Origin of the sequence: Paraflavitalea speifideaquila (genome assembly GCF_032395985.1) — a bacterium.
GTDB classification, from domain to species: Bacteria; Bacteroidota; Bacteroidia; order Chitinophagales; family Chitinophagaceae; genus Paraflavitalea; species Paraflavitalea speifideaquila.
The window spans coordinates 7992030-8047465 of sequence record NZ_CP135920.1 but is presented as its reverse complement, the minus strand read 5'-3'; the positions used below and the strand labels follow the sequence as shown (position 1 = coordinate 8047465).

Annotated in this window: 71 protein-coding genes, 1 tRNA gene and 6 pseudogenes (1 of these 78 only partly in view); 26 read left to right on the top strand and 52 right to left on the bottom strand. The window is 44.7% G+C overall.

From position 1 onward, the window contains the following. From RS881_RS55210 to pdxH, 9 genes and pseudogenes are all read left to right on the top strand, one after another. Positions 1–11, top strand: the 3' portion of a protein-coding gene (locus RS881_RS55210) for a PorP/SprF family type IX secretion system membrane protein (protein WP_315818576.1). The gene continues 568 nt to the left of window position 1, outside the view; 11 of the gene's 579 nt are visible here — the last part of the coding sequence; the start codon falls outside the window, past its left edge; it ends in the stop codon at positions 9–11. A 55-nt stretch (positions 12–66) separates the two neighbouring features. Next, a complete protein-coding gene (locus RS881_RS55205) occupies positions 67–333 on the top strand; it encodes a type IX secretion system membrane protein PorP/SprF (protein ID WP_315824935.1) in 267 nt (88 codons plus the stop codon). Positions 334–688: 355 nt separating this feature from the next. Then, the gene (locus tag RS881_RS55200) at positions 689–1360 is read left to right on the top strand and encodes a hypothetical protein (protein WP_315818575.1); all 672 of its coding nucleotides are present in this window, start codon (positions 689–691) and stop codon (positions 1358–1360) included. A gap of 315 nt (positions 1361–1675) precedes the next feature. Beyond that, positions 1676–1888 (top strand): DUF8817 family protein, encoded by a 213-nt coding sequence (locus RS881_RS55195; protein ID WP_315818574.1) that lies wholly within the window; start codon positions 1676–1678, stop codon positions 1886–1888. A gap of 64 nt (positions 1889–1952) precedes the next feature. Beyond that, positions 1953–2081, top strand: coding sequence for a hypothetical protein (locus RS881_RS62730; RefSeq protein ID WP_527250368.1), 129 nt, complete (start codon positions 1953–1955; stop codon positions 2079–2081). 234 nt (positions 2082–2315) lie between these two features. Continuing rightward, positions 2316–3029 (top strand): UMP kinase, encoded by a 714-nt coding sequence (pyrH, locus tag RS881_RS55190; RefSeq protein ID WP_315818573.1) that lies wholly within the window; start codon positions 2316–2318, stop codon positions 3027–3029. Between the two features lie 179 nt (positions 3030–3208). Beyond that, positions 3209–3517, top strand: coding sequence for a hypothetical protein (locus tag RS881_RS55185; protein WP_315818572.1), 309 nt, complete (start codon positions 3209–3211; stop codon positions 3515–3517). Between the two features lie 74 nt (positions 3518–3591). Further along, on the top strand, positions 3592–4230 hold the full coding sequence (locus RS881_RS55180; RefSeq protein ID WP_315818571.1) for a hypothetical protein: 639 nt from the start codon (positions 3592–3594) through the stop codon (positions 4228–4230). Between the two features lie 74 nt (positions 4231–4304). After that, positions 4305–4945 (top strand): annotated as a pseudogene (gene pdxH / locus RS881_RS62470) (pyridoxamine 5'-phosphate oxidase). Between the two features lie 491 nt (positions 4946–5436). Here the strand turns inward: pdxH and RS881_RS55165 are convergent. From RS881_RS55165 to RS881_RS55145, 5 genes are all read right to left on the bottom strand, one after another. Then, positions 5437–5676 carry an HU family DNA-binding protein gene (locus tag RS881_RS55165; RefSeq protein ID WP_425476330.1) on the bottom strand — a complete coding sequence of 80 codons (240 nt, stop codon included), beginning with the start codon at positions 5674–5676 and terminating at the stop codon, positions 5437–5439. 289 nt (positions 5677–5965) lie between these two features. Next, positions 5966–6271: a DUF4286 family protein gene (locus RS881_RS55160; protein WP_315818568.1), complete on the bottom strand. Its 306-nt coding sequence runs from the start codon at positions 6269–6271 to the stop codon at positions 5966–5968. A gap of 12 nt (positions 6272–6283) precedes the next feature. Then, the gene (locus tag RS881_RS55155; protein ID WP_315818567.1) at positions 6284–6622 is read right to left on the bottom strand and encodes an exodeoxyribonuclease III; all 339 of its coding nucleotides are present in this window, start codon (positions 6620–6622) and stop codon (positions 6284–6286) included. A 26-nt stretch (positions 6623–6648) separates the two neighbouring features. Then, entirely contained in the window at positions 6649–6846 is a 198-nt protein-coding gene (locus RS881_RS55150; protein ID WP_315818566.1) for a hypothetical protein, read from the bottom strand. Continuing rightward, a complete protein-coding gene (locus RS881_RS55145; RefSeq protein WP_315818565.1) occupies positions 6825–7046 on the bottom strand; it encodes an endonuclease/exonuclease/phosphatase family protein in 222 nt (73 codons plus the stop codon). The genes RS881_RS55150 and RS881_RS55145 overlap by 22 nt, the downstream gene beginning before the upstream one ends. 43 nt (positions 7047–7089) lie before the next feature. Here RS881_RS55145 and RS881_RS55140 point away from each other — a divergent pair, with 43 nt between their 5' ends. Both RS881_RS55140 and RS881_RS55135 read left to right on the top strand, forming a co-directional pair. Beyond that, positions 7090–7425 carry an SLOG cluster 4 domain-containing protein gene (locus RS881_RS55140; RefSeq protein ID WP_315818564.1) on the top strand — a complete coding sequence of 112 codons (336 nt, stop codon included), beginning with the start codon at positions 7090–7092 and terminating at the stop codon, positions 7423–7425. Beyond that, entirely contained in the window at positions 7317–7838 is a 522-nt protein-coding gene (locus tag RS881_RS55135) for an LOG family protein (RefSeq protein ID WP_315824934.1), read from the top strand. The genes RS881_RS55140 and RS881_RS55135 overlap by 109 nt, the downstream gene beginning before the upstream one ends. Positions 7839–7889: 51 nt before the next feature. Here the strand turns inward: RS881_RS55135 and RS881_RS55130 are convergent, their stop codons facing one another. The 4 genes from RS881_RS55130 to RS881_RS55115 form a co-directional block, all read right to left on the bottom strand. Further along, the gene (locus tag RS881_RS55130) at positions 7890–8072 is read right to left on the bottom strand and encodes a LytTR family transcriptional regulator DNA-binding domain-containing protein (RefSeq protein WP_315818563.1); all 183 of its coding nucleotides are present in this window, start codon (positions 8070–8072) and stop codon (positions 7890–7892) included. Next, positions 8069–8530 carry a LytR/AlgR family response regulator transcription factor gene (locus tag RS881_RS55125; RefSeq protein WP_315818562.1) on the bottom strand — a complete coding sequence of 154 codons (462 nt, stop codon included), beginning with the start codon at positions 8528–8530 and terminating at the stop codon, positions 8069–8071. The genes RS881_RS55130 and RS881_RS55125 overlap by 4 nt, the downstream gene beginning before the upstream one ends. A gap of 87 nt (positions 8531–8617) precedes the next feature. Then, on the bottom strand, positions 8618–8971 hold the full coding sequence (locus RS881_RS55120; RefSeq protein ID WP_315818561.1) for a LytS family sensor histidine kinase: 354 nt from the start codon (positions 8969–8971) through the stop codon (positions 8618–8620). Next, on the bottom strand, positions 8929–9192 hold the full coding sequence (locus RS881_RS55115) for a histidine kinase (RefSeq protein ID WP_315818560.1): 264 nt from the start codon (positions 9190–9192) through the stop codon (positions 8929–8931). The genes RS881_RS55120 and RS881_RS55115 overlap by 43 nt, the downstream gene beginning before the upstream one ends. A 645-nt stretch (positions 9193–9837) precedes the next feature. Between RS881_RS55115 and RS881_RS55110 the strand changes: the two genes are divergently transcribed. From RS881_RS55110 to RS881_RS55100, 3 genes are all read left to right on the top strand, one after another. Further along, the gene (locus RS881_RS55110) at positions 9838–10245 is read left to right on the top strand and encodes a hypothetical protein (RefSeq protein WP_315818559.1); all 408 of its coding nucleotides are present in this window, start codon (positions 9838–9840) and stop codon (positions 10243–10245) included. Continuing rightward, positions 10134–10742: a DUF5694 domain-containing protein gene (locus RS881_RS55105; RefSeq protein WP_315824933.1), complete on the top strand. Its 609-nt coding sequence runs from the start codon at positions 10134–10136 to the stop codon at positions 10740–10742. The genes RS881_RS55110 and RS881_RS55105 overlap by 112 nt, the downstream gene beginning before the upstream one ends. Positions 10743–10883: 141 nt before the next feature. After that, positions 10884–11270: a hypothetical protein gene (locus RS881_RS55100; RefSeq protein WP_315818558.1), complete on the top strand. Its 387-nt coding sequence runs from the start codon at positions 10884–10886 to the stop codon at positions 11268–11270. A gap of 79 nt (positions 11271–11349) precedes the next feature. On the opposite strand, the pseudogene metH reads toward RS881_RS55100, so the two are convergent. The 5 genes and pseudogenes from metH to RS881_RS55075 form a co-directional block, all read right to left on the bottom strand. Continuing rightward, positions 11350–14039 (bottom strand): annotated as a pseudogene (gene metH / locus RS881_RS55095) (methionine synthase). A gap of 15 nt (positions 14040–14054) precedes the next feature. Further along, positions 14055–14701: pseudogene (locus tag RS881_RS55090) on the bottom strand (homocysteine S-methyltransferase family protein). After that, the gene (locus RS881_RS55085; protein ID WP_315818557.1) at positions 14677–15069 is read right to left on the bottom strand and encodes a homocysteine S-methyltransferase family protein; all 393 of its coding nucleotides are present in this window, start codon (positions 15067–15069) and stop codon (positions 14677–14679) included. Before RS881_RS55085 ends, RS881_RS55090 begins: the two are co-directional and overlap by 25 nt. 296 nt (positions 15070–15365) lie before the next feature. Next, on the bottom strand, positions 15366–15563 hold the full coding sequence (locus tag RS881_RS55080) for a hypothetical protein (RefSeq protein ID WP_315818556.1): 198 nt from the start codon (positions 15561–15563) through the stop codon (positions 15366–15368). A 1-nt stretch (position 15564) separates the two neighbouring features. Then, positions 15565–15986: pseudogene (locus RS881_RS55075) on the bottom strand (recombination mediator RecR); the annotation flags it as partial. Between the two features lie 357 nt (positions 15987–16343). Between RS881_RS55075 and RS881_RS55070 the strand changes: the two are divergent. After that, positions 16344–16916: a hypothetical protein gene (locus RS881_RS55070; protein WP_315818554.1), complete on the top strand. Its 573-nt coding sequence runs from the start codon at positions 16344–16346 to the stop codon at positions 16914–16916. A gap of 117 nt (positions 16917–17033) precedes the next feature. Next, positions 17034–17336 carry a hypothetical protein gene (locus RS881_RS55065; RefSeq protein WP_315818553.1) on the top strand — a complete coding sequence of 101 codons (303 nt, stop codon included), beginning with the start codon at positions 17034–17036 and terminating at the stop codon, positions 17334–17336. Between the two features lie 65 nt (positions 17337–17401). Here the strand turns inward: RS881_RS55065 and RS881_RS55060 are convergent, their stop codons facing one another. Genes RS881_RS55060 through RS881_RS55030 form a run of 7 tightly spaced genes read right to left on the bottom strand, consistent with a single transcriptional unit; the run spans position 17402 to position 20747 of the window. After that, positions 17402–17644, bottom strand: a complete 243-nt coding sequence (locus RS881_RS55060; protein ID WP_315818552.1) for a hypothetical protein — start codon at positions 17642–17644, stop codon at positions 17402–17404. After that, entirely contained in the window at positions 17617–18177 is a 561-nt protein-coding gene (locus tag RS881_RS55055) for a hypothetical protein (RefSeq protein WP_315818551.1), read from the bottom strand. The genes RS881_RS55060 and RS881_RS55055 overlap by 28 nt, the downstream gene beginning before the upstream one ends. After that, on the bottom strand, positions 18174–18821 hold the full coding sequence (locus tag RS881_RS55050) for an Ig-like domain-containing domain (protein WP_315818550.1): 648 nt from the start codon (positions 18819–18821) through the stop codon (positions 18174–18176). The genes RS881_RS55055 and RS881_RS55050 overlap by 4 nt, the downstream gene beginning before the upstream one ends. 48 nt (positions 18822–18869) lie before the next feature. After that, on the bottom strand, positions 18870–19028 hold the full coding sequence (locus RS881_RS55045) for a hypothetical protein (RefSeq protein WP_315818549.1): 159 nt from the start codon (positions 19026–19028) through the stop codon (positions 18870–18872). 5 nt (positions 19029–19033) lie between these two features. Then, on the bottom strand, positions 19034–20065 hold the full coding sequence (locus tag RS881_RS55040) for a RecB family exonuclease (RefSeq protein WP_315818548.1): 1032 nt from the start codon (positions 20063–20065) through the stop codon (positions 19034–19036). A gap of 38 nt (positions 20066–20103) precedes the next feature. Then, entirely contained in the window at positions 20104–20514 is a 411-nt protein-coding gene (locus tag RS881_RS55035) for a hypothetical protein (protein ID WP_315818547.1), read from the bottom strand. Continuing rightward, positions 20436–20747 carry a hypothetical protein gene (locus RS881_RS55030; protein WP_315818546.1) on the bottom strand — a complete coding sequence of 104 codons (312 nt, stop codon included), beginning with the start codon at positions 20745–20747 and terminating at the stop codon, positions 20436–20438. Before RS881_RS55030 ends, RS881_RS55035 begins: the two co-directional genes overlap by 79 nt. A gap of 348 nt (positions 20748–21095) precedes the next feature. On the opposite strand from RS881_RS55030, the pseudogene RS881_RS62725 reads away from it, so the two are divergent. From RS881_RS62725 to RS881_RS55000, 5 genes and pseudogenes are all read left to right on the top strand, one after another. Beyond that, positions 21096–22099: pseudogene (locus tag RS881_RS62725) on the top strand (sigma-54-dependent transcriptional regulator). A gap of 38 nt (positions 22100–22137) precedes the next feature. After that, positions 22138–22455: an AAA-type ATPase lid domain-containing protein gene (locus RS881_RS55015; RefSeq protein ID WP_315818543.1), complete on the top strand. Its 318-nt coding sequence runs from the start codon at positions 22138–22140 to the stop codon at positions 22453–22455. A gap of 8 nt (positions 22456–22463) precedes the next feature. Then, positions 22464–22958 carry a response regulator gene (locus tag RS881_RS55010; RefSeq protein ID WP_315818542.1) on the top strand — a complete coding sequence of 165 codons (495 nt, stop codon included), beginning with the start codon at positions 22464–22466 and terminating at the stop codon, positions 22956–22958. A 29-nt stretch (positions 22959–22987) separates the two neighbouring features. Further along, positions 22988–23263 carry an Hpt domain-containing protein gene (locus RS881_RS55005; RefSeq protein WP_315818541.1) on the top strand — a complete coding sequence of 92 codons (276 nt, stop codon included), beginning with the start codon at positions 22988–22990 and terminating at the stop codon, positions 23261–23263. A gap of 38 nt (positions 23264–23301) precedes the next feature. After that, positions 23302–23742, top strand: a complete 441-nt coding sequence (locus tag RS881_RS55000) for an SRPBCC family protein (RefSeq protein WP_315818540.1) — start codon at positions 23302–23304, stop codon at positions 23740–23742. Between the two features lie 174 nt (positions 23743–23916). On the opposite strand, the gene RS881_RS54995 is transcribed toward RS881_RS55000, so the two are convergent. From RS881_RS54995 to RS881_RS54985, 3 genes are read right to left on the bottom strand one after another with little or no spacing between them, the layout of a single operon-like run. After that, a complete protein-coding gene (locus tag RS881_RS54995; RefSeq protein ID WP_315818539.1) occupies positions 23917–24048 on the bottom strand; it encodes a hypothetical protein in 132 nt (43 codons plus the stop codon). A 31-nt stretch (positions 24049–24079) separates the two neighbouring features. Beyond that, complete coding sequence (locus RS881_RS54990; RefSeq protein ID WP_315818538.1) at positions 24080–24388, bottom strand: hypothetical protein; 309 nt, start codon at positions 24386–24388, stop codon at positions 24080–24082. Continuing rightward, positions 24375–24569, bottom strand: a complete 195-nt coding sequence (locus tag RS881_RS54985; protein WP_315818537.1) for a hypothetical protein — start codon at positions 24567–24569, stop codon at positions 24375–24377. Before RS881_RS54985 ends, RS881_RS54990 begins: the two co-directional genes overlap by 14 nt. Before the next feature lie 232 nt (positions 24570–24801). Here RS881_RS54985 and RS881_RS54980 point away from each other — a divergent pair. Then, positions 24802–24873, top strand: a tRNA-Arg gene (locus RS881_RS54980). 83 nt (positions 24874–24956) lie between these two features. Here RS881_RS54980 and RS881_RS62720 read toward each other — a convergent pair. The 5 genes from RS881_RS62720 to RS881_RS54955 all read right to left on the bottom strand — a co-directional run bounded on the left by RS881_RS62720 (position 24957) and on the right by RS881_RS54955 (position 28113). Then, complete coding sequence (locus RS881_RS62720) at positions 24957–25217, bottom strand: DUF4143 domain-containing protein (RefSeq protein ID WP_527250367.1); 261 nt, start codon at positions 25215–25217, stop codon at positions 24957–24959. A gap of 107 nt (positions 25218–25324) precedes the next feature. Then, positions 25325–26101, bottom strand: a complete 777-nt coding sequence (locus RS881_RS54970) for an ATP-binding protein (protein WP_315818535.1) — start codon at positions 26099–26101, stop codon at positions 25325–25327. Between the two features lie 335 nt (positions 26102–26436). Continuing rightward, positions 26437–26946 (bottom strand): hypothetical protein, encoded by a 510-nt coding sequence (locus RS881_RS54965; protein WP_315818534.1) that lies wholly within the window; start codon positions 26944–26946, stop codon positions 26437–26439. Positions 26947–27013: 67 nt separating this feature from the next. Then, positions 27014–27349, bottom strand: coding sequence for an SRPBCC family protein (locus RS881_RS54960; RefSeq protein ID WP_425476411.1), 336 nt, complete (start codon positions 27347–27349; stop codon positions 27014–27016). A gap of 251 nt (positions 27350–27600) precedes the next feature. Beyond that, on the bottom strand, positions 27601–28113 hold the full coding sequence (locus RS881_RS54955) for an ATP-binding protein (RefSeq protein ID WP_315818532.1): 513 nt from the start codon (positions 28111–28113) through the stop codon (positions 27601–27603). A 479-nt stretch (positions 28114–28592) separates the two neighbouring features. Here RS881_RS54955 and RS881_RS54950 point away from each other — a divergent pair, with 479 nt between their 5' ends. Next, complete coding sequence (locus RS881_RS54950) at positions 28593–29177, top strand: hypothetical protein (RefSeq protein ID WP_315818531.1); 585 nt, start codon at positions 28593–28595, stop codon at positions 29175–29177. A 721-nt stretch (positions 29178–29898) separates the two neighbouring features. Here RS881_RS54950 and RS881_RS54945 read toward each other — a convergent pair. From RS881_RS54945 to RS881_RS54935, 3 genes are all read right to left on the bottom strand, one after another. Next, positions 29899–30195 (bottom strand): hypothetical protein, encoded by a 297-nt coding sequence (locus RS881_RS54945; RefSeq protein WP_315818530.1) that lies wholly within the window; start codon positions 30193–30195, stop codon positions 29899–29901. 384 nt (positions 30196–30579) lie between these two features. Continuing rightward, on the bottom strand, positions 30580–30852 hold the full coding sequence (locus RS881_RS54940; protein WP_315818529.1) for a hypothetical protein: 273 nt from the start codon (positions 30850–30852) through the stop codon (positions 30580–30582). Beyond that, positions 30846–31016: a hypothetical protein gene (locus RS881_RS54935; RefSeq protein WP_315818528.1), complete on the bottom strand. Its 171-nt coding sequence runs from the start codon at positions 31014–31016 to the stop codon at positions 30846–30848. Before RS881_RS54935 ends, RS881_RS54940 begins: the two co-directional genes overlap by 7 nt. 937 nt (positions 31017–31953) lie before the next feature. Between RS881_RS54935 and RS881_RS54930 the strand changes: the two genes are divergently transcribed. Further along, on the top strand, positions 31954–32883 hold the full coding sequence (locus RS881_RS54930) for an alpha/beta fold hydrolase (protein ID WP_315818527.1): 930 nt from the start codon (positions 31954–31956) through the stop codon (positions 32881–32883). A 10-nt stretch (positions 32884–32893) separates the two neighbouring features. Here the strand turns inward: RS881_RS54930 and RS881_RS54925 are convergent, their stop codons facing one another. The 16 genes and pseudogenes from RS881_RS54925 to RS881_RS54850 form a co-directional block, all read right to left on the bottom strand. Further along, positions 32894–33454: a glycoside hydrolase family 9 protein gene (locus RS881_RS54925; protein ID WP_315818526.1), complete on the bottom strand. Its 561-nt coding sequence runs from the start codon at positions 33452–33454 to the stop codon at positions 32894–32896. Positions 33455–33515: 61 nt separating this feature from the next. Continuing rightward, positions 33516–34340, bottom strand: coding sequence for a glycoside hydrolase family 9 protein (locus RS881_RS54920; RefSeq protein ID WP_315818525.1), 825 nt, complete (start codon positions 34338–34340; stop codon positions 33516–33518). Between the two features lie 58 nt (positions 34341–34398). Then, a complete protein-coding gene (locus tag RS881_RS54915) occupies positions 34399–35349 on the bottom strand; it encodes an early set domain-containing protein (protein WP_315818524.1) in 951 nt (316 codons plus the stop codon). 66 nt (positions 35350–35415) lie between these two features. Beyond that, on the bottom strand, positions 35416–36267 hold the full coding sequence (locus RS881_RS54910; RefSeq protein ID WP_315818523.1) for a glycoside hydrolase family 18 protein: 852 nt from the start codon (positions 36265–36267) through the stop codon (positions 35416–35418). Continuing rightward, positions 36258–36524 (bottom strand): hypothetical protein, encoded by a 267-nt coding sequence (locus RS881_RS54905; RefSeq protein WP_315818522.1) that lies wholly within the window; start codon positions 36522–36524, stop codon positions 36258–36260. Before RS881_RS54905 ends, RS881_RS54910 begins: the two co-directional genes overlap by 10 nt. Before the next feature lie 343 nt (positions 36525–36867). Continuing rightward, on the bottom strand, positions 36868–37398 hold the full coding sequence (locus RS881_RS54900; RefSeq protein ID WP_315818521.1) for an ABC transporter permease: 531 nt from the start codon (positions 37396–37398) through the stop codon (positions 36868–36870). 8 nt (positions 37399–37406) lie between these two features. After that, on the bottom strand, positions 37407–37601 hold the full coding sequence (locus RS881_RS54895; RefSeq protein WP_315818520.1) for an ABC transporter permease: 195 nt from the start codon (positions 37599–37601) through the stop codon (positions 37407–37409). Positions 37602–37814: 213 nt separating this feature from the next. After that, a complete protein-coding gene (locus RS881_RS54890) occupies positions 37815–39182 on the bottom strand; it encodes an ABC transporter permease (RefSeq protein WP_315818519.1) in 1368 nt (455 codons plus the stop codon). A gap of 178 nt (positions 39183–39360) precedes the next feature. Next, positions 39361–39636, bottom strand: a complete 276-nt coding sequence (locus tag RS881_RS54885; protein WP_315818518.1) for a hypothetical protein — start codon at positions 39634–39636, stop codon at positions 39361–39363. Continuing rightward, positions 39617–39787, bottom strand: a complete 171-nt coding sequence (locus tag RS881_RS54880; RefSeq protein WP_315818517.1) for a hypothetical protein — start codon at positions 39785–39787, stop codon at positions 39617–39619. Before RS881_RS54880 ends, RS881_RS54885 begins: the two co-directional genes overlap by 20 nt. A 418-nt stretch (positions 39788–40205) precedes the next feature. Then, positions 40206–41591 carry a TolC family protein gene (locus RS881_RS54875; RefSeq protein ID WP_315824932.1) on the bottom strand — a complete coding sequence of 462 codons (1386 nt, stop codon included), beginning with the start codon at positions 41589–41591 and terminating at the stop codon, positions 40206–40208. Next, positions 41584–44749: pseudogene (locus RS881_RS54870) on the bottom strand (efflux RND transporter permease subunit). Before RS881_RS54870 ends, RS881_RS54875 begins: the two are co-directional and overlap by 8 nt. A 26-nt stretch (positions 44750–44775) precedes the next feature. After that, positions 44776–45822, bottom strand: a complete 1047-nt coding sequence (locus RS881_RS54865; RefSeq protein WP_315818516.1) for an efflux RND transporter periplasmic adaptor subunit — start codon at positions 45820–45822, stop codon at positions 44776–44778. Positions 45823–46736: 914 nt separating this feature from the next. Beyond that, on the bottom strand, positions 46737–47429 hold the full coding sequence (locus tag RS881_RS54860) for a LytR/AlgR family response regulator transcription factor (RefSeq protein WP_315818515.1): 693 nt from the start codon (positions 47427–47429) through the stop codon (positions 46737–46739). Then, a complete protein-coding gene (locus RS881_RS54855) occupies positions 47422–47595 on the bottom strand; it encodes a hypothetical protein (RefSeq protein ID WP_315818514.1) in 174 nt (57 codons plus the stop codon). The genes RS881_RS54860 and RS881_RS54855 overlap by 8 nt, the downstream gene beginning before the upstream one ends. Before the next feature lie 91 nt (positions 47596–47686). Next, entirely contained in the window at positions 47687–47944 is a 258-nt protein-coding gene (locus RS881_RS54850; protein WP_315818513.1) for a histidine kinase, read from the bottom strand. A gap of 833 nt (positions 47945–48777) precedes the next feature. Between RS881_RS54850 and RS881_RS54845 the strand changes: the two genes are divergently transcribed. Both RS881_RS54845 and RS881_RS54840 read left to right on the top strand, forming a co-directional pair. Continuing rightward, positions 48778–49212: a DUF2911 domain-containing protein gene (locus RS881_RS54845; RefSeq protein WP_315818512.1), complete on the top strand. Its 435-nt coding sequence runs from the start codon at positions 48778–48780 to the stop codon at positions 49210–49212. A 91-nt stretch (positions 49213–49303) separates the two neighbouring features. Further along, the gene (locus RS881_RS54840; protein ID WP_315818511.1) at positions 49304–49888 is read left to right on the top strand and encodes a tetratricopeptide repeat protein; all 585 of its coding nucleotides are present in this window, start codon (positions 49304–49306) and stop codon (positions 49886–49888) included. Between the two features lie 422 nt (positions 49889–50310). Here the strand turns inward: RS881_RS54840 and RS881_RS54835 are convergent, their stop codons facing one another. The 4 genes from RS881_RS54835 to RS881_RS54820 form a co-directional block, all read right to left on the bottom strand. Continuing rightward, the gene (locus RS881_RS54835) at positions 50311–51003 is read right to left on the bottom strand and encodes a TIGR02117 family protein (protein ID WP_315818510.1); all 693 of its coding nucleotides are present in this window, start codon (positions 51001–51003) and stop codon (positions 50311–50313) included. Positions 51004–51423: 420 nt separating this feature from the next. After that, on the bottom strand, positions 51424–53271 hold the full coding sequence (locus RS881_RS54830; protein ID WP_315818509.1) for an MBG domain-containing protein: 1848 nt from the start codon (positions 53269–53271) through the stop codon (positions 51424–51426). Continuing rightward, positions 53238–54251, bottom strand: coding sequence for a hypothetical protein (locus RS881_RS54825; protein ID WP_315818508.1), 1014 nt, complete (start codon positions 54249–54251; stop codon positions 53238–53240). Before RS881_RS54825 ends, RS881_RS54830 begins: the two co-directional genes overlap by 34 nt. After that, on the bottom strand, positions 54217–55077 hold the full coding sequence (locus RS881_RS54820; protein WP_315818507.1) for a CARDB domain-containing protein: 861 nt from the start codon (positions 55075–55077) through the stop codon (positions 54217–54219). Before RS881_RS54820 ends, RS881_RS54825 begins: the two co-directional genes overlap by 35 nt. Between the last annotated feature and the right edge of the window lie 359 nt (positions 55078–55436).

Here is a 55436-nt window from a genome sequence, read left to right as displayed (position 1 = left end):
CAGCATCGTGAACAGACCTACTTTTTTGCAGCAGCCAGTTATAAATTCTCATTCAATGACGGAGATATTACTATAGAACCCAAAGTGGCCTTCCGGGGCATGAAGGGATCCGACAATATCATTGATGCCGGTGCCAATATAACACTGAAAATGATAAACCTGTTTGGCCTTTACCATACTTCCAAAAACATCACTGCGGGAGCAGGATTGAAGATTGCCGATAAACTGGTGGTGAGTGCCATGTATACCTCTGCGGGATCGGCCATGCGCCAGTACACCGATGGCAGTTTTGAAGTAGGACTTAACTTTTCACTAGGCGGGAAAGAAAAATAATGGTTAGTCTGTACTTGTCTAAGGGTGGGCCGCCCTCAAGGACGGCTCACCCTGGTCTAAAGAATTCAACAAAATATTGATCTTAATGAAAAGAAGTATAAACCTAATAGCCCTTATCCTTTTGACAATATCGCTGCTATCGGTGGCCTGTAAAAAAGTAGTGGAGACGGAACTCCACCACCAGTCAATCCCCGGCCGTGGATCCACCCGATGCGCCCATTAAAACCTGGCAGGAGCATTGGTTTGATCACAACCAATTGGTAAGCCGTGTGTATTATGATACCGTATTGGCCGTGTATTATGACAACGAGGTATCGAGAACCATTACCTGGCCTTTCACCTTCTTAAAAGAAGTGTGGTTGTACTCAATGCTACCTATGGCAAATTGTATAGCACCGATAAAAGGTTGTATGCCATTTATCATACCGGTAAATACGGAGGAGGCCACCCCGCTTACTATTATGATCCGGGGCACGACAACAAGAATGTAATTGATTGCGGTTCCAACGCCGGTAATGCCTGGCTGAGCGGTACTGGTAATGACTTAGATCTGTCGACCCATGAAATTGGCCATATCGTGGAAAGTACCACATTCGGGACCAGGGGTTCACCTGCCTTTAGCCTTTGGAAAGACAGTAAGTGGATGGAGATCTATATCTATGACGTGTACAAGGGCCTCAAGCGTGAGGCTGATGCTACCCGCTGGTTCAACCTGATGGTGAATACCTCCGATAACTTCCCGGCCCCCAATACCCAATGGTTCAAGAATTGGTTCTATCCCATTTATGATAAATATGGCGGCAATAAAGTATTGGCTAAATTCTTTTCCTTATTGGCTGCCCACTTTCCCAGGAATGGAGAGAGCCGTTATACCCGGGATATGAACTGGGGCGAGTTTGTGCATTTCTGGAGTGGGGCGGCAGGCGCCAGTTTAAAAGCGCAGGCCACTACAGCTTTTGGCTGGCCCGCAACCTGGGAAACACAATTCATTCAGGCAAAAAACGATTTCCCAGGAATAACCTATTAATAATATTCCCTCATCGCCTCAAGGCCTTAATCCATGGAATCAATAAGATCCACAAATCAGCGATTCATCAGCGGGATCCCCATAACCCCAGAATCAGTGATTGATCAGCGAATAATCAGCAAAATCAGGATAATCCATAAATCAACGATTGCAGTTTAGTTTGTATTAGAAAGAGTCCGTCACCCAGACAAATGCGCTCCTTTCCAGGGGTGCATTTTTGTTGCTGTAGGAGAGGCCTGCTATTATCCTTTCAGGCAGGTTTATAATCCTTTTACGCTGGCGTATTCTATAGTTTATACTCAATTTTGAGCGCTTATGAATACAATTACACCCATATTCCCCTGCCTGTCACTGGATGAGCTGATGGCCTTTTATCAATCCCTCGGATTTACCATCAGTTATTATCAGAAAAGCCCCAACCCCTATGCCGTGGTAGAGAAAGACTGGATCAGGTTCGACTTCTATGGCATTAAGCACCACGATCCCAAAAAGTCTATCATACCTGCTATATTACCTGCGAGGAAGTAGATGAGCTGTACGAACATTTTTCCAATGCCCTCCGGAAAAAAGCGGCAAACTTCCTACAAGAGGTTTGCCCAGGATCAGTGAAATAAGAGATAAACCCAATGTTGGCGTACGCGAATTTCAATTGGTCGACATTGCAGACACCTGTCTACGCTTTGGCAGGAAAATAAAGCTCCCGCCTAAACCGGCATCATAAAATAGACCTCCAAAGGTCCTAAAAAGCCAATGCCAGCCACAAATACCTAAAGGCTAAAAACTAATATCCAACGCCTCATCGTACATTTCCTAATGCCGGTTTCCAGCCTCCGGATCCTGACCTCCTGCCATCGCCTTCCCTTTTCCCCTTTGTTCTGTTCGCCAAAAACCCTTTCTTTGCACAGCAATTTGCCAAAGCTGGCAGTTTTCATCGTTAATTTTATATTATTTGCTCATGCTGCCCAAGTACAAACGCATCCTGTTAAAACTGAGTGGAGAATCATTGATGGGGGATAAAAGTTTCGGTATGGATCCCGCTGTACTCGATCATTATGCCCGCGATATCAAGGAAATTGTAGACCTGGGTGTACAGGTAGCTATTGTAATTGGCGGCGGTAATATCTACCGCGGCATGAATGAGGCTGAAACAGGCATAGAACGCGCTCATGGCGATTATATGGGCATGTTGGCCACCGTGATCAACGGAATGGCCATGCAGGCCATGCTGGAAAAAGTAGGTGTATATACCCGCCTCCAAAGCGCCATTAAAATGGAGCAGATCGCAGAGCCCTATATCCGTCGCCGGGCCATCCGCCACGTCGAAAAAGGCCGCGTTGTGATCTTCGGAGCTGGTACAGGCAACCCCTATTTTACCACCGATACCGCCGGTTCCCTCCGCGCTATCGAAATTGAAGCCGACGTTATTTTAAAAGGTACCCGGGTAGACGGGATCTATAATGCCGACCCCGAAAAAGACCCCACTGCCAAAAAGTACGATACCATCACCTTCCAGGAATGTATTTCCCAAAACCTGAGGGTTATGGACATGACGGCCTTCACCCTTTGCATGGAAAACAACCTTCCCATCATTGTTTTTGACATGAATACTGCCGGAAATCTCCGTAAAGTGGTCTGTGGCGAAAGAGTTGGAACCCTGGTAAAATCCTGATAACCAATTTAACAAAATTATTAGCCCCCACAGGCTTGTATATGTGGGTTTATCGCACTACTTTAACAGGGAAAATGCCCCTGACCCCGGCATTTTTACAACTCTCCCCACTGTTCATGTCCCTTGAAAGATGAGGTATCCCAGAAGGACCCGTGCGTAAAGGAAATTTCCGAACTGCTATGAACCTATTACACATTTTACTGGCTTCTAAAATAGCTATCGGTCTTACCGAGATGATTGTATTCATGCTGGTATCCCTGATCCTGGGATTTGCCATCCACTTTTACCTCACCCAGAAAAAAATAATGCCTTCTGTTTCTACTGAACCAGCCGTTCTGGCACCAGAACCCATTGGCGGATTGGACGAATGGCGCCTGAAATTTTATGAAGAAGTTGACCTGCGCGAACAATTGACCCGTGAACTGGAAGAAGCAAAAGAAAAAGAAGAGCTGCTGGAAATGGAAGTCGAAGACTTTAAAAAGAAATAGCACGCCTGGAAGCAGCCATACCCGGGAATGAAACATACGAAGAAGAACAAGATGAAAAGGTATCCGGCAATTTCATGTCCCAACTAAAACATGCTCAGGACAACCTGTTTGCCCATAACCAGGATATCAGCCGACTCCTCAGGCAGGTGGAAATGCTGAAGGAATCCGAACAAAAGTTTACAGAAGTCCAACAGTTGAATGAAATGTTGAGCCAGCAATTGCGTGATGCCCGTCGTGCGCTGATGGACAAAGAAGCCGAGCTGAAGCAGGTACGCCAACAACAAGTGTTGAGCAATGAGGTGAAAGGGCGCCTTGAAAAAGCTTATGAGGAATTTGGCGTACTGCAGGATCGCCTGCACAAAATTGAATCTTCTACCTCACCCCAGCACAAAGGTTTTGAATACGAAGAACTACAACAGGCTTATTTCAAGATCACCCGCGAGTTCGATGAACTTAAAATGAAGCAGGTGAATATGCTGGAAGAACACCAACGCCTGGCCCGCCTCCTGGCCGATACAGAAGATAAACTGCGTGAATCCAACTTCCAGCGTCAGCAATTGCTCAAAAAAGTAGGCTACCTGGAAGAACTGAATACCGACCTGCAGCAGGTGGCAGAGCACAATAAAAAGCTGGAAATACAACTCAAGCGCATTGGTGAAATAGAAATACTCCTTTCACGCCTCTCCAGTGAAAAAGACAAAGAAAAAGGTTGATAAGGCTGTCAATTGCTAACGCCTAAAGGCTAACAGCTAAAAGCCGTAATTTTGCCCTCTAATCAACCATAGCCATGTCATCTATTGCAGATATACGGAAGGATTACAAACTAAAAGCCTTTACAGAAACCGACGCTAAAAAACATCCCATTGAGCAATTTACCCAATGGTGGGAGGAAGCCCTGGCCGCTGAAATTGATGAGGTAAATGCCATGACCCTGGCTACCGCTTCTACCACTGGTGTGCCCGATGCGCGTATAGTGTTGCTAAAGGATTATGATATGCAGGGGTTTGTATTTTTCACCAATTATTCCAGTGCCAAAGGGCAACAGTTAGAGGCCAATCCACAGGCCAGCCTGGTATTTTTTGGAAGGAATTGGAACGCCAGGTTCGCATCAGCGGCCGGGTTGAAAGAGTAAGTGAGGAAGAAAGCGACCAGTATTACAATAGCCGCCCGGAAGGTAGCCGTATCGGCGCCTGGGTATCACCCCAAAGCCAGGTCATTGAAAACCGGGAATGGCTGGATGAACAAGACCTTAAATTCAGGGAAGTATTCCACTCAAAACCCATATTACGCCCGCCACATTGGGGCGGTTACCGCATAAAGCCACTGCGCATTGAGTTCTGGCAGGGCCGTTCCAACCGCTTGCACGACCGTCTGTATTATACCGTAAACCAGCAGGGAAACTGGATCATGGAAAGGCTGGCACCTTAATACCGGGTTCATTAGCGATCAGTAAAAGCTTACTGATAATCATTGATCTGGGCCCTCTACCGGCTGTATGCCAGCTAGGAGGAGGGTTGAGGAGTTGAAAGGTTGATAAGTCAAAACGGAACCCCGTTCCAACCTATTAACCCATCAACGTATCAACTATTTGCTTTCTTTCTTGGGAGCTGCTTTCTTGGTTCTTGCAGGTCGGCTTTTGCCAAAAGAACCCTTGAAAGTTTTTCCTTTTTGGTTTTTTTATCACCTCTGCCCATGTTACTATGCTTTTAATTGAGTAAAAATAGAGTGCAAAAATACTACTTCGCCCAGGTTGAACAAAAGCAAATTTTACTGTATTCCCTTACCGCTTGATTGCCCCTTTCACCAATGGGCAAAAAAAAGCTCCGGTACCAGTTGCCCATTTGCTATGAGCTTTGTAACGGAGCTTTCCATGCAGTGGATGCAGCAATTATAATTTAGCTTGCAATTCTTTACCTGCCTTAAACCGGGCAACTTTTTTTCGCTTTGATCTTGATAACAGCGCCGGTTTGAGGGTTGCGGCCGTTACGAGCAGCTCTTTTGGAAACAGAGAATGTACCGAAACCAACCAGGGTTACTTTACCACCACCTTTCAGGGTCTTAGTAACTGCTTCTACAAAAGAATCCAAAGCGGCATTTGCCTGTGTCTTAGTGATACCAGCGTCATCTGCAAGCTTTGCGATTAATTCAGCTTTGTTCATAGTGTAATGTTTTAAAAATTTAAGCAGGACAAATTTAGACGTTTTGTCAATGAAACAAAATTTTTATCTCCTAAAATTAACATTTGCTAAATTGCTATAATCCGCTTGGGGCAAGGATTATAGAACATGTCAACAGTTTTGATGATACACCTGTTTTTAAGGTGTATTGTGAAATGCAGTGCCAGCCTGTGTTTCACGCCTGATAAGCTGAAATGCGGGCCCCGCAAGGGTTTGCGGGGAATATACAATAATTTCCTACTCAGCCTAATTAAAAAAATATTATCCACACTCAGTGTAAAACCTCCATTAAGCTGCTGAATGAGATACAATACGCGCCCCATTTACTATGCCCTGCTGCTTGTAAAGCAGGCTCATGGTTTTCCCTATAGCGTAAATAGTCGTCCTTGCTTTCGGAAAAGTACTGCACTGCATAGGTAGGCCCTTCCGTTTCATCTGTTTCCAGCACACGCACCAGTTGAAATTTCCTAAAACACCCCGTTTCTATAATGGCAGGAATGCGTTCCTGTTGCATCCATTGTACCCACGCTTCATGAATACTCCAGTGTACATAGGTGGTAACATTGTATATATACATGTTGAACCATTATTATTTTAATTCCAGGAATACCGGGCAATGATCACTATGCATTACATCAGGGTAAATTTCAGCGCCCTTTAAACGTTTACGCAGCGGTTCTGTTGCATTGATATAGTCAATTCTCCAACCTTTATTTTGCAGGCGTACAGAAGGAAAACGTTGACTCCACCAGCTATACCGCTGTGGTTCTGGATGCAGCTCACGAAAAGTATCTATCCAACCGCTACCGATAAACTTATCCATCCAAGCCCGCTCCTCTGGTAAAAAGCCCGATGAGTTCTTGTTGCCTTTGGGGTCATGAATGTCTATTTCCTTATGTGCGATATTGTAATCCCCACAAAGGATCAACTTCGGATGCTTTACCCTTAGGTCATTTAAATAGACAAAAACTCATCCAGCCATTGGTATTTGTAAGTCTGGCGTTCGTCGCCTGAAGTACCCGATGGGAAATAAGCATTGATCAATCGGATATCACCAAAGTCCAGTTGAATTACACGCCCTTCATCATCACTTACCTGGTGCCCCGTACCATACACTATGTTGTCGGGTTTTATTTTGGTGAATACCGCCACGCCGCTATATCCTTTTTCTGGGCACTGAACCAGTAATCGTGATAATTGAGGTTGGTGAATTGCTTGTGGTCTACATTGTCCCTGTGTGCTTTCGTTTCCTGGAGGCAGATGATATCGGCCGGATCTGTTTTCAGCCAGTCGATAAGCCCCTTGTTCATGGCCGCACGGATGCCATTTACATTATAGCTGAGGATACGCATGATTATTTATTTTTACATTTGGAAAGCAATTTACAGTATTGATATGGAAGCTACATCAGTTAAGACCAGTATTAAGCCGATCATTCCGCCCAAAGAGCATGTGTACCTGGATGGTCCCAAGCCCCGTACCTATGAATTGTCCTTTGCGTGGAGAGTATTTACCCAATTTATCAAGGGGTTCCGGAACTTCCATTTCCTGGGGCCTTGTATTACCGTATTTGGGTCGGCCCGCTTTAAAGAAGACCATCCCTATTATGAAAAGGCAAGGGAATTTGGCCAGCGGATTGCCGAAACAGGGTTTACCACCATGACCGGCGGGGGCCCGGGTATTATGGAAGCTGCCAACCGGGGGCTTATGAAAATGGCGGCAACTCTGTAGGCTGTAATATCCGCCTTCCTTTTGAACAACAAGCAAACCCCTGGCTTCATAAATCCATCACTTTTGAGTACTTCTTTGTGCGTAAAGTGGTCATGGTAAAATATTCCTATGCTTTTGTGATCATGCCCGGTGGATTTGGCACCCTCGATGAGTTTTTTGAAACCCTTACCCTCGTACAAACCAAAACCATCACCCAATTCCCCATCGTATTGTATGGAAAGGAGTACCACCGGGAATTATGGGACTACCTGGAGTATATGGCCACCCAGGGTACCATTGCCCGGGAAGACCTGAACCTGGTTTTATTGACCGATAGCGTAGAGGATGCCATGCAACATATCCATACTTACATTCAGAAGAATTACCAAATAAAACCCACCAAACGCCGTTGGTGGCTGTTTGAGAAGAAGTAATAACGTCAACCGATGCAAGCGGCTCGCAGCTCGTAGCTCAAAGCTCGCTGCTCATCCTTTCATATTCAGCCGCTGCTGAAACCCTTCCTGGTAAGTTTCGCCAATAGGAATATAGTTGCCGTCAATGACAATGCGGTTGCGTTCAATGAACTGGATCTTATCCAAAGCCACCAGGTAGGATTTGTGTACCCTGATAAATTGACTATCGGGTAATTGCTCCTGGAAACTTCTCATACTTTGTAGCGTAAGTATTTTTTGCCTGCTGTGGTATAAATGGCTACATAATCACGCAGCCCCTCCATATATAGGATGGCTGTCAGGTCTATCTTCTGGATCTTATATTCCGTTTTCACGAAAATATAGCTGGGCGCAACCGTTGTGATAGGAGGTGTTTGAATAATGAGGGCCGGCTCCGTGGTCATTCTTTCACGGGCTTTGTGTGCGGCTACCAGGAAACGGTCAAAAGTTACCGGTTTCAGCAGATAATCGATCACATCAAATTCATAGCCATCCAATGCATAATCTGTATAAGCAGTAGTTACAATCACTTTACATTTATGCCCTATGATCTTCATCAACTGTAAGCCGGTCAATTCCGGCATCTGGATATCAAGAAACAACAGGTCTACCGCACCCTGTTGTACCCATTCAATGGCTTTCATGGGATTGGTAGTTTGCTCCTTCAATTGCAAAAAGGCGTTTTTGCACATAGTCTGCCATCAGCTTCAAAGCCAGTGGTTCATCGTCCACAACTACACACGATATCGTTTTTACAGTTGTCATTTCCTGATCTCCAATTCAACTTCAAATATATCTTTTGTTTGCTGTACCCGCAGCGTATGCCGTCCCGGATACAACAATTCCAGCCTCCTTTGCACATTTTCCAGCCCAATGCCGCCGCTCGTATCCTTTTGATGATTACCTACTACATTGGTGATCCCAAAGCGGATCACTGCTTCATCTGCGTACACCTTCATCCCTACCTCATTCCCGTTTTTGGTATCTCCATGCTTGAATGCGTTTTCCACGAAGGGGATCAACAGCAGTGGAGGGATACTTGCCTTACCGGGATTACCAGTCAAATCCAGCTTCACCGGTAATGGATGGTCAAACCGCATTTGCTGCAGCTCCATGTATTTATGAATATAATCCAGCTCTTTTGAAGCGGTACTTTCTCATTGGAATCATAAAGCATATAGCGCAACAGGTCTGATAATTTGGCGATGGCTGTCAGCGATTGATCACTCTGGTGATATACCAGCGAATAAATATTATTGAGGCTATTGAACAGGAAATGCGGGTTGATCTGTGAACGCAGGAACGATAATTCCGTTTGCTTATTGACCAGCTGCAACTGAGATTCCCGTAGCTGGTGCTCCCGCCCCGCTGTACAAAAAAGTATACAATCCCAAATGCTGAATACAGGACAGCGAAGTAAGTATTGTCGAGGTAATAATACAGCAGCGATACACCTGCCCGGTAATTCCGGAATTCAAAGAGAGCAGGATAGGCTAATTCTTCTACAGCATAGCGGATGGAGATAATGACAACCATGCCGACGATCCAATACATTACAGCCAGCCTTTTGCTCTTTCCGAATACCTTTTGAAATATCAAATAGGATGCGATCGGATATAGGAGAAAGATAAAATAGCCTCCAATAGTAAGCGTTCGGTCCTGGGCACTCTCCAGCCAAAAAAAAAAGCGTTTTCCCCCTTACCCAATTAGAAACGCCCTCCGCACCCTGTCGGAGCAGCTCAAATACCGTATAAAACAGCATGATCTTCAACAAATGCTTACGCATACCCAAATCTATTACAGGTAAACATATTATTTTTTGCTGATAAACCTACTCCCGTCTTTTATCTGCCAAACCCTCCTTTTCATCTTCCAAAACCAGAAGCGTGTGCTTATGACACTTGCAGACAGAACCCCCTGGTTAGCAGATCAGAAACTTAGCCGAGTAAGGAGACTGCTTACTTTGTTGAAAATAATCGCCATGAAATTGCTACATGTACTATTCTTCATTATTATTTGCGGCTATCAGGCCAATACCCAAACCGTTAATTGGAAAAAACTAAACCAACTGGACCCTGATAAAATACTCATTGATCCCGCCAATCTTCCCACAAAGGCCCTCTTGCTTGGGTCGTTCCATTTTAGCTACCCCAATCTTGACGGCCACAAAACAGACTCGTCTAAAATGATGGATGTGTTGTCGCCCCGTAGACAAAAGGAGATCCGGCAACTGGTAGATGTACTCGCATCCTTTAAGCCTACCCGTATTTATGTTGAATCCGTAGCCAGCGCTATACTGATTCTATTTACAATGCTTACCGCCAGGGAAGCTATACACTGGGCCGGGATGAGAGAGACCAGCTTGCTTTCCGCCTGGCCAAAGAACTGAATCATCCCAAATTGTATGCGGTGGATGCCAATGCTTTTGCCAATGAAAATTATAAGAAATACAAATTCATTGACAGCATGTGGAACAGCGACACACCGGTCAATGCTGACCGGGACAAATCCTTTACTAAAAGGTATATGCGTTTTTATGATCTGAGCGATTCTGTGGAATTGTCGAATACCCTCCTGGAAAGCTTCCTCCTCATGGCCGATCCTCATGTCCTGCGCCGTATGCATGGGCATTACCTGGCGGGTGGGTTCAATACCACCAACAACAGCGGACCCGATATCCAGGCATTGGGCTGGTACGACCGTAACCTGCGTATCTTCAATAAGATATTGCAAACAAAACCCAGTCCCGAAGATCGCATAATGGTGCTCTTTGGCAATGGACATATGCCCATCCTGAAGCATTGTTTTGAAGCTTCTCCCGAATTTGAAGTAGTGGAATTGAAATCCCTGGCCCTGAAGATGCAAGCTGCTGGTAAATTAAAATAAGCGTTGATAGCTGAAAGTTGTTGCCGGTAAAATGAAAAGAGTATAAATTAGTTGTAATAAACGCCCCCAAATGGAACAAAACCCCAACAACCCGAAAAAGCACCCGAATCAACGCCACAGCAAGAGAACCTGCTGGAAGACATGTACGATTACAATTCCATGGAAGGATATGATAAGCCTGTGCGCAATGCCCGTATCCTGCTGTTTGTAATTGCGGCGCTCCAATTGGTTCCCATCTTTCTGATCCCGCCCATGGACGACCTTGCGAAATACATTACTATCGGTATTTATGTCTTCTTCGCCGGCGTCTTTGCTGCACTGGCGCTTTGGACCAAAAGAAAACCCTATACAGCGATCATTACCGCCCTCTGTGTTTATACAGGCATTATTTTATTGGCGGCCTACTTCCAGCCTTCCAGCATTTTCCAGGGGTTGATTCTAAAGGTCGTCGTGTATGTGATGTTGATCGTGGGATTGAGAAATGCAAAAGATGTGCAGGAGTGGCTTGATACTAAAAATAAAAGATAGAGTGAATGATGCTCAAATAAAAAGCTGCCGGATCAACAGGTCCGGCAGCTTTTGTAAATATAGCTATTGCTTTTCGTAACTACTCCAATACCGGCCTCAGCCAGCGCTCTGCTTCCTCTAACGGCATGCCTTTACGTTTGGCATAATCCTCAAACTGGTCTTTTTCAATTTTACCGATCCCGAAATATTTACTTTCCGGGTTGGCAAAATACCAGCCGCTTACCGAAGAAGCAGGATACATCGCCAGCGATTCAGTAAGTGTGATACCCGTGGTTTCTTTGCCGCCCAGCATATCAAACAGTTTGTATTTTTCTGTGTGGTCAGGGCAGGCAGGATAACCAGGCGCAGGGCGAATACCCGAATACTGTTCACTGATCAACTGTTCATTCGTTAAATGCTCGTCCGTGGCATAACCCCAGAATTCTTTACGCACCCGCGCATGCAGCAACTCGGCAAAGGCTTCTACAAACCGGTCGGCCAGTACCTGCAACATGATCTTATTGTAATCATCCATGTTTTTGGCAAATGCTTCCACATGCGGTTCGATACCTTGCATCGTAACCGTGAAGGCGCCCATATAATCAGCCGGTGTAGCCACCCCATTGGCGGGCTTGATAAAGTCAGCCAGACTGATATTGGGTTGATCGGCTGCTTTCTTCACCTGCTGGCGCAGGAAATCGAGCTGCACGGTTCCTTTATCACTGTATACTTCCACCGTATCATCGGCAGTAGCCTGTGCAGGCCAAAAGCCGATCACGCCACGGGTGTAAGCCATTTTTCTTTGATGATGGTAGCCAGCAGTTCCTTGGCATCTTCATACAGCTTCGTAGCTTCTTTTCCTACTTTCTCATCTTTCAATATCTGCGGAAATTTGCCATGCAATTCCCAGGCAATAAAGAAAGGCCCCCAGTCTATATATTCAGCAATCTCTCCCAGGTCGTATGTTTCAAATACTTTGACACCTGTGAAAGTTGGCTTAACGGGTGTAAAGTTGGCCCAGTCGATCTTTACCTTATTCTTTTGTGCCTGTGCAAAGGGCAGGTATTGCTTGGCCGATTTCTTATTGCCAAAGTCTTCCTTCAGCTTCGTGTATTCCTTGCTGATCTTACCCAGGAAATCGGGCTTTTGTTCATTGCTTAAGAGCGAACCGGCCACTGTTACACTGCGCGAGGCATCTAATACGTGCACCACGCCTAGGTCATATTCCGGGGCAATCTTTACCGCCGTATGCATGCGTGAAGTGGTAGCGCCGCCAATGAGCAAGGGCTGTTTCATATTACGCCGTTTCATTTCTTTGGCTACGTGTACCATTTCATCCAATGAAGGTGTGATCAGGCCACTTAACCCAATAATATCCACTTGCTCTTTCTGGGCTGTTTCCAGGATCTTATCCGCCGGTACCATCACACCCAGGTCTATAATATCATATCCGTTACAACCCAGTACAACCCCTACAATATTTTTACCAATGTCGTGAACATCTCCTTTTACCGTGGCCAGCAGGATACGTGCAGCGCCCCCTTGCTGGGCAAGGGGATTGTTCTTTTTCTCTTCTTCAATGAAGGGTGTCAGTACCGCCACACTTTTCTTCATTACCCGCGCACTCTTTACCACCTGCGGCAGGAACATCTTTCCACTGCCAAACAGGTCACCCACCACATTCATACCATCCATCAGCGGCCCTTCGATCACTTCCAGCGGGCGGGCATATTGCTGACGGGCTTCTTCTGTATCCGCTTCTATATAATCAGTAATACCATTTACCAGGGCATGTGTTAAGCGCTGCTGAACCGTACCACCACGCCATGCTTCGTCTTTTACTTCTACCTTGCCTTTGGCTTTTACCGTTTCGGCAAAGCTGATCAGGCGGTCAGTAGCATCTGGCCGGCGATTTAGCACCACATCTTCACACAGCTCCCGCAGCTGCGGTTCTATTTGATCATATACCACCAACTGCCCGGCATTCACAATACCCATATCCATGCCGGCCTTAATGGCATACAGCAGGAATACACTGTGCATGGCTTCCCGCACGTGGTCATTACCCCGGAATGAGAAAGATATATTACTTACCCCACCACTGATCTTGGCCAGTGGCATCCGTTGCTTGATGATCTTACAAGCCTCAATAAAATCTATTGCGTAATTGTTGTGCTCCTCAATACCCGTGGCGATGGCAAATATATTGGGGTCGAAAATGATATCCTGGGGAGTGAAACCTACTTCTTGCGTCAATATATTGTAGGCCTGGGTACAAATATCTACCCGGCGTTGTAATGTATCTGCCTGTCCTTGTTCGTCAAAAGCCATTACTACTACTGCAGCGCCAAAGAGCTTACAGATACGTGCCTCCCGGATGAACTTGTCAACCCCTTCCTTCATGGAGATGGAGTTCACAATGCATTTACCCTGTACACATTTCAGGCCCGCTTCAATGATCTCGAACTTCGAGCTGTCGATCATAATGGGTATCTTGGCAATATCCGGCTCACTTTGTACCAGGTTGAGGAAGGTGGTCATGGCTTTTACACCATCCAACAGTGCATCGTCCATGTTCACATCCAGTACCTGAGCGCCGCTTTCAACCTGCTGGCGGGCCACACTAAGGGCCTCTTCATATTTGTTTTCCCTGATGAGGCGGGCAAACTTCTTCGAGCCGGTAACGTTGGTACGTTCTCCCACGTTCACAAAATTGGTCTCCGGTCGCACCACCAGTGGTTCCAGGCCTGATAGCCGTAAGTAAGGCTTGATAATGACTTGTTCGGACATAGTTGTTTTTGAGTTTCAGCAATTACAATACCTCTTCCAGTATGGGTAATTTCCGGGAGCTATTTTTTTAACGTGATCCGCAATATGCCTGATATGATCGGGTGTGGTACCGCAACAACCACCAACGATGTTCACAAAACCTTGTGCGGCCCAGTCTTCAATAAAATGTGCTGTTTCTTCGGGCAGCTCATCGTATTCGCCCATAGCATTGGGCAAACCCGCATTGGGATAGGCAGAGGTATAGCAGGCTGCTATCTGACTCAGCTCCTCAATATGCGGGCGCATTTCTGCGGCACCCAGGGCGCAATTAAGGCCAATGCTCAATGGTTTGGCATGGAATACCGAAGTATAAAAGGCTTCCAGCGTTTGCCCACTCAGCGTACGGCCAGAGGCATCAGTGATGGTGCCGCTGATCATAATGGGCAGCTCGGGCTTTTGGGTGTCCTGGAAGAACTTTTTGGTAGCATAAATGGCCGCCTTGGCATTGAGCGTATCAAAAATGGTTTCGATTAAGATGATGTCAACGCCCCTTCTACCAGCCCTTTTACCTGTTCATAATAGGCCGTCATGGCCTCATCAAAGGTGAGTGCCCTAAAACCAGGGTTGTTTACATCGGGCGACAAGCTGAGTGTTTTATTCAGCGGACCGATGGCGCCTGCCACAAAGCGGGGTTTGGAGGGATCTTTTGCGTATACTTATCGGCAGCCCGGCGACCGCATTGGGCGGCTGCCACATTGAGCTCATAAGCCAGCTCCTGCATTTCATAGTCGGCCATGGCAATCGTGGTGCTGGAGAATGTATTGGTTTCAATAATATCGGCTCCCGCCTCCAGGTATTGACTATGGATCTCTTCAATGATATGCGGCTGTGTAATGCACAGCAGGTCATTATTGCCCTTTACATCCAGGTGCCAGTCTTTAAAACGTTCGCCCCGGTAATCGGCTTCTTCCAGTTTATACCGCTGGATCATGGTGCCCATGGCTCCATCTATGATCAATATGCGTTTGTCTAATTCTTTCCTGATGTCCATATGCGTAAATTTTTATTGCCGCCGGCTCCTTTTAACGGTTGGTAGCATTGGTGATTGCATAAGATTAACAGGCAGTGAGTGAGTACTGTTCGGTATTCAGAACATCATAAACGTTGGGAAAATGGTATGAAGGTTTTCCTGGCGTTTATTAGTTCCGTTTTTGCACTTCCGGATACTGTGTGGAAGTGTGCCCCTGAATGGGCTACAGGCCGAACAATAAACAAATCCGCCTGCGATCAGACCGCAAAGCTACATTATGTTGGCTTAATATCAAAACAGGGCTGAAAGAGCGCCTATTACCGGTTGGATACATAGCTTTCTACCGGAAGGCGGTTGGTGATGGACCGGGCCAGCGTCATTTCGTCGGCATATTCCAGTTCTCCGCCAAAGGCAATACCCCGGGCAATGGTAGTAATACGAACAGGAAATGATTGTAATTTTTTTCTGAATATAATAGATCGTCGTATCTCCCTGGATATTGGGATTGAGGGCAAAAATGATCTCTTCGATCTTTTCTTTCTGTACCCGCTGTATAAGCGCCTCAATATGAAGCTGATCGGGGCCTATGCCATCCAGGGGCGAAATAATACCCCCAGGATATGGTACGTGCCGCTGAATTGCTGTGTACTTTCAATGGCGATCACATCGCGGATATTCTCCACTACACATACCAGCTCCTGCCTGCGCAACGAATTGGCGCAGATGGAACATATATCAGCATCGGCCACATTGTAGCAACGCTGGCAAAACCTGATCTCCCGGCGCATCTTGGTAATGGATTCTCCGAAATGTTCCGCTTTTTCCGTATCCTGCTTCAGGATATGCAGTACCAGCCGCAAAGCGGTCTTCTTACCAATACCCGGCAATTTGGCAAACTCATTCACGGCATTTTCCAGTAAAGCAGACGAAAATTGCATACGGCAAAGATACGCTTTTCGTCTTGCAGGGCCCTTGGTTAGCGTACAATAATCAGCCTTATACCCCCACATTTCTTGCAGCGAAATGCTGCCATTTTCTGCTTTGGCCCTTATATAAATACAATTTCATTTTGACTATATTCGTTTACTTATACCGGTTCTCCCTTAACCCCCCAACACATGAAAAAACATATACTTCGTTATTAGCCCTGTTGCTGTTGCTTCATTCATTTGCTGTATTTGGCCAAACTAATTATCAACCCGGATCAGTATTACTGAAAAGTGGTCAGCAGGTAAGTGGTCTCATAGATTATCGCGAATGGCGCATAAACCCCGGAAGATCAGCTTTAAAAGGAAATGGGAAATGAACCAGTTCAATATGGTCTTGATGATCTGAACGGCTTTCAGATAAATGGTAATGATTCATTCTTACGGGCTATTGTGTCCAAAGACATGCTGCTGGTAAAACCCAGTGATCCAACCGAACTACCCGACCCCGATGTGGTTGACGAAAATAAGCAAGAGATTGATACTGTGTTCTTGCGTATAATAATAAAAGGCCCCAAGGTATCCTTGTATGAATTGGTAGATACCAAATCTCATTTTTATATCAGCGAGCAGCCAGGTGATTACCAGGAACTGCAGTATAAGGTATATTATAGTCGTAAGCTGTCGTCCATTCAACGTCGGCCAATTTTCCAGGATCAGTTGCGGACCTATATACGGGGTCATATACAGGAAGGTAGGTTGTTGAGGCTATTGGACCGGGCAGGGTACGAAGAAGACGATCTCTTGCCGTTGATTGCTGGAATTAACCAGGTACCGGTGAAGGGAAAGCATAAGAAAAACCTCAATTTTTGTGGCAGCAGGACCTGTTTATTCTACTATGAATGTAGGCGGAAGTACTGCATTGGCTACTTTGGACTATAGCGGCAATGTGGGTTATTCGGCAGGCGTGGGTATGGATATATTATCAAGCAGGAATTTACAAGACTTTTCACTACGAATAGATCTTTTCTATTCTTCCCTTAAATACACAGGTAAAAAGTGGATGCAACCTATACCCTAAAACAAAATAACCTTACCCCTGCCGTGTCTGTATTGTATAACTTTCTCAGAAAGCCTACTTACAAGGTATACTTCGGGGCTGGTATTCAATACAACTTTTCTACCTATCCTACAAATGAGTATGTGACCCGGGGCAATGAAAACAATCCACAGAAGAATTTACTGGACTTTGAAAAAGGCTGGGTTGATGGTACCATCCGTGTAGGGGGCATCATTAATAATACCTTCGATATCGGGTTATTAGCAAAAGTTGGAGGGAGTTTTGAACGCTTTTTTATATAAAAACTAAGCCCAGTATTTACGCTCTTAGAATAGGTTACCGGTTTAATCGAAAATAGGTGTTCACCTTACAAAGTAATATCTACCTCATTGTCCCATTTGGCCTTTATGGTGAGCTTGCGGGGAACAGGCATTACTTTCTCCGGTTGCAGGTGTTTGCCAAAGAACTCGCCGGGGTCCCAGATACCATTTTTATTGGCATCATATAAAATGCGCAGGTCATATTCTCCGGGCACAAAAAGTTTAGCGTTGAAATTACGGTCGGTAAACACGTGACTGATCTTTACCTGGTCACTTTGCACAAATTGCAATACCGGGTTTTTGAAAGATCCAGGTTCAGGAAGCGGAGCCTTACAAGGCCATAGTCGCTTTCTTTCTTGGTACGGAAGTTCAGCGTATCCGTACGCAGCAGTTTATGACCCAGCGTATCTTCGGCAAATTCCTTGTCTACAATGAGGTTATAAGCTGTATTGGCTTCCCATTTGTATTGCAGCGTAATCTTCTTATTGCTGGTATCCGTGATAAAGTGGTAGCCCGTAAGTGGCTCATACTTTTCGTTAACGAACTTTACTTTAGACGAGTCAAAGGATCTTAATGGAGCCGCCCTGAAATTGATCTCCAGGTTACCCAGCAAGTCCAGTTCCTGGTTGGCCAGATTGGTCTCAATTTTCAACCGTTTATCCTGCGTAGCGTTTTTGGTAGCTGTTGGCCTTACCGCTGGGGTGGTCGTTTTGTTTTTATCCTTTTCTTCTTCCTTTTCCGTATAGGCGTATAACGTAAAAGATTGTTTTTGACGTGTATCTACCAGCGTATCGGCAAAAGCAAAAAGCTGACTTTTGTTCATGTATTTGCGCTGTCCCCCTCATCCTTGAAGGCATAGAGTGCATAACTGCCAACAGGTAGGTGGTGAAAAGTAAAATTGCCATCCCTGTCTACCTTGGCTACATACCGGGGCCGTTCTTTAATGACTGCCGAATCATCTGTATTTCTATGCAATACCGCTATGAGCGTAGAATCTGTTTTGCCCGTTTCGGCCACAATCACTTTTCCCGATACCGTCAGGGAGTCGATAGATGCCCCTGTAGTGAAAACATAGGTAAAACCTTTCAGTATATTTCCTTCATTAATATCCTTAATGGCATTTCCAAAATTGATAGCATAAGTGGTATTATCTTCCAGCGTGTCCTTAATGGTCACCGTAAGCGTTCTAAGTTTACTGGAAACGAGGGGTGTTAATTTAGGAACGGGCGATACCAGCAGGTTTTCCTGGAGGTTTTCGGGTGGAGCAATGAATTCATCAAACTCAAATACGATCTTCTTGCCTGTGAAGTGCCTGGTTGAATCTGCCGGGTTAACCCTGAGCAATAATGGAGGCAATGAGTCCTTGGGACCACCATTAGGAGGGATGATATTGGCGCAGCCTACCGTGAATACCTGGAATTGTGCAATAACTACTATAATGAAAAGAATGGATAATACCTGCTTCATGGATATAAACAACTTCAATAAGGTGCAAACATAGCTTGTTTGGCTGGATTATTCATGTGGCCCAGTTGCCAGTCCGTAGGTTTTAACAAAATGACACCAGTGGCAACCGGGCTTGCCGCAACCCGTATAAAATTGGCGGGAGCGGATGCGTTGCCATACAGTAGTGAACTGCCGTGTTACGATCTCCATATCTGTTGGTGTGATCAATAACTTTACTTTATGATAATATCCTTTTTATCGGGTTCAATAAAATCAAACTCGGCACTTGTAACCTTCCATTCTTTTTGCGGGTAATTATCAACAAGGATCTTATAGAGTACAGCCTGCCGCCAGTACTCGCCACCCAGGGGATTGGCTGCCCCGGGAGCCGCCAACCTGTCTCTTGATTTTTCAGGATCCCCTGTTTTATAATCTACCAGGTTGGCCGAGCGCCCATCAAATTCCAGCTTGTCGATCTTGCCTTTGAGTGGTACCCCATTCACAACGATATTCCTGAAATTCCTTTCCACTGTTACAATCGTATTCCACGAGCCGGCGTATTCATCGTAATAATTGCCCAATACTTCACGGCCATAGTTTAACCGGCGGGTAAACTGCTCTTGCGTAAAACTGGCCCGGCGGCGGTGCAGGTACCCTTCAAAATCTTTAATAAATGACTCTTTAGCAGCGAATATGTTTTGGCTGGACTGCATTTTCCGGAATAGCTGCTCCAATGCAAAGTGGACGGCCGAGCCAAATTCGGTGGCTTCATTCCGGGGAAAGGGAATGCGGATAAGGATATTGTAATAAAAATCCAAAGGGCAGCGGAGGTAGCTGTTGAGTGCCGTGGCATGCAGCACAAACCGCTGCAGTAGTTTATTTTCAACAGCCGGTTCAAGCGCTTCGATCCTTGGCCCTTGTGCAGACTCCCATTCTATGGCTGCCGTGGAAATATCCGATGTTTCTTCCGTTGTAGATGATACCAATGGTTGATAAAGTGGCGTGAGCGCCTGTAGCGCCTGCACTTGCCCATTGAGCTCAACCACCGGTGCATACCTGGCCATTCTCCTTTTCAGGGTGAGCAATTTTACCAATAACGATAGATTCATAGCCGGATTACGACTTGCTTCTTCCTGAATAAAAGCGGTAAACCTGGCAACAATGGTTTCCAGGCTCTCCTTATCGCTGTGATGCTGGATGTAAGTGTCAAGGCCTGTTTCTCGAAGCAGATGATCAAATAATACGGGAATTGGTTGGTTTCCCACCAGCGCAATCAGTTTTTCGATAGCCATGGAGGCCCGCTTCATTCCTTCGGGAATGGGGGCGTAAACAGGTTTTTGGGAGGCGTATTGACCTTTTCATTCAAGAGCCTGCGCAAAGAGGTAATGTATTCTGTGTACTGCCGGTCAGCAACCTCGATGGTGAGCTGTAGGATGTCGCGCGAAGGGATATCGAACCATGCACTGTGCAATAACTCAAACAACAAATCATCGCCACTATTGGGGATCTCCTTTTCCGAAGCGAGGTAATTCAAGAGTTGGATGATCTTTTCTATGAGTGGATTTTCGAGGAGTTCAGCCAGTTGATTGTTGGCAGGGACTGCCAGTGCATTTTCCTCTGGTACGTCATCCCGGTTTAGCTGGCGCAATAAAACCTGGTAATTATCATATTCATGCACCGCAGCCTGCAATTGTTCTGTCCATTCTTCTGCCATAGCCCGCTGGGAGCTTCCAGGCTGCCGAGGTAATCGGCTACCTGGCCGTTGATATGCGTGGAGGTCCACCCCTGCCGCTTCATGGTGCGGAAAAGTACCTCGAAATTATTGAGCTCATGGTATACATCGCCCCGGTAACGTTTCAGTGGATGCCCTTTGGGAAAGGCGTCAATAAGCCGGGTAAACAGCTCTATACGCTCCAGTTCGGATAAAGGTGGTTGCTGGCTGAACATAGCCAAAGTTAAGGAGCAAACAATATGGATGAGGAGGAGGGAGGCAGTTTATCAGCCATGCTGACTACCTGTTCAAGCATTCCCAAAAATGGATAGTCGAGGCCTAACCGAAGTATAACTGGATGATAAACGGCGCGGAAACCCTGCCCTCACTAACAGGGATAACGCCAACTATAACAGTCAGGCCGGCCCCAACAAATGTCTGTAAACCAGCCTCCTTACCTATGAACCGGCCCCTGCCAACTGGATGAGATAGGAGAGACTTTTCTCATTTGCGGAAATAATCTTCATTTTGGGAATACTTTTTTGTGGTTCATACGTTTATATAGTAATATTTAGTCCTTTACAATGAAAAATCAGCACGCCCTCAGGATTTTCGTCCTGGAAGATGATGTTTGGTATGGTTCCATGCTTGAACATTATCTTTCTCTCAATCCGGATAATGAAGTAAAACGCTTTGAAAGCTCTACCGCCTTTTTTAATCAGCTCCATGAACGGCCCGATGTGGTGACCCTCGACTATTCCATGCCCGATATGGATGGAAGTGCCGTACTGAAAAAAATACGCGAGGTAAACCCTGATATTCAGGTTATTATCATCTCCGGGCAGGAAGATGTAGGCACCGCCATCAGTTTGCTGAAAAATGGGGCCTTTGACTACATTGTAAAAGACGATGATGTGAAAGACAGGTTGTGGAATACCCTACTGCACCTGAAAGAAATTGTAGGCCTACGCCAGGAAGTGGAGCAGTTAAAAGAGCAGGTGGGTAAGAAATACGACTATTCTAAGTTCCTGATCGGCAAAAGTGAGGTCATGGACAAAGTGTATGGCCTGATTGAAAAAGCCTGTAAAACCAATATTACCGTATCCATAGCCGGCGAAACGGGTACCGGGAAGGAAATGGTAGCCAAAGCCATCCATTATAACTCGGACCGGCAAAAGAAGCCCTTTGTAGCTGTGAACGTAGCCGCGATTCCCAAGGAGCTGATTGAAAGCGAACTCTTCGGCCATGAAAAAGGCGCCTTTACCGGCGCTGTTACCCGCCGCATTGGCAAGTTTGAAGAAGCCAATGGGGTACCCTATTCCTGGATGAGATTGGTGAAATGGATATTAGTCTGCAGGCCAAGCTGCTTCGGGTATTGCAGGAAAGAGAGATTATCCGGATCGGGGGTAATGAAGTGGTGCCTGTAAATGCGCGCATCATTGTAGCTACCCACCGCAACCTGTTGGAAGAGGTGCAAAAGAAAACATTCCGGGAAGACCTGTACTACCGGCTTATTGGATTGCCATTTCAATTACCTGCCCTGCGCGAACGGGGGAACGATATCATTTTGCTGGCCAGGTTTTTATAGACCTGTTTTGTAAAGACAATGGAATTGAGAAGAAAACTTTGTCGACAGATGCCCAGCAGAAATTACTACAATATACTTTCCCTGGTAATGTACGCGAGTTGAAGTCCGTAATGGAATTATCGGCTGTAATGGCCGATGGTGATACCGTGCAGCCCGAGCATATAACCATCAATACCGTGGCTGCCGTGAATGACCTGTTGAGTAAGGAAAGAACCCTCAAGGATTTTGATATACATATCATACAGCACTACCTGGATAAGTATGATAAAGATGTATTGCTGGTAGCCAAGAAGCTGGACATTGGCAAGTCGACCATCTACCGCATGATACAGGCCGGTGAATTATCCACCAAATAAGCGGTAATATGACAGCACTGAATTATCAGTCCCTCGGAAAACGGCGGATACTGGTGGCCGAAGATGTAGAGATCAACCAATACCTGGCCCGTCACATGATGGAGGCCTGGGGTTTTGAAGTAGATATTGCAGCCAACGGCAGCGAAGCGGTGGTACTGGTACAGCAAAATACCTATGACCTGGTGCTGATGGATATCCATATGCCCGAAATGGACGGCCTGGAAGCTACCAGGCAGATCCGCCAATTAACGGATGCAGGGAAAGCCAGTATTCCCATAGTGGCCCTTACCGCCAATGCCCTGAGGGGCGACCGCGAACGCTTTTTGGCTGCCGGTATGAATGACTACCTGCCCAAACCTTTTAATGATTCCAACCTTTACCGCATCATAGCTAACAACCTAACCAACATGACCACCCCTCAATCTGCATCATTACATGAGGTGATGCCCCTGACATCGGAAATGATGATAAATTATACAACCTTTCCCTGGTATATGGGATAGCCGGAGGCGATGAGGAATTTGTGAAACGGATGCTGCGATTATTCCTGGATACCCTGCCTGGTTCTTTATTGGATATGCAGCAGGAAACAGCCGCCCAAAACTGGGAAGCTGTAGGTAAACTGGCCCATAAGCTGAAATCTACCATTGACTCTATGGGCATCAGTTCCCTGAAGGATACCATCCGGCAGATAGAGCAAAACGGTAAAAAAGCAGTGAATAGAGACCAGTTGCCTGGCCAGGTAAACCAGGTAGAGGCCATTTTGAAGGCCTGTGCAGCCCAGGTAAAAAAAGACTTCGCTTTGTAAAACCAAATAGTAAGAACGCTGTTTAGGATAGCCTATTTATGAGTGTACATTCCCTGAAAGCAATACAGCATATCCCCATATCCCTGCCGGATGCATGGGATTTCTTTTCCAGTGCCGCCAATTTACAGGAGATCACACCGGGTGATGTTCGTTTTACCATTACGTCCACCCTGCATGGCGACAGGATATACCCTGGGCAGATCATTGAATACAAAATAAAACCCCTATGGGGTATTGAATGGTATTGGATGACCGAGATAACCCATGTAGAGCCCGGGAAATACTTTGCCGATGAACAACGCTATGGCCCTTACAGCCTGTGGCACCATCAGCATCACTTTAAGGCAGTGGAAGGTGGGGTGGAGATGACAGACATTGTGCACTATAAAATACCGGGTGGCTGGCTGGGTGAACTACTCCATGCCTGGAAGATCAGGAAAAACTGCAGCAGATATTTGCTTACCGGTATAAGAAGATAGAAGAACTGTTTGGGAATTGAGGGGGCAAATCACCCTACTACCATGCATACACTTTCCTACAAATACCCCAGTATAGTCCCCGGATTAACGCTGGATTATCCAGGTAGCTACGTCTCTATATAAGCTTTATAGTTGCTCTATAACTGCTCTATAGTTTTGGGGTATTTTGGGCCCCTACCCAGGGATACGGGAGATGTATTTTTCGATCTCCTTTACCTGCTTTACAATTTCGGGACTGGTAGGCTTCAGTGCCTTGGTTTTGCGGAAAAACTCTTTGGCCGCCCTGAATTCTCTCTTGTTCATCATGATATTACACATTTGCAGGTAGGCGGCTGCTTCATTTTTTCTTTATCGGGCAATCCTTCGCGGATAGCCTGGCGGATGTATTGTTCCCCTTGTTTGAAATTGCCTTTTGAAGGGCGATCATACCCAATTGCAACAGGTTGGCTCCTTTTACTTCCTTCATGGGAGAGCCCATTGACAGGCCCTTTTTCATATTGACTTCGGCGCCATCAAAGTCTTGTTTCATCATGGCCAGTTGACCTTTGAAAGTATAATAGGCCGAGCGAATGGGCTTATAGAGGAGGCCGGGGAATTTAACCGAGTTGAGTACGCCTTCGGCGCCTTCCAGGTCACCACTTTCCATGTACTCCTGGATAAGTCGCAGGGGACCAATGAAAAAAATGACCGACGATGAGGATCAGTCCGATGAAATAAAGCGGAAAGGCAGGCCAGAAGCTGCTGTAAATATTCGCCACGATACCCAATACCACCAAACCCAGACCCAGATAGAGGCGGTAACGGATAAGCCAGGTATAAAACTTCATAAACGTTCCTTTTTTTTTAGGGGTAGCAAAGATAGGTGGAATTCATGTGCAGCCCAGTAAATTTGTAAATGTGGCAGACGGGTGGGTGGGAATGGTGTGAGCGGTGCTCGTACTGCCTGTTTTTGAGCATTTTGTCCTTTTTCTGGCGTGCAACGAATACAATGCTTTGTTTTCTTATTTTTGGCGCCCGGAAATCAGAAAGGAGGTATAAAAACCTTCATTTTTAGTTCCTGGTCCCGTAGTTCAATGGATAGAATAGGAGTTTCCTAAACTCTAGATCCAAGTTCGATTCTTGGCGGGACCACTCCCGTTTTGCAGAATCCCCGCCAGCACTATGTTTGCGGGGATTGTTATTTTTCAGAGGGCGTTATAGAGTGCGTTTTATTGTTATTGTATAATAAACTCTTCCAGGTTTTCTGAAGTAATTACCTGCGTGCCGGCATTGGGGTAATTTTCAGTAAAGGTTTGAGGAAACCGGGCCTTTTGCTTGCTACTCCATTTTATTTCAAATGCCGAAAGCTGTTGGTCTTCTGCTTCGATCAGATCGATTTCCTGTTGTTGAGTGGTGCGCCAGAAATATTGTTGCACATCCCTGTTCTGATAACGCAGGTATTTCATGCGCTCGGCAATGACAAAGTTTTCCCACAAGGCTCCTGTGTCTGGTCTGGACAATAGTGGCCTGAAGTCATTGACAATGGCGTTACGGATTCCGCAGTCATAAAAGTAAATCTTCTTCCCTTTTTTGATCTCGTTTCTTACGTTACCACTATATGCAGGAAGACGAAACAATACAAACGTTTTTCCAATAGATCAATGTATTTTTCAATCGTCTTCTTATCACTCCCTACTATTTGCGAAAGTTCATTATAACTCACCTCGCTGCCGAGTTGTAAAGCGAGCGCTTTTAATAACTTTTCAAGTAGGGCGGGTTTATTGATCTGCTCCAGCATTAGCAGGTCTTTATACAGGTAGCTATTGGCTAATAGTTTTAATAGCTCTTTTTCCTCTCCTGGCTTCGTGACAATTTCGGGATAGTAACCGTAGATCAGCCGATGTTCTACCAGTCGCTTTTCTTCCAGCAGACCGTGGTGCTGCACCATTTCGCCAAAAGACAAAGGATAAAGCATGAACTCGTATTTACGCCCTGTGAGTGGTTCATTCACTTTACTGGATAACTCAAAGGCAGTGGACCCTGTGGCGATAACCTGCACACCATTGATCTGATCAGTAATCAGTTTAAGTGTGAGGCCAATATTGACGATACGTTGAGCTTCATCGATGAACAGTATCTTTTTAGCTCCTATAATTGTTTTCAGCCTGGTTGCTGTGGTATTTGAAAAGATATCCCGCACATCAGCATCATCTCCGCTTACGTACAGAACCGAATCAGGATGCTCCGTCAGCAAGGATTCAACAAGCGTTGATTTTCCGGCCTGCCTTGGGCCGAAGAGGAGAATGGCCTTTCCGCGGAATAGCCTGTCTTGGATGGTTTTTTGAGCACCCTTTGTATCATATTTAGGTAATCTAGCCACTAAATTATATAATATTTAGGTATTTTAATGCCATATAGTTATGGAGTCAAGAAAGAATTGAGGTCGTACCGTTTTTTATAGTTATCAACTATTAAATTGATAATCAACCTTTTATTTGCATAAACTTCTCCCAGATGCCTTAATTCTGAAGCACTTAGCCGCTCCCCCTGCTTTTGTTAGGATGACGATTGAATTTGCGCTAATGCATAATTGGGATATTGTAGGAAAAACAGGGGTTACCAAAATGGTTTATAGAGATAAACAATTCAGTATTGTTTTACCAACTTAGCTTTTGATTAATTTCATGTTTAAACCTGGGAGTGCTATTTGATGAGTTAAGCATTAATTATTTTGATAATCGATAGAGGATACTGCAACCCCACAAATATAATTCCCGACTTTATCATAATAAGTCGCTGAAACGGCCAGCTTTTCTTTTTGAATACACTCAATGAAGGATCCGTGTTTATCTTATTGATCATTTCTCTTCTGCAATTCACCATTAACGAAACAGTATCTACTTCCTCTTTTGAAACTGTATTGAATTGATAGCTAAAATGAAGTCTGAAACCAGCAATAGCTGTGCAATTATTGAGCGTTGTGGCACTGTCTATTACCATTGGGCAACGCTTATTTATAGTCGTCGCAAAGTCTTGTAATTGCTGGCTCACAGGGGCTGGACCAAAATTGAGCGTTATTATTTCTTTTATGAATGCGCAGGCCACTAAAAAATAACGATTTTTAAGAAAATGCTTTTTCTTTTTTTTTCGGAACAAGTTGGTACATATAGCTGGGGTAAAGGAGTTATTTTTCTGTAAACTACTTAGAATTAATAGTAATCCCAAAAACACATGAATTTCAAGGAATTAGTTTAAAGGCTAACGACTTTATATCCACCAGGAAAGGCCATGTTTAATGCGTGGCGTTGCTCCCCTCAATATTTCTTTTAAGGTCTTCCAGTCTTTGTCTCACGTTGCTTTGCAAATTTCTTTTTATTAGCCGTGTTGCCAGGTTGAAAGGAAACCTGAGTTGAAAGGAGTATAGAAATATTACTTCCGTCACGTCTGCTTGTATTTCTTTAAAGGTCCAGGATCCTACAAATGATTTGAACATATAAGGCCCTTTCGTCATTTTAACGGCAGTGGCTTTAGGTCTGTTGAATGAAACATATTCTGTTACCATCCCAAGACCGTTTTTGGCCACACAATATGCCTTGACTCCTATGCCTGCGGTTGTTGCCCCTTCAATCAGCTCGGCCTTTTTTTAGAAAAGTGTCCCAGGTGAGTCGTTGATTATAATCCTGTGTATAATCAAACGCAAACGCTGGCCTGCATTTGATCTCCTTTTTTCAGTAAATCTGATGTTTTCCATTACACTCGCTATTCTTTTTAATTGAAGTCAATAGATATCGTTGAAGTATTTTAAAATCAGTCGGAATTATCACTATCTGGACGACACCTACCGGCAGAACTTCTACTACCTACAATGATTATTTGATTTTATTGTTTGTTGGTATTTGCCTGGATAATAGCACTCAAACAGCCTACTACCTCATCAATCCCGATACTGGTGTCAATCTCATGGCTGGCCGACATCCTTAACAACGGTTCTATGGTTTGTTGTAAGGCCAATACTTGTTCTACCTCCTGATGCTGTTTTCCGAATGGATTGTTGGTGCGGGTTGCCAGCCTTTCTATAATAACAGGTGGCGGCGCACTCAATAGTACTACCTCATCAAATAGGGGCAGAAACTGTCCTATATTTTCTGCACAGCCACTCACAATCAATACATCGCTATCTTTTGTTAGCAAGAGCTGCTGCACCCGGTCGACGCGCCACAACCAATCTTTGCCAGGTGCCGGCGTGAGCGGGGTTGTTCCGGGATCAACGTCAACCCATTCCGAGAATTCGTCGCAATCCAAATCTATGGCCTTATACCCAAGAGCAGTAAGCTTGACAATCACCGTTGACTTACCCGTTCCCGACATGCCCGTTAGTAAGATCCGCTTCATTATCCAATTAATTATGCATAAGTATCCTTATTTATGTACACAATCGCCTATTAGCTATTTCTGGTGTCGGGAGTATTTACCTCTTTCTCACTGATCCGGACCTCGCAGCTTGCAGGATTCTGCAGGGAGGTAACATATGTATTAATAAATCAAAAGCCAGTTGCCAATCAAAAACGAATATATTATCTTGTAGGAAAGGTAGTGCGCTGACTTACCTAAACGAACACTCGTTATATTAGTTGTATTTCCATTAAACTTCATAAGAGTTGCAAAAATATAAGTAATACGGAAAATATCGAAGAAATGGCCTCTTCATAGGAGGCAAATACCAGGAATCTCCTAATGATCAATTTTTAAACATATACCTCAAACAACAAATTTAAATGCTGTTCCAGTACCTATTTTTAAACTTAAAAATTTAAACCGACTATGAAAAAAAGCTTAAGCTTCGTTGTCTTAATGGCCGTATTTTTACAGCGATGTTTGTTTCTTGTCAAAAGAAACAAACAGAAGATGAACGTATTGCTACGCCAGAGCAGTTGTCAAACAAGCTAACTGTAGCAGATGCTAAATCTTATCTTCAACGTCTTGAAAGTAAGTATGGGAATTATGATCTTATTAAAAAAGCCGGTAAGGTCGAGAAAAATGTTAAGCAGGTAGATTTTTCACATGCATACATCGGGGAAAACGAAACATCGTTTTTCGTTGAAGCTCCTATTGCTTACACCACCCGTGAAGTTGTACTCGGTACTAACTCGGGTATGCCAAACGCTACGCTTAACCAGCTGTTTAAAAGCTCTTTCGACCGTTTTGTTGTTTATAAGGATAAAAAGAGCGGTCTGGTTAATGAGAAAATTGTTACGGTGATACCATCCGCTCACTATTTAAGCAATAGCCGTAAAGATTTGTATGATAATCATTATCAGCGAATAGATAAGGAGTTCAGTGGATATATAAGTTATAGAAATTGGAAGGGACAATTCTTATCTTCCCAATCCTTCAATATGGGTAAAGCTGCTGCTGACAAAGGAGGAGCTTCGAATAGGGCAATTCACCGGCAATAACAGCCAAGGTGAATGACATTTATTGTAACTGGGAAACAGTTTATAGGGGATACGCCTGGTGTGAGGATTATGATGAAAATGGTCATGGCGTTAACTGTGATTATATTATCATTAGTTATGAGACAAACGTTTGCGACATGGTTCCTCCGACATTCCATAACCATACGGCACCTATGCCGGCTCCTGAGGATCCGTATTGGCAGGGTTGGCCTGATCCGCAAGGTGTCCCTGCAAATAACTCTTGCCCAAGTTGGGCCCGTGTGAATGAGTCTCCAATCATGTTTGCTGGTTTAAATGCATCTTCATTTTCAGTAACTTTTGGGGTGCTTGTTTTTGCCAGGGGTATTCCTGGATTATTCTCGAAGAGGTGAGTACAGGTACCGAATATTCCTTTCAATAGATAGTCAGACTTTTCTTTGGGAGCCATGTACGGTGCTTTGGGAAACCAACGTCCAGGTTCCTGCCAATATCCCCAATGGGCAATATTTCGTAAAAGTGTATCTTGATGGAGATATATTCTACCATCAGTTTGAACTAAATGGAACTATTATAAGACGATGGAAGCATACCTTATCGCGTTAAATAAGTACCACTAATATTTAACTTATATCTTGGATCAACCAATGGTTCGTGTCTCACGAACCATTTTTTTATGACTTTGCAAACCTGTTTACCGATGTGTAGGACTAGCCAGGTGACTTAAATAAAGTAGTTAAATACTTTACTTACGAACTTCAGTGATGACGGTACCAAGCAGATCAACTAACTCTTGATGAATAACCCCAATTTGTTCAACTTCTTCTCCCGCTCTCCAATGCTCCCTTTCTTTTATGAGGGTAAGCCGTTGCGTGCCTCTGCCCGATTGCAGCAATACATCGTAAGTTCCTGTAAGTCGTCCATCCCATGAAATGGTTTCAGCAAGAGCCGCTTTATAAAACACATTATTATGTGTGAAGGTGGTAGTAAAAACCAGGAGGTCGCTTATGTCTGGCCTACCAGTGACGAGTTGGAAGTCCATATAGGTTGATTTAGACCAGCAAGGTAGTAAAAACTGTATTATACCATGCTGTCAATTGATGAACGGATGGGTTTGAGCAGAATGACCCTAAAATTCACCTCAAACTTTCTCCCCTGGAACTAGCAAATATTAAAAACACTACAAACAGCAGCTCTTAAGCCAATGATTATCTATTCGATAAAGCTTGTACCCCTTTTTTTGTTTCAATAAAATTGAAGCGAATCAAAGGCGATGAATCATTCCCAGTATTGCGTGTTACCAAAGCCTTTCTAAACTGATATTCCCTTTTAACCTTCACCATTTCATTTCTTACATTGGAAGACAGCACTGAAAAATTTGCTACCGAACAGGTATATTCAACTCCGGTACTTTCATTCATTCTTTTCATGAGTTCATTGTCAATGATCTCCCTAAAACACTTATCCATAAAGGTACTGACGCTAAGCAAAGTGTCACAAACCCATAAGCTGTCGAGGGCAATACGTGCGAACCGGTTATGGCCTGGCTCTTTACCGAAGTCGCAAAACTTTTCCAGAATTTCATGAATTTTAAGTCATCTGCATCAGGTGGTGCTATTTCTTCTTCCGGTTCAATGTCCCGCACTAGCATATCTTCCTGCTCCGGTGTCGTTTCAAACAATCCCCTGGCCTTTAGCACCCCGAACCTTTTAGGGCAAACAGGTCTTCGGGATAATTGCCATATACGCGCAATAGCACTTTGTATTTTGCCCGGAAGCCAGCGTCCATAGATCCAGGCTTATCCGGCACATATTGAACATCAATCTTTTCTCCTACAAACGCAATCAACCCATTGTTTTTCATTTTCACTGGTGGCGGACTTGGGGATTAATGGCTTTGTATTCCGCATGCCAGGAGCATGACAGCCCCATCCCAACAAGAGAATAAGCACTAATAGTATGAAAAGCATATTTCGCATTTACTAAGCAGTTGTATGAACGGAGGATGTAACGTATGAAAGACGCTAAAACTGTGCGAATCCATAATTTTTACAATCTATCATGGTGAGGTTTAAGGTTTCAAGGTTTTAATCGGTCGTTACCTGGGAGGGGTTAACAGGTTCGATCCTCCTGTTATCCCAAGCGAAATCTCCTTTGGCAATGATCAATACAAATCTACAGCAGCTTTGGCTCCTGCTTTTCAAAAATGAGTCGGCCTTCCCGGAAACTTGGGACGAACGCCTAATGTCTTGGGACGAACAGCATTTTCTTCTCGAAAACACCGGCAATTTGGGACGGTCTCCTCTAAAACCTGGGCCGAATAGCGCAGATTCAGGGACGAACAACACAAACTTCACTTTTTCTTCTCTTTGCCTCCTCGGATTTGCCCCTATTCTCCTCGGATTCTCCTCATTGCCTCCTCTTTGCTCCCTCGGATCCTCCTCAATGGAGCCTCGGGCCCCGAGGAAGCAATGAGGACCCAAAGAGAAGGAGGTGCGGAATCATCAAGGTACCAATGAGGCAAAGGCTTGATCTAATTTCAGACGAAAACATGAACCAATTGGCTAATAATAAAAAAAACAATCAGGTACTTAATCAGTAAAGGAGCAGAGCCATATATAAAAACCAGAAACGGATTTACCTGTTTCGATGTGATGAGATTTGAAGATTGTGAAGGAAACAGGATTGCCTTACAACAGTTAGTAAACCAGCGATCACGAAAACTTTAATACCGAAAAAGGCTGTATACAGTAGCTTTTCCGTTTATCTGATAGAAGGGGGTACCTTTCATACTCTAAACCTTGAGTTATGAACCATATGCTACAGAAAGCAAAAATTGGTTTCCTGTTTGTTGGCTTTCTCTTTTATACACCATAAAAGGGTATTCCCATACTACCACCAAGTTTTCAGATACACTACATCAACAGCTTATCGACATTGGGCATCACAAGTTGTTTATCACCGAAAGAGGTAAAAAAGAGGCAAAGTTTACCGTAGTCTTCGAGGCTGGAGGTGGTGGTAATTCAAAGGACTGGGAGAAGGTATTGGCCATACTGCCCCCGGATACCAGAGCTATTGCTTATGATAGAGCAGGCTTTGGAAAAAGTGAGCGGGGGCCACTGCCCCGCACCATGGCGCAGGAAGTATTTGAATTACATGCCTTGATAAAAACACTGAAGATCAAGGGCCCTGTGATACTGGTAGGGCAATCGCTCGGAGGATTATTGGTCCGGCTCTATACTGAGCAGTACGGAAAAAACATTGTAGGAGTGCTACTGGTAGATCCGGCACATGAAAGTGGTATGTTTGGAAGTATGAAATATGGTGGATGGGTGCGCCTGCGTGAGAAAGCGGCTGGGAAACCGGTACCGAAACCACAATTGAAAAAAACGATAAGCCCTGGTTATGATTCTACTGCCGATTATATGGCCGAAGAGTTCCAGTATATCTACTTGTCAGGTATGAAAACGCCCAATCAATTAAAGGATCGTCCGGTGATTATTATTGGAGCAGGTATAAGAAACCCACCTCCCGGAACACCAGATGAACAATGGAAAGAATTAAGAGCCGAGCGCGACAAGCAGGTGCAAGACCTTACGGCTCTGTCAAGCAATTCCAAATTCATCCTGGATCCAAAGAGTAGTCATATGGTTCAGAAAGACAATCCTGAAATTATTGTCAGCGCTATTCAAATGATCATGGATTCCATTACAGCAAAAACGAGGCTGTAGGTTGGCGCGATCAAAACTCCGCAATCAGCGAAAACCACCTGGCCGCCGGACCAATCCACAATTCTTTATACGTGGCGGTGTTGAACTGTGGCCAGTAGGGTGTGTCTTCATTAAATCTCGATTGCATACCCACAGGAATACCGCCCACGGTTTCGCCAGGCAAGGCAGTATACAATTGAGGATAATTGCTTCCTTCTCCCCAAACAATAGATTGTCCGAACGGGTTTTTACCTACAATCCAAAACAGTTGCTGCTCCGCAATATCCAACAGCTTTTTATCGTGCAAAAACCTGCCAGCCAGGGCCGCCGCCTTGCCCGTGGACAGTTGTACCGCAGCGTTTCCCTTAAAAGAAAACCAAACCGGGAAAACGCGCAGGTAATGCTCCTCATCCAATTTAAAGCCATTCTCTAACTGCTCTTTATAATCATCGGCAGCCCCTTTGTAAATACCTACCTGTATTTTATAAAAGTTAACCGAGTCTTTTACTTCATCCACATGATACACACCGCTGGGCACCAACCCATAGGGTTGCACATATTGCATAATGGTTTTAAGATAATCGCCATACATCCTGATGGCGGCTTCCCATTTTTATAATCAGGGTTTTTCGGCTGTGTTTCGCAAAGGGCTGTTAATGCCTGCATATAGGCCTGGTCGCGCGACTGGTGGGTATAATGCACAATGGATTTCTTATTGAGGTCACGATAAAAAAGCCATGTAGTTTATTCTTGTCATTCAGTGGCTCTGTGCGTTGGCATTGCAAGGTATATTGAATGGCTTTCGCGGCTTCATCTGCATAAGACTTTTCGTGTGTTAATTTATACAGCAAGCTGGCTGCAAAAGAAATGTTTGCCGAATACTGGCTGCTGGAAGCCATGGCTGCATGGTCGCCGCCGCCGCCAATACTGCTCAGGTCATTAAAGCCCAGGCTGTCGAAACGCTTCTTTGCAAAGGCATAGTCTTCAATGGCCACCTTGCGCAGAAATTCTTTTAGCATCGGGTCATTGTCAAGGCTCATGGAGGCATAGGCCTCAATGCCGGCAAACATAAAGTTTTCAAAAGCCCGGTTGTGTACACGTACCTGCCGGCGCCTGGAAGAATCATCTTTGGTGCCAATGAAGCCATCCGTCCATAAATTAGTACCCCAGGTTTGCGCCCGGTAGCCATTGCCTAGACGGGCTTTCAATATGCAATCTATACCCCATTCCGCTTCTTCCTGTAGCCTGATGGATAATGGGCTATTGCCTTTTGTCTTAGCCCGGTTGGCCATCTCCAGCAAGCCATAAATGATTTCACCTGATTGCAGTACTTGCTGCGACATATCGGCAGCATCGTGCCAGCCGCCATTGAAAGGAAAAATCTTGCCCTCAAAGGTGGTATTCAGATCACTGTGGCAGGCCCCATGTTTGCCGGGAATGGGATAACCGCAACGTTCGCAGAAAATATAGTTCAGCATACGCCAGGCCGAATTAACCCAAATATCTTGGTTGATGTAAAAGGGTTTGCTAACAACTTCACCAACGCGAATGGTATACTGCCCTTCCTTTTGAATTGGCTGAAATCAATGGTCTCAAAACTGCCAATGGGTGTTTTTGTGTGTTGATCTTCCCCTCATACGCCACCTTGTTACCTTTTATTTCGATCAACTGAAAACTGCCTTTGTTGTTCTTCACCCGTACAATGGCCGTTTTTTTGCTTTCAACGCCATAGCCGGTAGTAGAATGGATGATGCGGTTTTGCGCCGGTACCCACCCGCTTACTACTTCAGGGTTTTCGATTGTTTGGAGCGACACTGCATCAATATCAAACTTGAGGGAATCACCCATGGTACGTTCTTTGCCGAATATTTCAATAGCAAAAGATAGTTTGGTTACTTTATCGCGTGGCAACTCCGGCATCTCCACAAAACATTCATTCCATTGCCCATTGATCAAGTTGATCTCATGAATGCCTTCGCGCTCGTATCTATCAGGAACCCTGATTTTTCCTTCATTTTCAAGGTACAAATTGAGGTAAATGCTACGGGCGCCTTCGCAATGGGGATAGATATAAAAGTGAATGCGATTGTATTTTTCCCAATTGGCGCCACCTACCTCGTAGCTGGCCTGGGAAGTACCAAGACCAATACCCCAGTTGAGAAAGGTGGGATTGGTGGTTTGCCCAACCAGACGCAAACTGTTTTTACCCGACTTGCTTCTTTCATTGGTAAGGTACACGCCGCCAAATCCTTTGTGCGACCATTTATCCAATGTTTCCATATCACACAATAGATCGGATGCCAATACTTTTTTGGTTAACCCAAATAATTCAAACGATTTACTGTAATCCAGCGGCAATGGGCTGTGTATATAACCGGTATTACGAATGTCGCGCATTAATTGCTCGTCAAATTGAGCAAACAACAAACCCGGACAAGCAGTCAGTAATACCAAAACCAGGATCTTCTTAATTTCTTTTAAATGCATAGAATGGTAGTTTAATAGCAAGCGTAAAGGGTGGTTATTTATAGCCAAGTTCTTTATTCAGTACAGTCAATAGATACAGTTTCCGGTCGCTGAAATACTCCCAGAACATAGCACCGGCCAGTTTGTGCTTTTAATGTAATCGCATTTTGCCTTCACTGATTCTTCATCATCGTAGCCGATAAATATTTTCTTCTCGGCATTAAACAGGTAAGGGGCTTTAGAAGGAGCATCCCAATATCGCACATAACCCTTTTGATTGACCAGGCTGTCCTTCAGGTAGGTATACCCTCCGCCACGGGCCGATCGTACAGGAATTTGATACAAGCCGTTATTGTCTGTGCTGGCAACCACCCTTCCTTTGCCATAAAACCCTATTCCCATTACCACTTTTTTCAGATCAACTCCTACACGCTTCAAATTCTGAATACAAACATCAGCTGAATAGATATAGGGCATATTGGCCGGCGACATCAAATTGGAGTGATGGGAGGACATATTGTCGTAGGTGCCGTCAAAGTCATAACTCATCAGGTTGATATAATCGAGATACTTTTGTGCCTCCTCCATCTGGGTATGTTGCAGAAATTCACGGGAGCCACCAATCGCAGTCGTTACCAGGTAGTACTTACCCGTTTGTTTACCCAGTACGTCAAGACGTTCGCGCAGGGCCTTAAATAAATTGGTATAACCCTGCCTGTCTTCCGGGCGGTACTTGTTGTTATCACCAAGCATCCCCGGATATTCCCAATCAATATCCACGCCGTCCAGTTGGTATTTGGATACGATGTCCACAGTACTTTGCGTAAAGTTTAGGGTGGAGGTATCCGTCAATACAGCATCGGAAAAGTTTTTACTCCAGGTCCAGCCGCCTACGGAGATCAGGATCTTTAAATCGGGATTGATTCGTTTCAGGGCCACCAGGTTCCTGAAATTGACGGTATCTGTTTTTCATTGTGCAGCCAGGCCCTATTGTCCCTGACATCTACAAAGGCATAGTTGATATGCGACAGGCGAGCAGCATCTACCTGGTCGGTTTGTACCACTGTTCCATTGTATCCGCCAACATAACCAATTATGACGGGTTTTGAACGGTTTTGAGATAGTGCCTGAGCAAGGCTTGTTATCATCAACACGGCTATTGCCGTAACGGGAAATAATAGCTGTCTATATTTCATAATGGCGATCTGTTTTCGGTCTTATTGGGGTAAAAATGACCCTTTGCTACCGGCAGGGCGGTAACTCTTAGCGTTTCGTCAGAGAGAGATTTTAAGCGATATGAACTATGATCCTTAATGAGTACAAAGCATCATACACAGAATAGCTTCTATAATGGATAGAATGCCGGTGTATTCCCCACATTGATAAATATAGGTAAAAATTAAACTGAAAACGATCAAAATGTGATAGCGTGCAATAAATTACCAATGTTACTACCTCATTCTGATCTTAAGCTCTTTATAGGATTGGCGCGGGACACTTTATAACATTGTATGGTGATAAACAGGGAAGTGGTTACTACTAAAAACCCAAGACTGTTAAGTATGGCACCAGGTTCTGCTGTATACGGTAGGTATAGTTTTGCAGCCATTGGTTGGTGGCCCAATATGCCAATGGCCAGGCAATAATGCTGGCAACAACAATCAGCAGGGCATAATCCTTAAGAAAAAGCATGATGATATTCTTTGCATCAGCTCCCAATACTTTCCGTACGGCAATTTCTTTATTCCGGCGGGCCAGTGTGAAGGCCAAAATGCCAAATATGCCCATGAATACAATTACAAGTGTAAGTGCCGTTGCCAGGTGGGTGGCTTTTTTCAATTGAATCTCCGACTGATACAAGGCGCCAAAACGATCATCCATGAATTTATATTCAAAAGGAGCATTCGGTGACAGGGCTTTCCACTTTTCTTTAAGGGCTGCTATTGTTTGGCCGGTATTTCCGTTGCTGATCTTAAAAGTCATATAACGGTACTGTGGAAAGTCGCGCATGTGAATAAAAACCAGTGGACCGATACTTTCCTGAAAAGAAGAGTAGTTAAAGTCATTCACAATGCCAGCTATGGTAAAGACGTCTCCCCGGGCATGCGAACCGTTTGATTGATGGTTGTAATACCCAGTATCCGGGCTGCCGTTTCATTCAGCACCAGTTGATTTTGAGCGGATGAGCCACGATAATCTGTGAAGAAATTACCCTGCCTTACCTGTAAGCCAAACGTATGGGCAAAATTTTCATCGGCAACAATAGCGTGCACAACAGTTTTTTGATCAGACCCCTGCGGCAACAGATCCAGGTTATTGGGCGGCACACGATCTGGTACCTCAAAGAAAGTGATGCGCTACGGATGCCAGGAACTGATTCCATCTCGTTTCTGATGGCCGCCATACGTATCACACCTGCAGAATCCCATTGCTTCGGAAATGCAGTGAGTACAATCAGCCGATCTTTATTATACCCAATGTCTTTGCTAAAGAAGTAAAGCTACCTGCCTGGAAACATTTAAGGCGCCAATAAAAATGATAATAGCCAAACTAAACTGAATAACCACTAAGGTCTTTCGCAAAGTCAGGCCACCCTTTGCGGTATTGATCTTTCCTTTGACTGAATGGATAATATTTGCAGAGCTCAGTACAAATGCCGGGTATATGCCCGCCAGGCTTCCTACAGCAACAATTAACAACAACAAAAGCAACCATTTGCTGTAATCCAGCCGAAAGAAAGAAGCCAGCGATGCATGCAGCATCTGATTAAAATAGGGACGCAATAATTCATAGAAGCCAATTGATATCAGCCCGGCGATACAGGCCAGTACCAGCGACTCGGTTACATGTTGTAATACCAGTTGTTTTTTTGCACTGCCAAATACTTTGCGCAATCCTATTTCCTTCAACCGGTAAGACGAGGTGCCGATATTAATGTTAATAAAATTAATAATGGCCATCAGTAAAATGAAAAATGCAACCAGCGACAGCATATTGATCATCTTCTGCACCGCGCCATTATTATCTTTCAGGTAATAGTCTTTTAAAGGAGTAAATTCAGGATCCAATAATCCCTTCAGGTTATTGGGTAGGTTCAGTGCCAGTAGCTTATTCGCAGCTTGTTTGACTTCATTGAGCGAAACACCTGGTTTTAACTCAACCATACTTACCATATAGATCTGGTTCCAGTCTTTATCGCCGGCACCACCGCCGGGATAGTATTGATTGCCTTCAAAAGGCAGGAAAACATTGTAGCCGTCGGTATCAAACAGGTTGTTGACAGAATTGAAGGGGAACTGTTTTAGTATGGCTGAAACTAAGAAATCCTGCTTACCCGATCCTATGGTTGAAATAGTAATGGTTTTGTTGGTAGCATTGGTAGTGCCAAAAAGCTTTAGAGCCATAGCCTCTGTAATAACAGCCGAGTTTTTGTTGCTAAATGCCTTGTTCTTATCGCCATGCAACAAGTTAAAGCCATACATGGATACCAGGCTGGTATCGCAAATGGTTATATTTTCTTTAAAATGCTTATCACCTGCCGAAACCACATTGGTAACCGGATTATAACGGAAGTAATTGGCTACCAGGTTGGGATATTCCTCTTTCAAGGTACTGGCCAATGGGCCGATCGTCGTTATGGGCAGGCCCATATCTTTCGCTTTCCACTTGCTTTTAATTACGTATTGTTGATCAATATTTTTGAGATCGTGGTTTACACTTTTTTGATCCAGGATATAAATACCAATCAACAGCGAAAAAGTTATGCCCACTGCAATGCACAAAATATTGATCAGCGAAAACAGTTTATGTTTTGCGATGTACCGTAGGGCGATTGTAAAGTAGTGGTTAAGCATATATATAGTATTAGGAATTGCTGCTACTGCTGTTCGCTGCTGTTTGCTCTACTCTTGTAATGAACTGTGTACTGGTTCCTTGCCTTGCCAGCGCTACCTCATTAAATCCTAACCCTTTTAAGTCGTTTGACCAGATTATTTCTCCATTGGAGGTTTTAAGGGAGTAGATCCGTCCAGATCACCCGGCAAAGATCTGGTCGCCATCGATCAAAACACTGACATCACAGCCGCGCGAGCCGCCAAATACACCATCGCGTAGTTTAGTACGCCAGAGTTCTTCCCCATCCCTGGTCTGGATGGCCGACACATAACCATTGCAACCGATGATAAGCAGGTCTTTTTGCATAGTAGGGGTGATTGTGGAATCTAATTTAAGGAAAGGAATACCCATAACCATATTTATGGCCATAAATAACATAAACGGATCCAGGTAGCTAATATCCAGGAAGATCACGTCCACCCTTTTTTTGGTGCAATACGCCGAGAGCTTCCATGGCATTGCTGCATTGACCGGCTATTTCCAGTCCGTCAATGTCGGTAATATACCTGGTCAATACTTTCAATGCCGTCGGTTGATCATCAACTAACAGGCAACGCAGTTTCATGCCGGTATTTTTTGTGTTAAGGGTGATAGAAGGTCATAAGCTGGTACATTTGGTTCCTGCTTTATTTACCTGGAAACTCACAAGGCATACTTCCTCACTGCTGTAATTGTATAGCATATAGCTGGGCAAAGAAGGCAGTTGTAGGATGGTTTCTGGTGCCTTGGGCGATTTTTGGCGCCACCCCAAATTAAAGAATGTGCTGCAATTACCACCTCGCTCAAATGAGTGATATAGACTAAAACCTGGTATTGACGATAGGCAAGCCGTAATACACCCCAAGCCCACTGAGTGGCTTAATCCTGCTTTATCTCAAACAATAAAAAAGCCGGCGATCATTCGCCGGCTTTTTTATAAAATATCGACATGCCGTTTTACTGCCAGCCACCGCCCAGGTTCCTGTAAATGCGTACTACTGCATTTAGTTGTTCCTTTTGGTTTCGATCAGTTCAAGCTTTGATTCGAGGGCATCCCGCTGGGTCATCAGCACTTCCAAATAATCGGCCCGGGCCGATTTGAACAAGTCATTGGAAATATCAATTGACCTGGTGAGGGCATCTACCTGCTTTGATTTTAATTCATAGCTTTTTCCAAGATTGCTAATATTGGACAACTGTGTAGACACTTCGAGGCAGGCATTTAAAATGGTGCGTTCATAATTATAGATGGCCTGCAGTTGCCGTGCGTTGGCATTGTAAAACTCGGCTTTGATCGCATTGCGGTTGATGAGCGGTCCCGCCAGATCGCCCGCCAATGAGTACAGCAAGGATTCTGGGAACTTGATCAGGTAGGATGGCTTGAAAGCCTGGAACCCGATGGCGGCAGAGATCCCAAAAGAAGGGTAAAACTCGGCACGGGCAACTTTTACATCCAGCTTGGCCGCTACCAATTCCAGTTCAGCCTGCCTGATATCGGGACGATTGGCCAGCAGTTGAGAAGGAATACCGGTATTGACAACTGCTGGTAACAGGTTCAACAAATTATTGGTATCCCGCGGTATGGGTTGTGGATACCGGGCCAACAAGAAGTTGATCCTATTCTCTGTTTCCTTGATCTTTTGGAGAATGTCAAATTCCAGGCTTTGCGATTTTAATACTTCAGCCTGAAACTTCTGAACGGCCAGCTCGGTAGCCCTGGCTGCTTCTTTCTGCACTTTTATGATCTCCAGGGCATTCTTTTGCAGATCGATATTTTGCATAACGATCTTCAACTGATTATCCAGGGCCAGTAATTCATAATATGAATTGGCTACCTCGGCAATCAGGTTGGTCAATACAAAATTCTTGCCTTCCACCGTTGATAAATACCTGGTCACTGCCGCCTGCTTGGCGTTGCGTAGTTTTTTCCAGATATCTACTTCCCAATTCGCATAAGCGGCTACGGTGAAATCCATCAGGGGATCGGGCATCTCCTTACCTGGCTTGATCTCGGTAGTAGCATCGCCGGCTCCCTGGCTGGTATACCTTCCCACTTTTTCAACACCAATGCCTGCTTTTGCTCCTACGGTTGGTAATAAAGGTGCTTGCCTTAGCCGGATATCGTTTCGGGCGATATCAACTTCCTGTAGTGTGATCAACAACTCCTGGTTGTTTTTCAACGCTGTATCGATCAGGTTTACCAGGTCCTTATCTGTAAACAGGTTTCTCCATTGGATAGCTGCCATATTGGTAGTGTCCTGCTTATTGTCGTACGTGTCCGGCACCGACTTGTTTTCCGACCTTGCCGTGATGGCCGGCGCCTTGCAGCTGGCAATGGCCAGGCAAATGCCCAGCACACTAATGCCATGATGTATCCTGAATTTAAACATTGTGATCAATTTCTTCGGTTAAAGGATTCTCTTCTTCTTCTTTAACAAGCATGCGTCTTTCTGCAATCTTGCCGAATATGTAATACAACCCCGGTATGACGAGCACACCGAAAATGGTACCAAACAACATACCTCCGGCAGCTGCTGTACCAATGGTTCTGTTACCAATCTTGCCCGGACCGTTGGCAAACACCAATGGGATCAATCCGGCAATGAAGGCAAAAGAGGTCATCAGGATGGGCCGGAACCTTACCCGCGAACCTTCCATGGCGGCCTGCAATACAGTGGCGCCTGAACGGTGTTTCTGAACGGCAAACTCTACGATCAGTACCGCATTTTTACCCAGTAAACCGATTAGCATCACCATCGCAATCTGTGCATAAATATTATTTTCCAATCCCATTATTTGCAGCAGCAGGAATGCGCCGAATATACCTGCCGGCAAGGAAAGGATCACCGCCATAGGCAGGATAAAACTTTCATATTGCGCAGCCAGGATGAGGTACACGAAGCCTAAACATATCAGGAAGATATAGATGGCCTGATTGCCCTGAGCTACTTCATCTTTAGATATACCGGCCCAGTCGATCCCAAATCCCCTGGGAAGTGTTTTTGGGCTACTTCATTGATCACTTTAATGGCTTCACCACTGCTGTATCCTGGTGCTGCGGAGCCACTGATCTCGGCAGCATTGTACATATTATGCCGTGTGATCTCCGAAAGGCCATATACCTTTTCCATTTTCATGAAAGCGGAAAAAGGTACCATCTCCTCCTTCTCATTTTTGACATACAATTTCAAGATATCATCAGGCAAGGCCCGGTATTGGGCGCCTGCTTGCACGATGACCTTGTACTGACGGCCGAAATTGATAAAGCTGATCTCGTAGTTACTTCCCACCAATGTAGACAATGTATTCATGGCATTGTCGATGGATACCCCTTTTTGCTGGGCAATATCATTGTCCACTTTCAACATATACTGGGGAAACTGGCGCTGTAAAAGCTGAAGATGGAAGATAGTTCAGGACGTTTCTTCAGCTCCTTTACAAAATCATTGTTTACTGCTTCCATCTTTTTGTAGTCGCCTGATCCTGCTTTATCCAACAGGCGCAATTCAAAACCACCGGCCGCACCATAACCCGGTACAGCGGGCGGCAGGAAGAATTCAATATTGGCACCCGTAATGTCCTTACACTTTTCCTCCAGTTCTTCAATGATCTCCTGTACCGAATGCTTTCGGTCTTTCCAATCTTTCAGGTTTACCAGACAGGTACCCGAGTTGGAGCCGGTACCTTCTGTAAGGATCTCATAACCTGCCAGGGAGGAAACGGATTGTACGCCTTCCACCTCTTCAGATATCTTCTGTAACCGTTCCGCTATTTCATTGGTCCTTTCGAGTGAAGATCCCGGAGGTGTTTGAATAATGGCATAGAACATACCCTGGTCTTCATTGGGGATAAAGCCCGCGGGCACTTTGCCGTTGAGGAACCAGGTGCCCAAACAGAAGGCGATCAACACCAGGAAAGTAAGTGCACGACGGGTAACTACTTTGGTCAATACTTTTTCATACTTACCGGTAGTGCGGTTGAATAAGTTGTTGAACCCGTCAAGGAATTTATCGAGAATGGATTTCTTCTTGTGTTTGCCATGGGTATTTTTCAGGATCATGGCACAAAGGGCGGGTGTGAGGGTAAGGGCTACAATTCCCGACAGAATAATGGCAGTAGCCATGGTGATGGAGAACTGCCGGTAAAAGGTACCTACGGGCCCCGACATAAATGCTACGGGGATGAATACTGATGCCATCAAAAACGTGATGGCAATAATGGCGCCTGATATTTCGTGCATGGCTTTTTTGGTAGCCTTCAAGGCAGATAGCCCCTCTTCCTGCATTTTAGCGTGCACCGCTTCAATTACTACAATGGCGTCATCCACTACGATCCCAATGGCCAATACCAGGGCGAACAGGGTGATCAGGTTGAGGGTAATGCCAAAGTACTGCATGAACATGAAGGTGCCGATCAATGATACGGGTACGGCCATGGCGGGGATGAGGGTGGAGCGCCAATCGCCCAGGAATATGAATACTACCAGGCCCACCAGGATAAAGGCTTCTACCAGGGTATGGATCACTTTTTCAATGGAGGCGTCGAGGAACTTGGAAACGTCATAGCTGATCTCATATTCCATTCCTTTGGGGAATGAGTTGGCCTGAATTTCCTTCATTTTCGCCTTTACATTTGCAATGGTTTGACTGGCATTGCTACCATAAGATTGTTTCAACACAATGGCGGCGGAGGGCTTCCCATCAAGTGTTGAATAGATATCATACATAGAGCTGCCAAATTCCACATCGGCTACATCACGCAGGCGTAGCAACTCTCCGTTGGGGCTTGAGCGTACTACTACATTTTCATATTGCTCTTTGGTGGTGAACCTGCCTGAATACTTCAACACATATTCAAATGACTGGGATCTTTTACCGGAGCTCTCGCCGGTCTTTCCGGGAGAGGCTTCCAGGCTTTGGTCACTCAGTGATTTCATTACATCTTCGGCAGATATCTTATAGGCCAGCATACGGTCGGGCTTTAGCCAGATACGCATGGCATATTCACGGTTACCCAGGATATCGGCATAACCAACACCATCCACCCGCTTCAGCTCCGACAATACGTTGATATCGGCAAAGTTGAACAGGAATTTCTGATCGGCATGCGGGTCATCGCTGTACAGGTTGATGTACATGAGCATGTTCGACTCCTCGCGGGTGATCTTCACACCTTCCCGTACAACCAGCGGGGGCAACTTATTCACCACAGATGCTACCCTGTTTTGTACGTTGAGTGAGGCTACGTTGGGGTCGGTGCCCAGGTTGAATACTACCTGAATGGTAGCTTCTCCATCATTACCGGCATCAGATGCCATGTATTTCATACCGGGTATACCGTTGATGGCTCTTTCCAGTGGGATGATCACCGATTTGATCATTAATTCACCGTTCGCACCGGGATAATCAGCCACCACATTCACTTTGGGCGGCGAGATAGAGGGGAATTGGGTTACGGGTAAACCGGTAATGGCAATGATCCCCATGAATACGATGATAAGAGAAATGACTATTGACAGAACCGGTCTCTGTATAAATTTATTAAACATTGAGCTATGCTATTTGGATTGATCTACTATTCGGCTTTTAATCGCAGGTGGGAAATGATTTCTTCCGGTTTTTGGTATTCAAAATTGATCTTTTCATCATCTTTTACTTTCTGAACACCTTCCAGCAGTATCCTTTCATTATCTGCAAGGCCACTGTTAATTACATACAGGTCGGGTATTTGGCCAGCGATGGTAATGTTCCTTGACTTTAAGACATTGTTTTTGTCTACTACAAAAACGTAGATCTTATCCTGGATCTCATAGGTTGCTTTCTGGGGTATGACCATGGCATTTTTAAGTGGCATGGTCATCATGATCTTACCAGTTTCACCATTCCTTAAAAGCTTTTCAGGATTGGGGAACCTGGCCCTAAAGGCAATATTGCCGGTTTCATTGTTAAACTCACCTTCAATGAGCTCTACAATTCCTTTATAAGGCAACACACTGTTATTGGCCAACAGGAGGTTTACCTTATTGCTGCCGCGTATTTTGGCATTGGTTTGATATTCGAGGTATTCAGGTTCACCCACATTGAAATAGGCAAACATTTCACTGTTGTCTGACAAGGTGGTCATTAACTCACCTTCATCAATAAGGCTACCTAACTTTTTGGGGATGCGGTCGATGGTTCCATCAAAAGGAGCCCTGATCTCGGTAAATGATAAATGAAGTTTGGCGAGGGCTATTTGTGCTCTTGCCTGATCAAGCTTAGCCTGGGCCATGGCTTGCTCATTTTTGGACACAATGTTTTTGTCGGCCAGGGTTTTTGCATTCTGCAACTCAATTTCTGCAGCTTTGGCCTCGGCCTCAGCTTTCAGTAATTCGGCCTCATATAGTTTGGGCATGATCTTGAACAAGAGCTGGCCGGCTTTTACAAACTGCCCTTCGTCAACATAAATATTTTGCAGGAAGCCTTTTTCCTGCGCCCTGATCTCGATGTTGCGTACAGAACGTATCTGTGAAACATATTCTTTGGTAAAAGAAGTATCAACTCTTACGGGGCTGGTAATAAGGTATTTGTTTTCCTCTACTTTTTCAGCTGCTTTAGTGGTACAGCTTGTTTGGTATATCATGCCCAACAAGCATGTAAAAATGACTATCCTTTTCATGACTGTAACGGAAATTATGCGGTTAAATGCAAGGGTGACTCGATTGCTGGAAATTTCAAAATGGGATCGCTGACCGGGATTTAAATGGTGTACCCGGGATGGTTATTATTTATAATACGGTAGCCGGTATAGTGGGATATGATCCGGGCAACTAAACCATGGGTATGGGTGATCAGATCCTCAAGGCTCGTTGGGTAATGTATTTATAAGATAGGTGATTGCTGAAGGACAATGAGCCTTTAGCGCAGGTATTGAGATAATTGCTTATGTATGGGTGAGTATAGTTTACCCCGCCCTTTGTCAATGACTTGTTTTTCCGGGCGGATGTATTGTTGTTGTCGTCATCCTCTTCTTCAGCTTCCTCACAAATAAGGCATAACCCTTCTTTATTTTCACAGGCTGCCTTGTACAGGGGGATTGCTGGCTTTTATGGGTAAGGTTGGCGGTGTTCTTTTTCAACATGCCCGGCAGGCTGGGAAAAGGGAGGGTTGAGGTGCACGCCTGTATATAAATAGTCGCTTCCCCTCAAAAGAAGGAAACACAGGCATACGAAAAATAACACTCCTCTCATTGGGCGTCGAAAAATGATAAAGCTTGTATACAAAAATATTAGGAGGCAAAACTCCGAACTTTTCTGATTTTATTCGGTATCGATCTATTTATCTAATCGTTAATACCTGGTTAAGGAGTAGTTAATGAGCGCAAGATATTTTGCGTATTAACTTTTACAACAAATTAGTATAGTATGATGGAAGACTATTGCAGATACATGAAAGGTTTACCAGCAGTCAGGAGACTGAGGAGGCAACATAAATAACAATATTGTTAAATTTATGTTATGCATGGACCTTGGTAAAAGCAGGTTATGGAACTAATGGCTACAGGTTATCCAGGATCTCCTTGTAACCCCGGCCAATGGGGATGGATACGCCATTTACTTCCACGGCTTCGGCGGTGTAGGACTCAATTTTGCTGATTGAAACGATAAACGACCGGTGTATCCTTTTAAAGAACTGCCCGGGTAAAATGGCTTCAATTTCATGGGTGCTCATCTTTGAAATATATTCCCTTTTTGTGGTAATGATCTTGATGTATTCCCGTTGACTTTCTACATAAACAATTTCAGCAAATAAGATCTTTACTTTCTTCTTCTGGACGTTCAGGAATAAATAGTCTTTTACTTCCTCCCTTTCTTTGGGTACCTGTTGAGGCGTTGGTGGTGTTTTAACCTTAGATACAGCTACTAAAAAGCGTTCGAAGTCAAAGGGCTTTAGCAGGTAGTCCGCTACATTCAGATCAAATCCTTCTACAGCGTATTGGTGATAGGCTGTAGTAATGATGATGGCGGGCGGGTGTGTAAGGGTTTTAATAAAGGCCATGCCTTTCAGTTTGGGCAGGTGAATGTCTAAGAAGATGAGGTCGGTATTGTTTTGCCGCAAGTAGTCGGTGGCCAGGATTGCATCTTTGAAAGTTCCTTGCAATTCGAGAAAGGGTACCTGGGATATATAATCCACCAGGACCTTAACGGCCAGGGGCTCATCTTCTATAATAATGCATTTGAGGTTAGGCATGGCTTGCAAGGTTAATTTTCAGTGTAGCAATAAATACAGCTTCCTGGTATTGGGCTGTTAAGTCATATTCTTTATACAGCAATTCCAGCTGTCGCCGCAAATTGGAAAGGCCGATATTTTCCTTTACGGGCGGTTCTGCCGGAGACCCGTCGGTGGAGTTTTTCACAACAAACAGTAATTGCCGCTTATTGACGGACAGATGAATATCGATAAAGGGTGATCACGGGTTTCGGAAACACCGTGTTTGAAGGCATTTTCTACCAGGGGATCAGCAGCAAGGGTGGCAATGCCTGTTTCAGATCTTCAATATCATGGTGGAAGTTGATGTGTAAAGATTCATCATAACGAAGTTGTTCAAGGGCGATATAATCATTGATCACCTTCAGCTCCTGTTCTATGGCAACATAACCACCACTGGTTTCATACAACATGTACCGTAATATTTTCGACAGGCGCAAAATGGATTCGGGAGCCAGGTTGGACTTGTCTCTTGCCAATGAGTAAATATTATTCAAGGTGTTGAATAAAAAAATGGGGGTTTGTTTGAGATTTAAGGTAGTTCAATTCGGCCTCTTGTTTTTCTATGCGCAGCTGCTGGGCTGCTTGTTTTAATTTCAGGTAGTTATAAATATGCCTGATAACCCCAAAGAATAGAATGGAAATGACACTGTATGACATTTGAAAAGAAACCCGGCTTTCCATAGAGCCGAAGGTGCGCAGCGGGGTATAAATATGTAGCTGTATGCCAATATATCGCCAGGCATGTAAGCCAAAGGAGTACACCATCAAATGTGCCCAAATAAGTGCCAGCCCTATGAGTATTCTTTTTCCAGCTTAGGTTGATATAAGGTAGGGTGTATTCAAATAGTATGAAATTGACCACTGTAATGAATGCGGTACGCCAAATTTCATTGATCGACCTCACCCAAAAGGTATCCGGATAATTGATCAGGTTGCCCAAATTCCATAGTAGTAAATAGGTAAGCCCTACCCATAAATAAAATATAACCTGATTTTTGGGGAGCGTTATTTTCATCTTGCGCTTTGTGGAATAAATTTCTGCCAATTGTTACCCATTTTGTTCTATGCGTCTATAGAATTGACTTTTAGGTAAATAAAATGCCTGAATAGGTCAATGAAAATTGGGCGACCTGGTAGGTATCACGTCGGCTAATAGTGATGATGATGTATTTGTGTTTTTGGTTTACCAACTTCCGTTGTTTGTTGACACCCCTTTCAGTTGCTTTCCTGAATTGAATAATCTTACATAAGCGTACCGGATTTGCGGTAGTAAAAATTAGTCAATTAAATCTTAAAACAGAAATATTAAACCCAAACTCACTTCATTATGAAAATGCTTATTCCATCCATCATTATGCTGTTAACTGCAATGGTTGGCAGGGCCCAAATGGATTTGCCTCCTGAAGGGGGCAATATCAGGGCCTATATAGCTGAAGAAGTAGGTATTACCAATATCTCCATTCGGTATTCCAGGCCCGGGGTAAAGGGCCGGGAAGGAAAGATCTGGGGAGGAATTGTGCCCTATGGATTTGCCACACTCAATTTCACGGCCAACAAGAATAGTAGTCCCTGGAGGGCCGGCGCCAATGAAGCAACGGTAATTACCTTTGAAAATGATGTTAAGGTAGAGGGCAGGGACCTGCAAGCCGGCGCTTATGCTCTTTTTATGGCCATGGGTACAGATAGTGTGACGTTGGTGTTTTCTAAGGAAACGGAAGCCTGGGGCACTTTTTTTTTTATAGGGAAGCGGATGATGTTTTGAGGATAAAAGTAAAACCAGTGGTGCTGGACAAAGGGATAGAATGGCTGAAGTATGAGTTTATTGAGCACAATGAAAAAGCTGCACAATTGCCATGCAATGGGAAAAGCTATCGGTGCCCATCAAGGTAGAAGTGGATGTTTACAATATTGTGGTGAACAGGGTTCGTGAACAGGTAATAGGGGCCAAGGGTTTTCTAACTGATAACCTGATCCAGGCTTCACGGTATTGCTTTAACAAGAATATTAACCTGGAAGAAGCTGTTGGCTGGGCGCGGCGGGTTGTCACCGGTTGGCCATTTGGCCTGCGCCAATATGTAGGACTAAGTAACCTGGCCATGGGGTATGAAAAACTGAACCGCCTTTCCCAGGCCGATTCGGTGATGAATGAGGCCGTGAAGCTGGCCAGTGCCAACCAGTTTACAGCGTATGGCAGGCAGCTGTTGGCACAAAAGCGTAAGGATAGGGGTATGGAAATAATGGTGGCAGCCCAAGCTAAGTTTGGTGATGTGTTTGCCGTCAACAATGGGTTGGCGTATGCTTACTCGGCCAAAGGGGATTATACAAAAGCCCTTGAATTTGCCAATAAGGCCTTGCAGCAGGCGCCGGCTCCGCAGATGAAGGCGGCTATCAATGCCAACGTAGAGAAACTCAAAGCAGGAAAAGATATTAATCAATAAATATTTCGGCTGACCTATACTGGAAAACTTTGGCTATGAGGTGCCTGTTAAAAACATCCGCTTTAATCAACATCAGTATAAAGAAAAGCGATGGACGGTATTCCCCACTATTCATATTGGATATAAGCTGTAAGTGACAGTTGGTTATACAATAGCTGTTCCGGAAGGGCAACCCATCGAGGGGCCCTTCGGCAGCTTTGGTAAAAAGCAAGATTTTCCGAAGTTGCTTTCCAGGTTCACCAGGCCTCCGGCTGAAATATGTATAGCAGAACTTCGTCATTCAAGGGTATTGACAGCTTGTTTTGATCGATTCTGACCGATTTTAAGTCCGAATCAAAGAGGGACTAAACAGGGACCAAAGACGGACAGGGAATCTGTTTGACCCGTTTTTGTGGCGTGTTTACTTAAGGCCTTCCCTGGTGTTAAAACATTGAATTAGCGTTTCTGGTATTGGTAAAATATACCCTTGTCAAAGGGCGTCCACCAGCAAGCTTTTGACCGGATGCCTTCAGGGCATTATTGGTCCAGGTATTACAGGTATGGAAAAGACTGTAGTTGCCGCTGGCCTCATAAAAGGCGTCATTGTTGCCATACCGCGCATCGGTAGTAATGACGATTGGATTTCCTAAAGGATCTGTTTGCAGGCTATTTTCAATAAAGGCAACGAGCCGCTGGTATTGTTCTTTGGCAATAGTCAGTTTTACACATTGTTCTCCTTCTCTTAGTTCATGGTAAAAGGTGGCATGTATTGCCGAGGAGCTTAATCCAAAAGCTGCCTTAAAGGCGGTACTGGCCTTCAGGTCGTTCCAGGTGGGCGTTTCAAGATAAAAGCCTTTGTCGCCCCAGCCCATTGCCAGGTATTTCAAGGTGGTATCGGCATTGCGGGTGTTTTTATACAGGATGCTTTGGCTCCAGTCTTTGATGTCTGTTTTCACCGGCAACACAATATCGGTATGCACGCCATTGCTTTTAAGATAAATGGTAATGGCGGGTTGGCTATTATTTTCGGCGGAGATGGTAATTCGTGAGAGGCCCCAGGCAGCACCCAGGTATAGTAACAGGAGGGCCAAAATGGTTAATAAGGTATACCCGGTATATTTAATAATTTTCTTCAAGGGGCTAAGGGGATATGGTTATATTCTTTATTCCCAAAACATGAAAAAGTAACCTCCCGCGCTATTTTTTTCTGCCTTCCGTCACAATCATTTAATCCTGTATATATAGGATTTATGTAGTTTAATGCCCCTATAGTTTTTACAACTTATTTAATTTACTGCAGGTTGCGACTTTGCTACTGCTAAAGCAAGTACCTGTTTTCTTTATGTAAAGCCTCCTGATCTAAGCCGTTAAGCGGATGCAATATTTTTGTTTTAAAACTTAACAGTATGGCAAACAAGACTAACATCGTGTTGTTGCATGGCGCCTGGGCAGCCACATAAAAAAACAGCTACCCTTTAAGAGGTAGCTGTTGTTGAGGGATACAATCGAATGAACTTATTAGAGTAACGTTATTAGTATATCGTCATACCGCTCAATTATTCCTTCATGATGCGGACTACTGTAGCTGGTCCTTCTCCATATCCGGCTAAGGTGATGAAGTAGATGCCTGCACGGTGTTTTGTGAGGTCGAGCGTGAAATAATTCCAGCCTTTTCGTAGCTGTACCTGCTTCTGCAATACCTGCTGTCCAAAGGCATTGGATACAATCACATTTTGCCGGGCATTCTCTGTAACCAGTACTTTTACAGTAACCAGACCGGTAGTTGGGTTGGGATTGGCCTTGGTTACGGTAACCAGGTTTTTCTCTCCGCACAATGACAGGCTGGTCGTTTTACTTACGGTAGTACTACAGCCATTGTTATTGCTGTAGGCATAGGTAACACTTTGTAAGCCGGGTCTTAATGTATCTATATACCAGGTTGCGCCGCTTACCCCGGGACCGGAGAATACACCACCAGGTAAGGATGCTGTTAAGGTAACCCTGCCTTCTGCCAGGCAAACGGAATTGGGCAGGTTGATCACCGGTTTCTCAAATGGTTTCACCGCCAGTTTTACTGCATTGGTATTGGTCACCCTGCCAGGGACGGATAGTGCACAACGATAGTACATGTCATTCATCGCTGCGGTAGTGAGCTGGGCCTTATTGGCGCCGTTGATATTATTCCATGTATTGTTGTCGGTGCTTTGTTGCCATTGGTAACTAATAGTGATCTGTGCGGCGGTGGTTGCTGTTGTTGTGAAGGAGGCACTTGATCCGGCACATATTGACTGATCCGTTGGCTGTTGGTTTACAGTAATGAGTGCGCCTTCTACGGTAAGGAGCCCGTGTACGAATTTAAGATCATAGTTTATCGCATCTCCATTTTTAAGTATGATCGGATAGTTGCCAGGTACACTGGCAGGTGTAGCAGTTGTTGTGATATCGGGTGCAGTAATATCCTGCACACCGTCGCTACCTATAAATCCTGCATAACTAATGGTAAATATGGGATTGCTTGCTCCGTAAATCCTTGTTTTATTATCGGCTGTTACTGTCAATTCTTTACGGTTTACCAGTAGCAGGATCTCTACGTTGGGTGCAGGATCATACGTAACATCTCCTCCCTGGCTTACTGTAATGACTACCGAGCCTGCTTTTTTGATCTTTATTTTCCATTTATTTCCATCCTGTGCATCCTGGTAAAGATCAACCGCATTATTGTTGGCTAATGAATAGGTAACTGGTAAACCCGAGCTGGCAACGGCTGTCAATTCAAAATCTTCGTCACCATAAGTACGGTTAATATCTTCTGCCGTTATCTGCTGATCCTGGTTACTGGATTCAAATGCGCCCAGGTCGGTAGTACTGGCGCTGGTGCGGGGTCTGCCGGCCAGGTCGGTAGTAATGGCTGTCAGATCCGGGGTTTGTCCTGTCATAAAATACAAAAAGCTACCTGCATTAATAGCGGGGCTACCTGTTTTCAAAGTATAATTACCTGCCGCCGGATTATTGAATAAGGGATCTTGATTTCCATCCAGGTTATTAAGGTTGATGTCTTCGGGTAGGCCTTCTATCAAACTATAGATAATGAAAGGCGTGCTGTTGTCGTCATAAGGAACAACGTTGTTGCCATAAACGATGGTATTGCGTATCTGGGTATTGGAAGAAATATTGATATAACCTCCTCCTTCCACTGCGGCATTATTACCACTAATGGTCAGGTTGGTCAATATAGGCTCGGAGATATTGGTGTTGGCCATGCCCCCTCCCTGGAATTCTGATAGGTTGTCAACAATCAGCAAGTTGGTGTAAATGGCGTTTGAGCGATCGTTGTATACACCACCACCATGATAGGCGGCTCTATTGCCTTTTACAGTGATATTGGAATATATGGGAGATGCCATATAATTGTGGATGCCTCCCCGCCCAGTTTAGTAATGGTATTTCCATTCACCAGTATATCGTTAATCCCTTCGGTATCGCCATTGCCGCCTGTAATGGTAAAGCCATCCAGCAGGGCATCTCCCACATCGCCTGAAGCAATTACCACATGGCAGGTGTTCAATTTATTTTTGTTGATGGCCAGATCTATGCCACTACCTGTAATGATATCATCATTGTCATAGTCGCCACTCAAAATACTTTTTTGAAAGGTCAGTGAAAGGTTTCTATCTGATAAAGTAGCTTCGGTGCCGCCAAATCCTCCATATAACTTTACATTTTTTACCAGCAGGAAGGCGTTGTTCAGGCTGTCGACTTTACCAAAGTTATCGTCGGCAGGACTGTAGTGGGGATTATAGGTTCCCCCAGCTACCCATATCTGCAGGGGATCGGCTGAGGTCCAATTGGCCTCTTTTGATTTGGCCCAGCGAAGGGCATCGGCCAGTTCACTCATCGCGCTGGTCCAGCTACTACCATCACCGGGTGTTGGGTTGTTCTTATTAACATATAAAATGCCATTTGCAGGCGTTATATTCTTTACGTTCATCACATAATTCCCGATGGGCGGTGAGGTACAGCCATTGCTGTTAATTTCTACATGCACTTTATCATTATTGGCAGGGAAATAAGTAAAGGTATTTTCAAAGGAAGACTGGGTGGTAACTCCGTTCACTTTAAATGTGTACTCAGGGAAACCGGCTGTTGCCGTAAATGTTACCGGCTGTCCTGCAATGAGCTGTCCGGGCTCTGACCTGGTTAGTTCTGCCGCTACAGAAGCAATCACTCCAATTTTTAAACTTCCAAGATCAGTATGGTGGGTAGCCGCACCGCCATTGTCGCCAAATGTAAAATACCGGTTGGGTAATGTTGTTGCAGGAAGGGCTACCCCTACCGGGGCCTGATCGGGTTCATCTTGTCTGATCCCTGCAAAAAAAAACTGCATTCGCCTCCAGGGGCGCCGGGAAATAAAAAGGCAATTGAATGGTAGTATTCAAATCGCTGGCTGTAGCATAGAAGGGTTCTGAATCTGCAATGATATTGCCAAGTTCATCGAGCAATACGCCGGTGATGGATTTTCCGATATTGGAACTATTATTCGACAGGTGTACGGTAACACCGGTTAATTGTAATGGAATACCAGGGGCTACGTACCGGGCGCTTACAATACCAGTGGAGGAGCCAAAGCCAAATTCATCGTAAATAGCTTCTGTGCTGGTATAGCCATAATTATTACAGGTTATTTCCTGGTTGGCCTGCTTCGTATTGTTGCTGTTGTCATCGTCGTCGGGCAATTTCACTTCAATAGTTTGTGAAGCGGTAGCAATTATAGAGGATGTAAAACTTACGGTAGTACTGCTGCCGGCGGCCAGAAAGGGAATGGTCTGTGTAAGGGTTTCTGCATTGGGGCCCGTAACGGTAAGCTCAACCAATACATCGGCCTGATCCAGGGTTCCAATATTGGTAATGGTAGTAGTAACAGGGTTTTGGTCGGACCATAACCTGCTCATGGTTCCCAGCTCCGGCGTTACATCCGTTACTTCAACATCATTTGGATTTATATTGGCTGGGGCGGCCATCCGCTTACCGGACTTAGCTACCGTGGTATTGTCTTTTGCGGCAGGGGTTAAGGCTGCGGGCGCTTTATTGGATGATAGGGCAATGCTACTGTAAGCCGTACAGGTTGCAATCATCGAAATAGCGGTAACAAAAGTTTTAACCTTGTTATTTGTAAATCGCGATAAAATGGAAGCAGGTACAGTTTTTATCATGGGAAAAGGATTAGGGCCCCGGCCTTTAGGCATGACGGGGACATTGTAAAGGGTAACGGAATCTGCCATCCCTATATTGTTCCTAAAAATGGAATCAACACAAAAGCCAATTGCCTATTTCCGGAAGCATTGATACTGACACTATTTCCAATTCGGGGAATGAAGAATTATTGTGTAATAGACATGCGTAATAATAAAAAAACCATTGCCAGGTAATGCTTCATGGGCGGGATAACTGAAAAAGGGGCAGTTGGATTGGTAAACTTGTCAAAGTAAGTTAAATTTCAATGTGTTGCCCGGGCCACCGCAATTGATCTTGCCACAGAACATTACTGAAATTACTTTGTCCGGGGATACCC

Coding starts and splice junctions, on each gene's coding strand:
- RS881_RS54860 (WP_315818515.1), bottom strand. CDS start 47,429: ATGCCTAACCTCAAATGCATTATTATAGAAGATGAGCCCCTGGCCGTT.
- RS881_RS55050 (WP_315818550.1), bottom strand. CDS start 18,821: ATGAAGCAGGTATTATCCATTCTTTTCATTATAGTAGTTATTGCACAA.
- RS881_RS55140 (WP_315818564.1), top strand. CDS start 7,090: ATGGAAGCTACATCAGTTAAGACCAGTATTAAGCCGATCATTCCGCCC.
- RS881_RS55070 (WP_315818554.1), top strand. CDS start 16,344: ATGGGAAATGAACCAGTTCAATATGGTCTTGATGATCTGAACGGCTTT.
- RS881_RS54925 (WP_315818526.1), bottom strand. CDS start 33,454: ATGTATGGCGATTATCTTAAAACCATTATGCAATATGTGCAACCCTAT.
- RS881_RS54830 (WP_315818509.1), bottom strand. CDS start 53,271: ATGGCATCTCCCATATATTCCAATATCACTGTAAAAGGCAATAGAGCC.
- RS881_RS54820 (WP_315818507.1), bottom strand. CDS start 55,077: ATGATAAAAACTGTACCTGCTTCCATTTTATCGCGATTTACAAATAAC.
- RS881_RS55085 (WP_315818557.1), bottom strand. CDS start 15,069: ATGGACATCAGGAAAGAATTAGACAAACGCATATTGATCATAGATGGA.
- RS881_RS55165 (WP_425476330.1), bottom strand. CDS start 5,676: ATGAACAAAGCTGAATTAATCGCAAAGCTTGCAGATGACGCTGGTATC.
- RS881_RS54905 (WP_315818522.1), bottom strand. CDS start 36,524: ATGAAATATAGACAGCTATTATTTCCCGTTACGGCAATAGCCGTGTTG.
- RS881_RS55030 (WP_315818546.1), bottom strand. CDS start 20,747: ATGTTCAGCCAGCAACCACCTTTATCCGAACTGGAGCGTATAGAGCTG.
- RS881_RS55160 (WP_315818568.1), bottom strand. CDS start 6,271: ATGTATATATACAATGTTACCACCTATGTACACTGGAGTATTCATGAA.
- RS881_RS55010 (WP_315818542.1), top strand. CDS start 22,464: ATGACAGCACTGAATTATCAGTCCCTCGGAAAACGGCGGATACTGGTG.
- RS881_RS55000 (WP_315818540.1), top strand. CDS start 23,302: ATGAGTGTACATTCCCTGAAAGCAATACAGCATATCCCCATATCCCTG.
- RS881_RS54865 (WP_315818516.1), bottom strand. CDS start 45,822: ATGATATACCAAACAAGCTGTACCACTAAAGCAGCTGAAAAAGTAGAG.
- RS881_RS55055 (WP_315818551.1), bottom strand. CDS start 18,177: ATGAACAAAAGTCAGCTTTTTGCTTTTGCCGATACGCTGGTAGATACA.
- RS881_RS54840 (WP_315818511.1), top strand. CDS start 49,304: ATGCAATGGGAAAAGCTATCGGTGCCCATCAAGGTAGAAGTGGATGTT.
- RS881_RS54995 (WP_315818539.1), bottom strand. CDS start 24,048: ATGATGAACAAGAGAGAATTCAGGGCGGCCAAAGAGTTTTTCCGCAAA.
- RS881_RS55100 (WP_315818558.1), top strand. CDS start 10,884: ATGTACGATTACAATTCCATGGAAGGATATGATAAGCCTGTGCGCAAT.
- RS881_RS55035 (WP_315818547.1), bottom strand. CDS start 20,514: ATGGCAGAAGAATGGACAGAACAATTGCAGGCTGCGGTGCATGAATAT.
- RS881_RS55185 (WP_315818572.1), top strand. CDS start 3,209: ATGAACCTATTACACATTTTACTGGCTTCTAAAATAGCTATCGGTCTT.
- RS881_RS54935 (WP_315818528.1), bottom strand. CDS start 31,016: ATGAAAAACAATGGGTTGATTGCGTTTGTAGGAGAAAAGATTGATGTT.
- RS881_RS54875 (WP_315824932.1), bottom strand. CDS start 41,591: ATGTTTAAATTCAGGATACATCATGGCATTAGTGTGCTGGGCATTTGC.
- RS881_RS54945 (WP_315818530.1), bottom strand. CDS start 30,195: ATGGACTTCCAACTCGTCACTGGTAGGCCAGACATAAGCGACCTCCTG.
- RS881_RS54845 (WP_315818512.1), top strand. CDS start 48,778: ATGAAAATGCTTATTCCATCCATCATTATGCTGTTAACTGCAATGGTT.
- RS881_RS55145 (WP_315818565.1), bottom strand. CDS start 7,046: ATGCGTATCCTCAGCTATAATGTAAATGGCATCCGTGCGGCCATGAAC.
- RS881_RS54985 (WP_315818537.1), bottom strand. CDS start 24,569: ATGAAGTTTTATACCTGGCTTATCCGTTACCGCCTCTATCTGGGTCTG.
- RS881_RS54955 (WP_315818532.1), bottom strand. CDS start 28,113: ATGAAGCGGATCTTACTAACGGGCATGTCGGGAACGGGTAAGTCAACG.
- RS881_RS54915 (WP_315818524.1), bottom strand. CDS start 35,349: ATGCATTTAAAAGAAATTAAGAAGATCCTGGTTTTGGTATTACTGACT.
- RS881_RS55180 (WP_315818571.1), top strand. CDS start 3,592: ATGTCCCAACTAAAACATGCTCAGGACAACCTGTTTGCCCATAACCAG.
- RS881_RS55005 (WP_315818541.1), top strand. CDS start 22,988: ATGCTGCGATTATTCCTGGATACCCTGCCTGGTTCTTTATTGGATATG.
- RS881_RS55195 (WP_315818574.1), top strand. CDS start 1,676: ATGAATACAATTACACCCATATTCCCCTGCCTGTCACTGGATGAGCTG.
- RS881_RS54890 (WP_315818519.1), bottom strand. CDS start 39,182: ATGCTTAACCACTACTTTACAATCGCCCTACGGTACATCGCAAAACAT.
- RS881_RS54950 (WP_315818531.1), top strand. CDS start 28,593: ATGTTTGTTTCTTGTCAAAAGAAACAAACAGAAGATGAACGTATTGCT.
- RS881_RS54880 (WP_315818517.1), bottom strand. CDS start 39,787: ATGAAACTGCGTTGCCTGTTAGTTGATGATCAACCGACGGCATTGAAA.
- RS881_RS55110 (WP_315818559.1), top strand. CDS start 9,838: ATGAAATTGCTACATGTACTATTCTTCATTATTATTTGCGGCTATCAG.
- RS881_RS55130 (WP_315818563.1), bottom strand. CDS start 8,072: ATGAGAAGTTTCCAGGAGCAATTACCCGATAGTCAATTTATCAGGGTA.
- pyrH (WP_315818573.1), top strand. CDS start 2,316: ATGCTGCCCAAGTACAAACGCATCCTGTTAAAACTGAGTGGAGAATCA.
- RS881_RS54920 (WP_315818525.1), bottom strand. CDS start 34,340: ATGCTGAACTATATTTTCTGCGAACGTTGCGGTTATCCCATTCCCGGC.
- RS881_RS54990 (WP_315818538.1), bottom strand. CDS start 24,388: ATGGAAAGTGGTGACCTGGAAGGCGCCGAAGGCGTACTCAACTCGGTT.
- RS881_RS54825 (WP_315818508.1), bottom strand. CDS start 54,251: ATGCAGTTTTTTTTTGCAGGGATCAGACAAGATGAACCCGATCAGGCC.
- RS881_RS55120 (WP_315818561.1), bottom strand. CDS start 8,971: ATGGAGCTGCAGCAAATGCGGTTTGACCATCCATTACCGGTGAAGCTG.